Consider the following 57,017-nt stretch of genomic DNA (forward strand, 5'->3'; position numbering starts at 1 on the left):
GGCTGGCACCAGGCGGGCGGCGATCTCGCGACCGCGTTGGCGTCGCGCTTCGGCTGCCCCGCGCTCGAGGCGACCGCGGTGCCCACCGCCCCGCCGAGCGGCACCCCGACTCCGATCCCGTCGACGACGACGTCGGCCACCCCGCCGCGCTCGACTACCACCACCGCCACGGCGACGACACCCCCGTCGGAACCCCAGTCCCCGTCGGGTCCCGATCAGCTCGTCCAGGCCCCCAGCAACCTGACCGGCATCTGCGACCGCAGCATCCAGCCGAACATCGACGCCGCGCTCGACGGCAGCCAGCCGATCGGCGACGTGCTCACCGCGGTCGAACCGAGATTGTGGAACATGGCGACCGTCCTGCCGATCCTGCAGGACACCACCATCGTCGCCGCGGCACCGAACGTGCAGAACGTGAGCCTGTCGGGCGCCGTCCCGGTCGGCATCGTCGGCGACGCGGGGAACTGGGTCAAGGGACCGCAGTAGCAGTCGAATTGCGTTCGCGCAGAATGCGAATGCCGTGTGACGTGAACGCCGCGGCGGCGAAGACGACGAACAGCCACACCGGCGGTCGTGCGAGTTCCCAGACGAAGAGCGCGGCGAACAGCGGTGCACGTTGGGTGATCGCCAAAACGCCTGCAGCACAGGCGAGTGCCACCGCGGCGACCTGAAAGTGAGTGCCCGCCACGTGATTCAGGGCAAGGGTGGCGACGGTGCCCGCCGCGGCCCCGGTCGCCAGCGCGGGGGTGATCATGCCGCCGACCGCGCCCGCCCTCAGGAACAGTGCCGTCAGCAGCGGTTTGAGGAACAGGATGACCGCCGCGCCGCCGAGCGTCAGGCTGGCGTCGACGCTGACGGTCAGGATGCTGCGTCCGTTGCCCGGAAGTTCCGGCCACCAGATCGAACAGACGCCCGTCGCGAGGCCCGCGAGCGCGATCGCGGGAATCAGCAGCCACGACCGCATTTGCGGCCGGGGCCGCGCGAGCGACGTCACCTTGTCGAACGCCAACCCGACGGCGACGGACAGCGGCGCTATCGCGCAGGCGAGGAACACGAACAGGTACGACAGTTTCGGATCGGGCCACACCAGCGAGTGCTCGAGGTGGGTGACGGGTGAGGACACCGCGACCGCCAGGCTCGAGGTGATCAGCGCCGTGCCCACCGCGCGGGGATGCCACGTGCCGAGCACGATGCGCACCGCGAACAGCGCGCCGCCCACCGGGACGCCGTACACCGCACCGAGGCCCGCCCCCGCCGCGCACGCGAGCAGGATCTCGCGGTCCCTCGGGGTCAGCGACCACCGCGACGTACCCCAGTCGCCCAGGGCCGCGGCCAGCTGGCGGGGCGCACCCTCGCGGCCCAGGGACGCCCCGGCGCCGACGAGGAGCACCTGCAGGCCCGCGTCGGCCGACATCCGCCACCTCGGGATCGGTCGGTGCTCGGCGATGGTCGCGGACAGCCCCGGCACGTCGCCGCCGCGGCGCAACAGCCACCACCCGAAGCCGGCCAGCGTGCCGCCGATCATCGGTCCGACGGCGCGCCGGACCGGGCTGCTGCCGCCGACGCCGGTCAGCAGCGTGCCAAACGAGTAGTGGTAGACGAGGTGTTCCACCCCGTGCAGCAGGAGTGTGGTGGCCGCGCCAGCCACGCCGGCCAACAGCCCGATCATCACGACGGCACAGCCGTACTCAACGGTGCGCCGCGTCACGGGGTGAACCTATCTTGTGGGGATGGAGAATCCACGACTGTTGTTCGTCCACGCGCATCCGGACGACGAGACGCTGACCACCGGTGCCACCATCGCCCACTACGTGGCCCGCGGCGCCCAGGTTCAGGTGGTGACCTGCACCCTCGGCGAGGAGGGTGAGGTGATCGGTGACCGCTACGCACAGTTGGCTGCCGACGCAGCCGATCAGCTCGGCGGCTACCGCATCAGCGAACTGACCTCTGCGCTAAGCGAATTGGGGGTCGACGGCCCCCGCTTCCTCGGCGGTGCGGGGCGGTGGCGCGACTCCGGCATGGCGGGCACCCCGGCCCGCGACGGCAGGCAGAGGTTCGTCGACGCCGATCCGGCCGAGGCGGTCGCGGCGCTCGTCGCCGTCATCCGCGACCTGCGTCCCCACGTCGTCGTCACCTACGACCCCAACGGCGGCTACGGCCACCCCGACCACATCCGCGCCCACGAGGTGACGACGGCTGCCGTCGCCGCCGCGGCCGGAACCGGTCACCCCGGCGAACCGTGGCAGGTGCCCAAGTTCTACTGGACCGTCATGGCGCGCACCGCGGTCGAAACGGGCATGCGGGAACTCGCCGACCTCGATCTGCCTGCCGAGTGGATCCGGGTGTCGGCCGACGACTTCGCCGCCGTCGTCGGCGCGATCGACGACGCGGACGTCGACGCGGTGGTCGAGGCGCCGGAGAGCCGCGACGCCAAGGTCGCCGCGCTCCGAGCCCACGCCACGCAGGTGACGGTCGAACCGGGCGGCCGCGCGTGCACGCTGTCGAACAACGTCGCGCTACCGATTCCTGCCGATGAGTACTACGTGCTGGTCGAGGGCACGGCAGGCCCACGGGACGGTCGAGGTTGGGAAACCGATCTTTTAGCCGGCGTGAACCTGGGATAGCAACGTCGAGAAGGGGTACGCTTCGATCGATTAGCGGCCCCCGCTGTGATCGATCAGCGACCCCGACGAAGGGATGGCGATGGACCCGGATCTGGATCCCAACCTGCAACATTGGCAGGATCGCTTGGACAGCCTTCAGTGGGTCATCGGCGGCATGGTCGGCCTGCTCGACAGCGTTCCCACCTGACCACTCGATCTTCTGGCCGGCTGCGGTTCGCCGCGCTGGCCGTTCTCACGCTCGACGGGGTTCTGTCTGCCGTCGTCGGCGCCTTCTTCCTGCCGCTCTACGTCGGTGCCATTCCGGTGCCCGTCAGCGGCCTGATCAGCGGTTTGCTGAACCTGGCCCTGGTGTGGGCGGCGTTGCAGTGGGAGTCGTCGCCCCGACTCGCGGCGCTGCCGCTGTGGGCCTGGTTGATCACCACTCTCGGGCTGACGTTGGGCGGGCCGGGTGGTGACATCGTCCTCAGCGGCGCCGGGGTCATGCAGTTGGCGCCGGTGATCTTCGTGGTGCTCGGCGGCGGGCCGCCGGCCTACTTCCTGTGGCGGCTGACGTCGAGGGTCGCCGCCTAGCCTTCGTCGTTCCCCGCGGGACTGGGTGTATCGGATCCGGTGGGGGAGTTCGCCGTTTCGGTGTCCGGCTCCGCGGCGGGCGCGGTCGCCGTCGTGGGGTGCGTTCCCGTCGTGGTTCCGGTGCTAGTCGTGGTTCCGGTGGTGGTGGCCGTGGTGGCCGTGGTGGCCGTGGTGGTCGTCGTGCCGGTGGTGCCGGTGGTGCCGGTCGTGCCGCGCACCTCGCCCTGGGCCTGCACGCCGCCGACCGCGGTCGTCGTGGGCGGCTTGGGCGACGCGGTGGCCTCGGGTGTTTCAGACGGCTCGGCGGTTGGGCTGGGCTCGGCGGTGGGGCTGGGCTCGGCGGTGGGGCTCGGCTCGGCGGTCGGGCTCGGCTTGGCCGTCGGGCTCGGCTCGGCGGTTTCCGAAGGCTCAGCCGTTTCCGGTGGCTCCGCGGTCTTGGTGGGCTCAGCCGTCTCGGACGGCTCGGCCCCCGTCTCTGGGGTCTCCCCGGCCTCCGGCGCCTCCTGAATCTCCTTGACCGCTGACGCATCCTCGACGACCGGCATCTCCCGCGCCGCCGCAAGCGGCCGCGGCGGGAGCGGCGGGATCAGCCAGCCGAAGAAGTAGTTGAACTCGGCGACACCGGTGTTGATCGCGGCGTTGACCGACGTCTGCCCCACCGCGATGAGGCCGTTGACGTAGGACGCCAGGTTCAGCGGGTCGTTCACCACGGGGACGACCAGCTGGTACACGATGCTGTCGGAGATCGGCAGGATCAGGTTGTAGTAGAAGATGTTGACCTGGTCGGCGATGGCGTACCCGAACGGGACGAAGCCGAGGGCGTAATCGGCGAGCTGGACCCCGTAGGTCACCCAGTAGCGGAGGAATTGGTAGCCGGAGACGATGGCGTCCGAAGCCGCGTTGAGGGTGGCGGGGGCGTCGATCGCGGGGGACAAGCCTGCGGGGTCGATCCGCGCCATGGCCGCGGTCGCGGCGGCGAAGTGCGCGGGATTCGGTGGCGTCGCGATCAGTGAGCGCACGGCTGCGGCCAGCTCGACCCGCGGTGCCGGCTGCACCTGCGCGGCGACGGCGGTCGAACCCGTTGGCGCAGCGGCGGGCGCGGTCGGCGGGATTGCCACGACGGCCGCCGCGGTGAGCGTGGCGACACCCACGCGAAGGCAAGAACCGATAGATCCACCCATGAATGTGCTCCCCCGAGATCCGTCGCCGATGCCGCTGCTCGGTAAGTTACGCGGTCGCACCCCTCGTCGGAGCGAGATGGCCCTGCAACTCGGGGCCGTTCTGGCGCTACTGTGGCCGGTATGCCTGTGGCAGTGGTTTCAGATTGTGGGACGCGCGGATGATTTCGGACGACCACGGGGTTACAGGGGAGTGGCTCTGAACCCCCAGCGTGGTGCCGATCTGCCCATTCCCGTCGTGCCTCCGGCCCCGGCGGGGCCGAGTGCGCCGTCGCCCGCCGCGGTGCGGCGTGTTTTGCGACGTGCCCGTGACGGGGTGGCACTGAACGTCGACGAAGCCGCGATCGCGATGACGGTGCGCGGCGCGGACCTCGAGGACCTGATGGCCAGCGCGGCCAGGGTGCGCGACGCGGGTCTGACCGCGGCGGGCCGGGTGGGCGCCACCGGCAAGCTGCCGGTCAGCTATTCGCGCAAGGTGTTCATCCCGATCACGCACCTGTGCCGCGACACCTGCCACTACTGCACCTTCGTCACGGTCCCCGGAAAGCTTCGGGCGGCGGGCAAGGGCATGTTCATGGAGCCCGACGAGATTCTCGACGTCGCGCGTCGTGGTGCCGAGTTGGGTTGCAAGGAAGCACTTTTCACCCTGGGTGATCGGCCCGAGGCGCGGTGGCCGGAAGCCAAGCAGTGGCTCGACGAACGCGGATATGATTCGACGCTGGCCTACGTCAGGGCCATGGCGATCCGGGTCCTGGAGGAAACGGGCCTGCTGCCCCACCTGAATCCTGGCGTGATGACCTGGTCGGAGCTCTCAGCGCTCAAGCCGGTCGCGCCGTCGATGGGCATGATGCTGGAGACCACGTCACGGCGGTTGTACGAGACGAAGGGCCTGGCTCACTACGGCAGCCCCGACAAGGATCCCGCCGTGCGTCTGCGGACGCTCGACGACGCGGGCCGGCTGTCGGTGCCTTTTACGACCGGCCTCCTCGTCGGCATCGGTGAGAACCTCACCGAACGCGCCGAGACCATGCATGCGATTCGCCGCTCCCACAAGGAGTTTGGCCACGTACAAGAAGTGATCGTGCAGAACTTCCGGGCCAAGGATCACACCGCGATGGCGAGCACGCCGGACACGGGAATCGACGACTTCCTGGCGACGGTGGCCGTGACCCGGCTGGTGTTGGGCCCGAAGATGCGCATCCAGGCACCGCCGAATCTGGTGTCGCGCGAGGAGTGCCTGGCGCTGATCGGCGCCGGCGTCGACGACTGGGGCGGCGTCTCGCCGCTGACCCCGGACCACGTCAACCCCGAACGCCCGTGGCCCGCACTGGACGAGCTCGCCGCGGTGACCGCCGAGGCCGGCTACGACCTGGTGCAACGTCTGACCGCGCAGCCGCAGTACGTGCAGGCCGGTGCGGCGTGGATCGACCCCCGGGTGCGAGGACACGTCGACGCGCTGGCCGATCCGGAGACCGGCTTCGCCCGCGACGTCAACCCGGTTGGGCGCCCGTGGCAGGAACCCGACGAGGCGACCGAGTCGCTGGGACGCACCGACCTAAACACCGCGATCGACTCCGAAGGCCGGCTCACCGAGACGCGCAGCGACCTCGGCAGTGCGTTCGGCGATTGGGAGTCCATCCGGGCCAAGGTCGACGAGCTCGCGGCCCGGGCCCCGGAACGCATCGACACCGACGTGCTGGCCGCACTGCGCGCCGCGGAGTCCAACCCCGCGGGCCTGAGTGACGACGCCTATCACGCGCTGGCCACCGCCGACGGCCCGGCCATGGATGCCGTTGCCGCGCTTGCCGATTCGTTGCGACAAGACGTGGTCGGGGACGACGTGACGTTCGTGGTAAACCGCAACATCAACTTCACCAACATCTGCTACACCGGGTGCCGGTTCTGCGCGTTCGCCCAGCGCAAGGGTGACGCCGACGCCTTCTCGCTGTCCACCGACGACGTCGCCGACCGCGCGTGGGAAGCCCACGTCGCCGGTGCCACCGAGGTCTGCATGCAGGGCGGCATCGATCCGGAGCTGCCCGTCACCGGGTACGCCGACCTGGTTCGTGCGGTGAAGGCCCGGGTGCCGTCGATGCACGTGCACGCCTTCTCGCCGATGGAGATCTCCAACGGCGTCACCAAGAGCGGGACGTCGATCCGCGAGTGGCTGACGAATCTGCGGGAAGCCGGGCTCGGCTCGATTCCCGGGACGGCCGCGGAGATCCTCGACGACGAAGTGCGCTGGGTGCTGACCAAGGGCAAGCTGCCGACCTCGGCGTGGATCGAGGTCATCACCACGGCCCACGAAGTCGGTCTGCGGTCCAGTTCGACGATGATGTACGGCCACGTCGACACCCCGCGGCACTGGGTCGGGCACCTCAACGTGCTGCGCGACATCCAGGACCGCACCGGTGGTTTCACCGAGTTCGTGCCGCTGCCGTTCGTGCACCAGTCCTCGCCGCTGTACCTGGCGGGCGGCGCCCGGCCGGGGCCCACGCACCGCGACAATCGCGCGGTACATGCGTTGGCTCGAATCATGTTGCACGGCAGGATCTCCAACATCCAGACCAGTTGGGTCAAGCTCGGCGTCGAGCGCACCCAGGTGATGCTGCGTGGTGGTGCCAACGACTTGGGCGGCACCTTGATGGAGGAGACCATCTCGCGGATGGCGGGCTCGGAGAACGGGTCGGCGAAGTCCGTCGAGGAGCTGGTGTCGATCGCCGAGGGCATCGGCCGCCCGGCACGTCAACGCTCCACCACCTACGACGCCTTGGTCGCCTGACGCGGGAAATCGCGCAAGTCGTGAACCGGTAACAGGTCCGGCACGTATACAGAGGGACAGCCCCGAACCGAGGAGCCCCCTTGACAACGATTGCCGGCCTACCCGCGCACGCCCTGCTCGTCCACGCCATCGTGGTGCTCGCGCCGCTCGTCGCGGTGCTCGAAATCCTGTGCGGCTTTTGGCCCGCCGCGCGCCGCCGCCTGGTGTGGTTGGTGTTGGCCCTCGCCGCCGTCACGACGGTGTTGACGCCCATCACCACCGAGGCCGGGGAGTGGCTGTTGAAGAGCGGTGGTCAGCCGCGCCCGATCCTGCTGGAGCACGCCGAGCGCGGCGACTGGATGATCTACTTCTCCGTCGCGCTGCTGGTGGTCGCCGTCGCCCAGGCGGTGCTGCACGTCCTGGAGAACCGGTCCGACACGCCACGTAAGGTCGCGACCGTCGTCGTCGCGGTGGCGGCTCTCGTCGTGGGGGTGTCCTCGATCGTGACGGTCGTCCGGATTGGCGACGCGGGTGCCCAAGCTGTGTGGGGCGAACGGGGCTGATCCGCGCGAGTTGGGCTCGGGCGTGCTACTCGTAGGGGGTGACTTCACCCCAGACCGACACCGCCGACGGCCGTCCCCGCGCTCGTGGCCTCGCCATCCCGTTGGCCGGCCGGCCCGGTCCGTTCAACGCGATCACCGACGTCCCCGGTGTCGAAGTGGGAACCGTCACCTTGATCGAGGGTGACGGCGTGCGCACCGGCGTCACCGCGATCCTGCCCCGCGGACGCGACGGCGTCGGGCGGCCGTGCGCGGCGGGGTGGCACTCACTCAACGGCAACGGTGAGATGACCGGCACCACGTGGATCGAAGAGTCCGGAGCCTTCAATCTGCCCGTCGTGCTTTCGAATACGCATGCCGTCGGCGCCTGTCACACCGGCGTCGTGAGTTGGGTCAACCGCGTGGCGCCCCGGGTGGCGCGCCAATGGCTGCTACCGGTCTGCGGTGAAACGTGGGACGGCTATCTCAACGACATCAACGGCGGGCACGTACGGCCCGAACACGTTGAGCAGGCGCTGGATTCGGCTGCCTCCGGCGCGGTGGCGGAAGGTTCGGTCGGCGGCGGAACCGGGATGAACTGCTATGAATTCAAGGGCGGCAACGGAACTGCGTCGCGGGTCGTCGAGTACGGAGCGCACGAGTTCACCGTCGCGGCGTTCGTGCAGGCGAACTTCGGCGCCCGCGCCGAGCTGACCGTGGCGGGCCGGCCCGTCGGGTCGCTGCTGGACGTCGAGAATCCGCTGGACTCGGACTGGTTCGCGGCGGATCTCGGATTGCGGCCCCCGCCTGGCGCCGGTTCCGTCATCGTCGTCGTCGCGACCGACGCGCCGCTGCTGCCCGGCCAGTGCAAGGCGTTGGCGCGGCGGGTGCCGTTGGGTTTGGCGAGGACCGGGACCACGGGCAGCCACTTCTCCGGCGACATCTTCCTGGCGTTCTCGACCGCGGAGGCCGACGGGCTGCAGAGCGCCTTTCCGATCGAGTCGCCCGCCGACGACGAGTTCGGCTCGCTGCGGTTCCTGCCGTGGGGTCGGATGGATGCGTTCTACACGGCCGTCGTCCAGTCGGTGGAGGAAGCGGTGCTCAACGCGCTGGTGGTCAACGAGGACATGGTCGGCCGCGACGGGCATCGGTCCCCCCGGTTGCCGATCGAAGCGCTGACGGAACTGCTGCGCTAGGCCCGGAACAAATGTGGACCATGGTCCGTTTATCCTGAAGAGGTGCCGGGTAGGCCGGCCCCAAGCCAAGGAGAAACAGACATGACTGCATCGGTAGCGAGCGCCCTGAGCACCGGCACGTGGGCCATCGACCCCGCCCATTCGTCGATCAGTTTTTCGGTACGGCACCTGATGGTGAGCAAGGTGCGCGGCAGCTTCGAGGCGTTCACCGGCGCGATCGTGGTTGCCGAGGACGGCACCCCGTCTGTCTCCGCAGAGATTGCCGTCGACTCGGTCAACACCGGTAACGAGCAGCGTGACGCGCACGTGAAGGCCGCCGACTTCTTCGACGTCGAGAACCACCCCACCGCCACCTTCGTCTCGACCGACGTGCGCGCCGACGGTGACGACTACGTCCTCGGTGGCAACTTCACCCTCAAGGGCGTGACCAAGCCGATCGACCTCAAGCTCGAGTTCAACGGCGTCAACCCGGGCATGGGCCACGGCGAGGTCGCCGGCTTCACCGCGACGGTCGTGCTCAACCGCAAGGACTTCGGCGTCGACATCGACATGCCGCTGGAGACCGGCGGCACCGTCATCGGTGACAAGGTCACCATCACCCTCGAGATCGAGGCGCTGAAGCAGGCCTAGTTCGTGCGATTTGTGCACGCGCAGTAGCGGTCGCCGCAACTGCGCGTGCACGAATCGAGGCGGCTACAGCCGGGCGGCGAGCTCCGTGCCCTGGCGGATCGCGCGCTTGGCGTCGATCTCCGCTGCGACGTCCGCCCCACCGATGACGTGTGGTTGGACGCCGTTGCGCCGCAGCCCGTCCGCCAGATCACGGACCGACTCCTGCCCGGCGCAGATGACGACGTTGTCGACGGCGAGCAGCCGTGGGTCCGAGTGGTCGGAGCCGAAGCTGATGTGCAGGCCGTCGTCGTCGATGCGTTCGTAGTTCACGCCCGACAGTTGTTGAACGCCATTGGCCTTCAACGACGCTCGGTGTACCCAGCCCGAGGTCTTCCCGAGGCCACGGCCCTGGGCGCCCTTGCTGCGCTGCAGTAGGTAGACCTCGCGGACCGGCGGCAGCGGGATGGGCGTCGTCAGCCCGCCGCGCGTGCCGGGGGCGTCCTGTGGGTTCAGGGCGCCCCATTCCGCTTGCCATTCCTTGACGTTCATCCCCGCCTGCGCGGTGACCAGGAACTCGCTGACGTCGAAACCGATGCCGCCCGCGCCGACCACCGCGACGCGGTCGCCGATCGGTGCGCCGAGGATCGCGTCGGCGTAGGACAGCACCATCGGGTGGTCGACGCCGGGGATGTCGGGCACCCGCGGCACGACCCCGGTGGCCAGCACCACGTCGTCGAAGTTCCCCAGCTCGCGAACCCCGGCGCGGGTGTTCAACCGCACGTCCACGCCGTGCTTGGCGAGCATCGCGGTGTAGTAGCGGATCGTCTCGGTGAATTCCTCCTTGCCGGGAATCCTTCTGGCCAAGTCGAATTGGCCACCGATGGCGCTGGACGCCTCGAACAGCGTCACGGCGTGGCCCCGCTCGGCAGCCGTCACCGCGACCGCCAGCCCGGCAGGTCCGGCTCCGACGACGGCGATCCGCTTGCTCCGTTTGGTCGGACCCAGCATCAAGGTGGTCTCGTGACCCGCGCGTGGGTTGAGCAGACACGACACCGTCTTGTGCACGAAGGCGTGATCGAGACAGGCCTGGTTGCAGGCGATGCACGTGTTGATCTCGGCGGCGGCGTCGGCGGCGGCCTTGTTCACCCAGTCGGGGTCGCTCAGCAGCGGTCGTGCCATCGACACCAGTTGGACCGCCCCGTCTGCGAGGATCTGTTCGGCGGCCTGCGGCATGTTGATCCGGTTGGACGCGACGACGGGTATCTGGACGTGTTGGGCCAGGGCGTTGCTGACGTCGACGAACGCGCTGTTGGGCACCGACGTGACGATGGTGGGCACCCGGGACTCGTGCCAGCCGATGCCGGTGTTGACGATGGTCGCGCCGGCGGCCTCGACTTCGATTGCGAGCGCGACGATCTCGTCCCAGGTCTGCCCGTCGTCGACGTAGTCGGCCATCGACATGCGGTAGCAGATGACGAAGTCGCGCCCGACCGCTTCCCTGGTGCGTCGCACGATCTCCACGGGCAGCCGGCGGCGCTTCTCGGCGGTTCCGCCCCACGCGTCGGTCCGCTTGTTGGTGCGCGGCGCGAGGAACTGGTTCAGCAGATAGCCCTCGCTGCCCATGATTTCCACGCCGTCGTACCCAGCCTCGCGGGCCAGCAGGGCGCAGCGCACGAAGTCGTCGACGGTGCCCTCCACGTTGCGAAGTCGCCGCGGCCGGAACGGGTTGATCGGCGCCTTGATCGACGATGCGCTGACCGAAAGGGGATGGTAGGCATAGCGTCCCGCGTGGAGAATCTGAAGCAGGATCTTGCCGCCCTCGTCGTGCACGGCGGCGGTGATGCGGCGATGACGTCGGGCGTCCGACGGCGACAGCATCTCGGCGGCGAACGGCAGTAGCCAGCCGGTGCGGTTGGGGGCGTATCCGCCGGTGATGATGAGCCCGACCCCGCCGCGGGCGCGCTCGACGAAGTAGGCGGCCAGCCGGTCGGTGTCGCGGGCTCGGTCTTCGAGGCCGGTGTGCATCGAGCCCATCACTACCCGGTTGCGAAGGGTGGTGAAGCCAAGGTCCAAGGGGGACAGCAGGTTCGGATACCTAGTCACGATCTGGTCCTCCCAGGGCGGTGAGTACTTCGTCCAGCCAGTGCAGTGACCCCTCTTCGGCGAGGATGCCGCCGCGCAGCACCAGGTGTTGGTGCATCGCAGCGCCGGTCAGCGCTGACGGGTCGGGGAATTGGCGCTTCTCGAAACCGCGGTAGACGTCGAGTTGTCGTGTCCGCTCGTCGCGCAGCTCGAGTACCTGCGCGCGTAGTGCATCGGTGTCGCCGTAGGTCGCGCCACGGATCTTCACCGCCAGGTCGCGCGTTCGTGAGTCGGTCACCGCGCTGCCGCGGCCGGTGAGCGGCTCGGCGATCCAGCGCCGCAGTTCGTCGCGGCCGGTGTCGGTGACGCCGTAGACCTTCTTGTCGGGTCTTCCGCTCTGCGCGACGACGTCGACGTGCACCCAACCGTCGGCCTCCATCGTCCGAAGGGTTCGGTAGATCTGCTGATGGGTGGCGGCCCAGAAGTAGCCGATGCTGCGGTCGAACCGTCGGGCCAGCTCGTATCCCGAGCCCGTCTGTTCGCTCAGCGACACCAGAATCGCGTGCGGGAGTGCCACGTTCGGCAGCGTAGGCGTTACCGCCGGTACTGTGCAACCAGTTGCACATGGGCGACAAGGCGAAACGTGACGAAAGCGACTAGGCGACTTGTATGTGCTACGTCTAGTATCAGTAACCGTGGGCCACCCTTACGGGCGGCGCGCGAAGTTAGGACACACTGAGACAGGCGTCCAGGTACGGGCATCGCATACTTGCTTCGGCTTCTCGGTGGTCCATCAGGTTCCACCCAGGTCCCAACCGACCAGCAGCCCACTGGACAGGAGAGACATCAGTGACGTACACCATTGCCGAACCCTGTGTCGACATCAAAGACAAGGCATGTATCGAAGAGTGCCCCGTCGACTGCATCTACGAGGGCGCACGCATGCTGTACATCCACCCCGATGAGTGTGTGGACTGCGGCGCCTGCGAACCGGTGTGCCCGGTCGAGGCCATCTACTACGAAGACGACGTCCCCGACCAGTGGGGCGGCTACACCCAGCACAACGCGGACTTCTTCTCCGAGCTGGGATCGCCCGGCGGTGCGTCGAAGGTCGGTCAGACCGACAACGACCCCCAGGCGATCAAGGACATGCCGCCTCAGGGTGAGGACAGCTGAGCCAGTTCGGGCGCCTTTCGGCGTCGTTGCCGGTCTTCCCCTGGGACACCCTGGCTGACGTCACGGCCAAGGCCAGGGCGCACCCCGACGGCATCGTCGACCTGTCCGTCGGCACACCGGTTGACGACGTAGCCGACGTCATCCGAAACGCCTTGGCGGCTGCCAGTTCGGCCCCCGGCTATCCGACGACGGCCGGAACACCGGCACTTCGGGCGTCGGCCGTCGAGGCACTTCGCCGTCGCTACGGGATCACCGAACTCGCCGCGGACGCCGTGCTGCCGGTCATCGGCACCAAGGAACTGATCGCCTGGCTGCCGACGCTGCTCGGCATCTCCCGTGACGACGTCGTCGTGGTGCCGGAGTTGGCGTATCCGACCTACGACGTCGGCGCGCGCCTGGCTGGTGCGGAGGTGGTGGCCGCCGATTCGCTGACCCAGCTCGGACCGCGCGTCCCCAAGCTCGTCTTCGTGAACTCGCCGAGCAATCCGACGGGTGCGGTGCTCGGCGTCGAGCACCTGCGCAAGGTCGTGCAGTGGGCGAGGAGTCGAGGCGCGTTGGTCGCCTCCGACGAGTGCTACCTCGGCCTCGGTTGGGATCCGTACGCGGTTCCGGTGTCTGTGCTGCACCCTTCGGTGTGCGACGGCGACCACACCGGCCTGCTCGCGATCCATTCGCTGTCGAAGACCTCGTCGCTGGCCGGCTATCGCGCGGGTTTCGTCGCGGGCGATCCCGCGGTGGTGGCCGAGCTGCTCGCGGTGCGCAAGCACGCCGGGATGATGGTGCCGACGCCGATACAGGCGGCCATGATCGCCGCGCTCGACGACGACGCACACGAGGCGGTGCAAAAGCAGCGCTATGCCCGTCGCCGAGAGGTTCTCCTGCCTGCGGTGCGTGCCGCCGGGTTCACCGTCGACCACTCCGAGGCGGGGCTCTACCTGTGGGCCACCCGCGATGAGCCGTGCCGGGACACCGTCGCCTCGCTTGCCGACCTCGGGATCTTGGTGGCGCCCGGCGAGTTCTACGGTCCCCGCGGCGCTCGGCACGTGCGGATGGCGTTGACGGCCACCGACGAGCGGATCGACGCCGCGGCCCGCCGCCTAACTCTTTAGCGCCGAGTGTGGAGTTTTGCCACGCCGTCATGCGAGTAGGCGTGGCATAACTGCACATTCGTGGAGCCACGGACACCCCGCTGCGTCTAGTGCGGCGAACACTCGCTGCAGGATCACCGTCCGTCGATGGCGCAACAGGTCGGCACTGACGCGGATGATTCGCCAGCCGAGCGCAGTCAGGACGGCGTGCCGGTCGATGTCGTGCGCGAATCGGGCGGGGTCGGTCCAGTGCTGTGCCCCGTCGTATTCGACGCCGACCCGAAACTCCTCCCACCCCATGTCGACCCGGGCGAATGGGTAGCCGACGTCGTCGAGGACGTCGATCTGAGTGCTCGGCGCTCGAAAGTTCGCTTCCATCAACAACAGCCGAGTCCGCGTCTCCTGAGGTGACTCCGAGCCACCGTCCATCACGTCGAGGACCTCGCGAAGCTGTACCAGCCCTCGCGCCCCGCGGTGCGCTTCGACCAGCGGGTGCACCAGCGGGGCGTCGACGCCGCAGGCGTTGGCGAGCGCGTCGACTCGAATCACCGCCCTCTCGAACCCCTTTCGGCGGCCAAGGTCGAAGACGGTCCGGGCCGGCGTGGTGACGGACATGCCGTCGACCGTCGTCACTTCGTCGTCAAGCAGAGTCTCGCGGTGGACGACGATGCCGTTCGCGCTGGCTTCGGTCCTGGTGAGCTCGGCGGGCTCGTCCGGGGAGATCCACTGCGAGCCGTGCAGCACCGAGGCCGACAGCCCGGCGACCGTGGCGCGCCGCCCCGACCACAGCCAGGCCGCGACGGCTCGATCACGTGCGGTCAGTTCTTGGCCGGCGGGCAGGAACACGTTGCGATGGATCACCTGGTTGCGACTGTGCAACGTCCGCCGGGTGAATTGGCCGCGGGCCAGGGCTTCGGTGCCGACGAAGGGTCCGGTGATCGGGTGCACGCGACCCACGCAACCACTGCCCACCACCCGCCCTCGCCCGTCGCGGGCGGGATTGCCGGCATCTCGTGGATGAATCGTCGACTGTGCACAACCCGCCGAATGTGCACTTGTGTCACGCCGGCATGCGGGTTGGCGTGACACAAGTCCACACTCGGCGGCAAGAGGGAAGAGGGTCAGGGCACCCGCAGGCTCAGTGACAGCAGCAGCCGCACGTCGGGATCCGCCAGCGAGCTCCCCAGAATCTCCTCGATCCGCCGGACGCGATACCGCACCGTGTTGGGGTGGACGTGCAGCCCCGCCGCGGCCGCCGCCACGTCACCGAACGCGTCGAGGTAGGCCCGTAGGGTGTCCACCAGGACGGGGTCCTTCTCCCGCAGCGCGCCAACCCGCGGGTCGACCAGGCGGTCGTCGGCGGCGATCATCGTGACGATCTCGTCGAGCAGCACCGTGGTCCGCGATTCGGCCAGCGAGGTCACCTGACCGATCGCGCCGGGGTGGCGTTCGGCGCTGTCGAGCACGCGGTCGACCTCCGCCCGTGCGGCGGCAGCCCCAGCGAGACCCGTTGTCGGAGTGGCGATCGCGGCCCGCAGCTCAAGGCTCAGCTCGTTGCGCAGGGCGCCGATGGTGCCGCGGATCCACGACGACACCGCCGAGACCTTGCCGGAGTGTGGAAACAGCACGTAGACCCGCGACGGGCCGGCGGCCACCTGTGCATCCCGACGAAAGGCGCTGGCGCTCAACGCAAGGACGTCGGCGAGCCGGCCGGGCGCACCCGCGGCGCCGTCGAAGCCGATGACCGCGACTCGCCCGTCCGCCACGACGCCGAGTTCACGCGCCACGTCGGCCACCTGCGCGTCGTCGAGGGAGGCCTCGCGCAGGCCGAGCAGTTCCTGCACGCGCACCGCGTGGGTCGACGGGGTGGCCGCGAGCCGGGAGATGATCCGCGCGGCAAGCACTCCCGCGCCGCGGAGTACGTCGTCGGCGTCCTCGGCCAGCGGCCGGGAACCCTCCTGCAGCCAGATGGTGCCCGCGAACACGGGCCCACGCCCGCGGCCCGACGCGAGGTGATGGATGCCGACCGCGCGCCGCGGCCGTAGGCCCAGTTCCGGCCTGGCGTCGACGCGGACGACGTCGCCGGTGGCCCTCAGCGCGTCGAAGATGCCGGCCCGCCCGATCCAGGCCAGATGCTCGGGCGGTCCCGCGCGGCCGAGGATCGACAGGCGGCGCAGCTCGTCGGCCTCGTCGTTGGACGCCGAGTAGGCCAGCACGTGGGACTGCACGTCCTCGACGCTGACCATGCCGTGGGTGCGGTCGGCGATGGACTGCGCCAGACCGAAGAGGTCGGTGCTCGGGTCGTAGCGCGGGTCCGCCCGGTCGCCGTGATGGTCGAAGACGTGGTCCACCAGCCGGTACAGCCGCTCCCATCGGGCCCTCGGTTCGACGGCGACGACGGCCGTGCCCACCGCGACGGCGCGCGCCACCACCGCGTCGGACGGCTCCTTGACGAAGATCGCGGCGGGCACCCGCCGGGAGGTCTGCTGAACCAGCCAGGCCAGCACGTCGTCGTCGCCGACGCCGAGGATGAAGAAGACGTCGGCCGAGCTGGCGCCGACCGCCAGTCCGAGGCGGACGTCGTCGGCGTCGATCAACGCGGCTGAAGCAACCGGCAGGTCGAGACCGCGTGGGGCGTCGACCAAGGTCACCATGGTCGCGTCCAGCGCGAGCAGCAGCTGGCCCAGTCCCACACCGGGAGGCTTCACGTTGGCCGATGCTACTTGGTGGACGGACGTAGTTTGTCCGATCGGCCAAAGGTCCAGACCCCTCGATGAGAGACGCTGATCACATGAGCGCTTTCTCCGCCGTCACCGACGTTCCCGTCCCCGCCAACGAGCCGGTGCTTGAATACGCACCAGGCAGCCAGGAGCGCGCGACGCTCCTGCGCGAGCTGAGCGCGCTCAACGCGGCCGACCCGGTCGACCTGCCGCACGTGATCGGCGGCAAGCACACGATGGGCGCCGGTGAGCGCGTCGACGTCGTGCAGCCGCACCGCCACAGCGCGGTGCTCGGCACCCTGACCAACGGCGGGCACACCGAGGCGACCGCCGCCGTCGCCGCCGCGACCGACGCCAAACGAGCATGGGAGGCGACGCCGTTCGATGAGCGGGCCGCCGTCTTCCTGCGCGCTGCGGACCTCCTTGCCGGACCGTGGCGGGCCAAGCTCGCCGCGGCCACCATGCTCGGCCAGTCCAAGAGCGCCTACCAAGCCGAGATCGACGCGTCGTGTGAGCTCGCCGACTTCTGGCGGTTCAACGTCGCCTTCGCCAGGCAGCTCATGGCGCAGCAGCCGGTCAGCTCGCCCGGCGTGTGGAACCGGACCGAGTACCGTCCGCTCGAGGGTTTCGTCTACGCGATCACGCCCTTCAACTTCACCGCGATCGCAGGCAATCTGCCCACCGCCCCGGCGTTGATGGGCAACACCGTGGTGTGGAAACCGTCTGTCACGCAGACGTTCTCGGCCTACCTGACCATGCAGCTGCTCGAGTCGGCCGGTCTTCCGCCCGGCGTGATCAACCTCGTCACCGGTGACGGTTTCGCCGTGTCCGAGGTGGTGCTCGCCGACCCCCGGCTGGCCGGCATCCACTTCACCGGGTCGACCGCGACGTTCCAGCACCTGTGGCGCGAAGTGGGCGCCAACATCGAGCGCTACGACACGTACCCGCGGCTGGTCGGCGAGACCGGCGGCAAGGACTTCGTCGTCGCACATTCCTCGGCGCGCCCAGACGTGTTGCGCACCACCCTCATTCGGGGCGCCTTCGACTACCAGGGGCAGAAGTGCTCGGCGGCCTCGCGTGCGTTCGTGCCGCGGTCGGTGTGGCAGCAGATGGGCGACGACTTCCTCGACGCCACCGACAAACTTTCCTACGGCGACGTGTCCGACCTGTCGAACTACGGTGGCGCGCTGATCGACGAACGCTCCTTCACCAAGAACGTGAACGCCATCGAACGCGCGAAGGGTGCGGCGGGGGTGACCGTGGCGGTCGGCGGTGAATACGACGACAGCGAAGGCTATTTCGTCCGCCCCACGGTGCTGCTGTCCGACGACCCGACCGACGAGGCGTTCTCGCAGGAGTACTTTGGCCCGATTCTGGCGGTCCACGTCTACGACGACGACCGCTGGGACGACGTTCTCGGTGTCGTCGACTCCGGCTCCAAGTACGGTCTGACCGGCGCGGTGATCGCCGACGACCGCAGCGCCGTGCTCACCGCCCAGGAGCGACTTCGCCACGCGGCGGGCAACTTCTACGTCAACGACAAGCCCACCGGTGCCGTCGTGGGGCAGCAGCCCTTCGGCGGGTCGCGGGCCTCGGGCACCAACGACAAGGCCGGTTCTCCGCTGAACCTGCAGCGCTGGACGTCGGCACGCTCGATCAAGGAGACCTTCGTGGCGCCGGTCAGTCACGACTACCCCCACATGGAGGGCTGACCGATGGGTGTCTTCCAACAGTTCGCCCGCCCCGCGATCTTGGCCGCCGCCAGGTCCGACGGGCTCCGCCGCACCGCCGAGCGGATGCCCGTGACCCGGCGCGTGGTGCACCGCTTCGTCCCTGGTGAGACCGTCGAGCATGCGCTGACGTCGGTTGCGGAACTGCGTGATTCGCGCCGCTTGGTCTCGATCGACTACCTCGGTGAGGACGTCACCGACGCCGACGCGGCCGACGCCACCGTCCGGGCCTACTCCGAACTGTTGGACGCCCTCGGTCAGCGCGACGAGGTGGCCGACGGGCCGCGGCCGCTGGAGGTCTCGCTGAAACTGTCGGCGCTGGGGCAGGCGCTGCCCCGCGACGGCGAGAAGATCGCCCTCGAGAACGCCCACCTCATCTGTACCAAGGCGCGCGACGCGGGCATCTGGGTGACAGTCGACGCCGAGGACCACGCGACCACCGATTCGACGTTGTCGATCGTGCGTGATCTGCGTGGCGACTTCCCTTGGTTGGCAACGGTTTTGCAAGCCTATCTGAAGCGAACCGAGGGTGACTGCAAGGACTTCGCCGCCGCCGGCGCGCGAATTCGGCTCTGCAAGGGCGCGTACGACGAACCCGCATCGGTGGCCTACCGCGACGCCGAGGCGGTCACCGACTCCTATCTGCGATGCCTGCGCGTGCTGATGGCGGGGGACGGCTATCCGATGGTGGCATCGCACGACCCCGCGATCGTCGATGCCGTGCCCGCCATGGCGCGCGAATTCGGCAGAGGGGTAGACGACTTCGAGTACCAGATGCTCTACGGCATTCGCGACGGCGAGCAGCGACGGCTCGCCGAGGAGGGCAACCACGTCCGGGTGTACGTCCCGTTCGGCACGCAGTGGTACGGCTATTTCGTCCGCCGCATCGCCGAGCGGCCAGCCAACCTGACGTTCTTCCTACGGGCGCTTGCCGAGCGGCGGCGCTGACCTCAGCACTGCTCGTACGCGTAACCCTCACGTCCCGGTGCGACGAGGTCGCGGTCCCGCAGGATCGTCAGCGGCGCCCGGTCCGGTGAACTGCACACGTCGCGGAACGGCATGGGCAGGTCGTCGGTGTACTCGATCTGCAAGACGTGCTCCCCGTACACCTTTCGGTACCGATCGCATTCGTGGTACGTCGCGCACTCCTCGGTGACGGCGAAGTCGAAACCAACGTCGTGGCGGCCCATTTCGGTCCATTCGGCGGCGTTCTTCTGACCGATCGCCAACCCGCGGCCGTGGGCGATGCCCGCGAAGGAACGCGCCAGCTCGATCGCGCCGGCCCGGTCGACACTGGAGAACCGGGTGAACGTGTCGAAGTTGTCGACCTCGACGGCGTCGAAACCCTTGTCCGCGCAGCCGGACAGCAGCGGTCCCAGCGCGTCGACGATCAGCGCGCGCTGTGGTGCGGTCGACGGGTCGAGCACGTACTCGTCGGGCCAGTCGGGGTCGGTGACGGGTTCGCCGTCGGCGTCGCGCAGCAGAGCCGAGCCGTAGTCGCGGAGCCAGCGGTCACCGTCACCGGGCTGGGTCTGAAACCCGTTCACGTAGCAGACGTTGTAGGCCCCGGGCATCGGCGCGGCGGTGGCGTCGCGAGCGACGACGGCCAACCCGGCAATGTCGGCGGCGCCTCCCAGCTGATAGTCGAAGGACCCCGAGACGGGTGGCAGGCGCACCTGGGCGGGCTGGGCGGACGAGGTAGGCGGGACGACCGGGGCGGCCGGGGTGGGCGGGTTGGGCGCCGAACAGCCCGACAGCACGGCCACCGCGAGCAGCAATGCGGAAAGTCGGCCGCTCACCGGCGGTCGGCGAGCCGCAGCAGCATCCACGCCGCGATCGTCTGCGCGTCGGTGATGGTGCCGTCGACGATCATCTCGTCGATCCGGTCGCCGGTGAACCACTCGCTGTGCATGTCTTGTTCTTCCAGCTCGCGTTCGTGCTCGCCCTCGGTGATCCCGGTCGCGAGGAAGACCCAGCCCCGCTGGCTGCTCATCCCTGGCGCGACGTCGAGCTGGCCAAGCACCACCATCGACTCGGCGCGTAGCCCGGTCTCCTCCCGCAGTTCGTCGGCGGCGAGCTCGGCGGGTGGCGGCTGTTCGCCCTCCAACGTTCCCGGGGCGGTGCCCTGCGGGAACTCCCATCGGCGCAATCCGATGGGGTAGCGGAACTGTTCGACGAGCCGGTAGCGGTCGCCTGTTTGATCGCTCCCCACGTCCGCGTCTGCCTGATCGCTCCTCGCGTCCGCGGTGTCTCGGGCGATCACCAGGGCGTACGTCGGCTTGTCGACGACGCCGTAGATGCCGAGGGTGCCGTCGGGCCTTCGAATGTCGTCCTCGCGAATGATCATCCAGGCATTGCGATATACCTCACGCGAGCTGACGCGTTCAACGGGATCCACCTGACCAGTATCGCCGCCCACGGTAGCGTCACGGTTGTGCTATTGGCCTCCCTCAATCCGTCGGCCGTGGCCGCCGGACACGATCTCGCCGACGCCGTCCGCATCGGCGGGGTGAGCCTGAGCCGCAGCGACCTCGTCGGCGCGGCGACCTCGGTTGCCGAACGCGTCGGAGGAGCGAGCAGGATCGCCGTGCTCGCCACGCCCACCGCCACCACGGTGCTCGCGATCGCCGGATGCCTCATCGCGGGTGTCCCCGTCGTGCCGGTGCCCGCCGACGTCGGCGAGGCCGAACGCAGGCACATCCTGAGCGACTCCGGTGCGCAGGCGTGGCTGGGGGAGCTGCCCGAGCAGACCGAGGGACTTCCGCACGTCCCGGTGCGCCTGCATGCGCGGTCGTGGCATCGCTACGCGGAGCCGTCCCCGGACGCCATCGCGATGGTGATGTACACCTCCGGCACCACCGGTCCGCCGAAGGGCGTGCTGATCAGTCGACGGGCGATCGCGACCGACATTGACGCGCTCGCCGCGGCGTGGGCTTGGACGCCCGACGACACCCTGGTTCACGGTCTGCCGCTGTTTCACGTGCACGGGCTGATCCTCGGCCTGCTGGGGGCGCTGCGCATCGGAAATCGTTTGGTGCACACCGGAAAGCCGTCGCCGGCCGCGTACGCGGAGGCCGCCGGGTCGCTGTACTTCGGCGTCCCGACGGTGTGGTCGCGGATTGCAGGCGACCTCGACGCGGCGCTGGCGCTGTCCTCGGCCCGGCTCCTGGTGTCGGGCAGCGCGCCGCTGCCCGTGCCCGTCTTCGACCGGCTGGTCCAGCTGACGGGACACCCGCCCGTCGAACGCTATGGCAGCACCGAATCGCTCATCACGCTGAGCACCCTCGCCGACGGCGAACGGCGGCCGGGCTGGGTGGGCCTGCCGGTGGCCGGCGTGCAGACCAGGCTGACGGGCGAAGACGGTGCCGAGGTACCCCACGACGGGGAATCCATTGGGCGCCTTGAGGTTCAGGGCCCCATGCTGTTCGACGGCTACCTGAACCTTCCAGAGGCCACCGCCGCGGCGCTCGGCGACGACGGTTGGTACCGCACGGGCGACGTCGCCGTGATCGACTCCGGCGGCATGCACCGCATTGTCGGGCGCGAGTCGGTGGACCTGATCAAGTCGGGCGGATATCGCGTGGGTGCGGGCGAGGTCGAGACGGCACTTCTCGGGCACGACGGAGTCGTCGAGGTCGCGGTGGTCGGAGTGCCCGACGACGACCTCGGCCAGCGGATCGTCGCATTCGTGGTGGGGTCGGCAGAGCCCCAGGCGTTGATCGACTTCGTCGCCGGACAACTCTCGGCGCACAAGCGCCCGCGCGAGGTGCGGATCGTCGATGCCCTGCCTCGCAACGCGATGGGCAAGGTCATGAAGAAGGAACTGACGCAAGGGGATTGATCATGGGTCTGAGGTTGTCGGAGGTGTGCATCGACGCTGCCGACGTGGAAACACTCGCGCGATGGTGGTCCGAGGTGCTCGGCTGGCCCGCCGAGACCGACGAGGACGGCGACGTCCTCCTGCGTTCGGCCACGGGTCCGGACTGGTTGTTCCTCGAGGTACCCGACCGCAAGGTGACGAAGAACCGCATCCACTTCGACCTGACCCCCGACGATCAGGCGGTCGAGGTGGACCGGTTGCTCGCCCTCGGCGCGCGCCGCGTCGACGTCGGTCAGGGCGACCAATCATGGGTCGTGCTGGCCGATCCGGAGGGCAACGAGTTCTGCGTGCTGTCGGGTAAGGGCTAACGCGCGGCGGGTCCACAGCTTCTTCGAAACCGATCCACAGATCGCGATGTCAGGATGGCCGCGTGCGTCGACTGTGGGGCTTGGTGGTCTGCGTCGCCGTGCTGGCCGGGTGTGCGTCGCCTGCTCCCGAACCACGCCCATCCGAAACTCCTCCAATGGGATGGAATTCGTGGAACTCCGGAATCCCGTTGACCGAGCGGGCCGTCGAGGAGACCGTCGACGCCATGGTGTCCTCGGGCATGCGCGACGCGGGCTACCGCTACGTCAACCTCGACGCGGGCTGGGCCGCACCCACCCGCGACGCGAACGGTGACCTTCGCGCCGACCCCGTCAGGTTTCCCCACGGCATCGCGGCGGTGGCCGCCTACGCGCACGACCGCGGCATGCTGCTCGGCATCTATCACAGTCCGTTCAACCAGGGGTGCGGCCAGGACCCGCGGATCGGCGGCGCCGGACACGAAGAAGCCGACGCGCGGACGTTCGCCGCGTGGGGCGTCGACTACCTGAAGTACGACTGGTGCCGGCTGGACGCCGGCCACAGCGACCAGGTGAAGTACTTCGCCGCGATGCGAGATGCGTTGCGGGCCAGCGGTCGTCACATCCGCTACAGCATCAACCCCAACAGTTCGGGGGACACCGACGCGGGAACCGAGTACGACTGGTCCCACATCGCCGACGTCAGCCGCGACGCCATGGATCTGGTGCCCGCGTGGGGTGACAAGGAGTTGTGGGCCGCGGGGCTCGCGGGAGTCAGCCAGGCGTTCGCGGCCGCCGGCCCCAGTGCCCCGCACGACGGGCCAAGGCACGTCAACGATCCGGACATGCTGGTCGTCGGCATCGGCTGGTCGCAGTTCGTCCGCGGGCATCCCACCATGGCACTGGGGCCGCAACGGCCCGACCTGACCGATGTCGAACAGCGCGCGCACTTTTCGCTGTGGGCGATGCTGGCCGCGCCACTGCTGGCGGGCAACGACGTGCGGACGATGGACGAGGACACCCGGGAGATCCTGACCAACCGCGACGTCATCGCGGTCGACCAGGATCCGTTGGTGTTGCAGGGACTATCGCTACTGGCGGATCCGAGGATCATCGTCAAGCCACTGGCCGACGGTTCGGTGGCGGTGGCACTGTTCAACTCCGACGCCGAACCCGTCGCCATTCACACCGACGCCCATGCCGTCGGCCTGTCGGGCAGCCAGTGCTTCACCGTCCGTGATCTGTGGCAGCACGCCGACGTGACGACGAAGGGGGACGTGGCCGAAACCGTTCCGGCGCACGGCGTCGCGATGCTTCGGGTGTCGCGCTGCCGCTAGGCGTCAGTTCTTGTGCAGGGCGTCGTTGAGGGTGATGCCGGTGCCGTCGCGCGAGACCACCTCGACCGCACCCGACAGCGAATTGCGCCGGAACAGAAGGTTGTTGGCACCCGACAGTTCCTTGGCCTTCACGGTTTGACCGTCCGAGGTGGTCACCTTGGTGCCGCCCGTGACGTAGAGGCCCGCCTCGACGACGCAGTCGTCCCCGAGTGAAATGCCGAGCCCGGAGTTGGCGCCAAGGAGGCAACTCTTGCCCACCGAGATGACTTCCTTGCCGCCGCCGGACAGCGTGCCCATGATCGACGCGCCGCCGCCGACGTCGGAGCCGTCGCCGACCACGACGCCCGCGGAGATCCGGCCCTCGACCATCGAGGTGCCGAGCGTGCCGGCGTTGAAGTTCACGAAGCCCTCGTGCATGACCGTCGTCCCTGGCGCCAGGTGGGCGCCGAGGCGCACCCGGTCGGCGTCGGCGATCCGGACGCCGGTGGGCAACACGTAGTCGACCATCCTGGGGAACTTGTCGACGCCGTACACGGTCACCGGTCCACGCCGGCGCAGCCGGGCGCGCGTCAGTTCGAACCCCTCGACCGCGCACGGGCCGTAGTTCGTCCACACCACGTTGGCGAGGTGCCCGAAGATGCCGTCCATGTTGGCGCCGTGCGGCTGGATGAGGCGATGCGACAGCAGGTGCAGCCGGAGGTAGGCGTCGAACGCGTCGACCGGCTTGTCGTCCAGCGAGGCGATGGTGGTGCGCACGATGACCGTCTCGACGTCGCGTTCGTCGTCGCGCCCGGTCAGCGCGCCGAGCTCCTCGGTCACCTCCGCCACCGACAGCCGGTTGGTTCCCGTCGTCGCGTCGCCGTCCTCGCCGATCTCCGGCTCGGGGAACCACGTGTCGAGAATCGTCCCCTCGGCCGAGATGGTCGCCACGCCTACGCCTGATGCTGAAGTCACGGTCCCAAAGGCTACTGGATTGTCATCCCCGGTCGCTTCGCTCCTGCCCGCCGGAACTAACCTCGACGACTGTGGGCCTGGACTTACGTGCTGATCCAATCGACCTAACCGCTGCCCTGGTGGACATCCCCAGCGAGTCGCGGCACGAGCAGCGCATCGCCGACGAGGTCGAGGCCGCGCTGCGGGCCCAGGCACCCGGATACGAGGTGATCCGCAACGGCGACGCCGTGCTGGCCAGGACCAACCTCGGACGGCCGTCGCGGGTGCTGCTCGCCGGTCACCTCGACACCGTGCCCGCCGCCGACAACGTGCCCAGCCGCCGCGTCGGCGACGAGCTGTTCGGCTGCGGCACGTCGGACATGAAGGCCGGCGACGCGGTCTTCCTGCACCTGGCCGCCACCATCGCCGAACCGACGCACGACATCACGTTGGTGATGTACGACTGCGAGGAGATCGAGTCCAGCGCCAACGGCCTCGGCCGCATCGAGCGCGAGCTGCCGGACTGGCTGCAGGCTGACGTCGCGATTCTCGGCGAGCCGTCCGGTGGCTTCATCGAGGCTGGTTGTCAGGGGACCGTCCGCCACGTCGTCCGTGCGACGGGCACCAGGGCACACTCGGCGCGATCGTGGTTGGGCGACAACGCCATTCACAAGCTGGGTGCCGTCCTCGACAGGCTGTCGTCCTACGAGGCGCGCAGCGTAGAGATCGACGGCTGCACGTACCGCGAGGGGCTGTCCGCGGTCCGCATCGACGGCGGCATCGCCGGCAACGTCATCCCCGACGCGGCGTCGGTCACGGTGAACTTCCGCTTCGCGCCCGACCGCAGCGTCGAGCAGGCCGACGCACACGTCCGCGAGGTGCTCGACGGACTCGACGTCGAGATCGAGCGCACCGACGCGGCTCCCGGGGCGCTTCCCGGTCTGACGAAGCCGGCCGCTGCCGCGCTGGTGCGGGCGGCCGGGGGGCAGGTGCGGGCCAAGTTCGGGTGGACCGACGTCGCCCGCTTCGCCGCGCTCGGCATACCGGCGGTCAACTACGGTCCCGGCGATCCCAACATGGCCCATCGGGTCGACGAGCGCGTGGACGTCACGCAGATCACCGCGGCCACCGCGATGCTGCGCCAATATTTGCTTGACTGACGCCGCTAACATGGAACACATGCTGGGTGACGACCTCTCCGGATAGTTCGGGGCCACTTCTCCGTCGTCGTCGCGTGCCCACATGTCAGGGCACCAGCAAGAAAGCTCTTTCATGTCTTCCATCGTTTCGTCACATCTGTCCTTCGGCTGGGCCGACGACACTCCGCTGTTCGTCGACCTGTCCTTCACCGTCCCGGGTGGCCGTACCGGCCTGGTCGCACCCAACGGCGCAGGCAAGAGCACGCTGCTCAAACTCGTTGCGGGAGAACTGCATCCAACAGGCGGAGGCCTCGTCGTCGACGGCACGGTCGGGTACCTTCCGCAGACGCTGCCGTTCGAGGCCGACCGCACCGTCGCCGACGTCCTTGGCGTCGCGCCCGTCATCGCGGCGCTGGACGCCCTGGCCGCCGGCGACGCCTCCGACGCGGTGTTCACCGAAATCGGTGACGACTGGGACGTCGAAGAGCGACTACGGGCCCAGCTCGACCGGCTGGACCTCGCGCAGCTGGCGATGGATCGGCCCCTCGGTTCTCTCAGCGGCGGGGAAGTGGTGTCGGTCGGTTTGGCTGCGCAGCTGTTGAGGCGCCCGGACGTCCTGCTCCTCGACGAGCCGACCAACAACCTGGACGCCGCGGCCCGCGGGCGGCTGTACTCCGCGCTCGACGACTTCGGTGGGACGCTGTTGATAGTCAGCCACGATCGGGTCCTGCTCGACCGAATGGATCGCATCGCCGAGTTGCGGCACGGCGAGATACGTTTCTACGGAGGCACTTTCACCGAGTACGAGGCTGCCCTCGACGCGACGCAGCAGGCCGCGGAGTCCGTCGTCCGCAACGCCGAGCAGCTGTTGAAGCGCGAGAAGCGTCAGATGCAGCAGGCCCGCGAGCGCGCGGCGAAGCGTTCGAGCACCGCAGCCCGCAACGTGAAGGACGCGGGCTTGCCGAAGATCGTGGCGGGCAAGCTCAAACGCGACGCCCAGGAGTCGGCCGCCAAGTCCGACGACGTCCACGCCAAACGCGTCGACGACGCGAGAAGCCGGCTCGATCAGGCCGAGCGTGCCGTGCGCGACGACGACGTCATCGTGTTGGACCTACCCGACACCGACGTCCCCGCGGGCCGCACGGTACTCGCCGCTCGTGGTCTTCAAATTTGTGTCGGCGACTGTGACCTGTTCGCAGACATGGGGATTGACCTGTACATCCGCGGACCGGAACGCATCGCGTTGACCGGAGGCAACGGCGCGGGAAAGTCGACGCTTCTGAGACTCGTCAGCGGTGAGGTGGTGCCGGACCGGGGTGAGGTACACCGCGCGGACGGGCGGATCGCCTACCTGTCCCAGCGGCTCGACCTGCTCGACCCGGCTCGCAGCGTCGCCGAGAGCTTGGCCGCGTTCGCGCCGAGCCTGACGCACACCCGACGCATGCATCTGTTGGCGCAGTTCCTCTTTCGCGGTGATCTCGTGGACCTACCCGTGGCGGCATTGTCAGGCGGGGAGCGGCTGAGGGCGACGCTGGTCTGCGTGCTCAACGCCGAACCCGCGCCGCAGCTGTTGCTTCTCGACGAGCCGACGAACAACCTCGACCTGGTCAGCGTGGGCCAGTTGGAGTCTGCGCTGAACGCGTATCGAGGCGCCTTCGTGGTGGTCAGTCACGACGAGAGCTTCCTCGCGGCGATCGGCGTCCAGCGCAGGTTGCATCTGGCCGACGGCGTTCTGTTCTAGAGCGGGAACTGCTGCGGCCGGGTCTGCGCGGGCTGCGGACGCTCGGGTGCGGGCGGGGCCACGGGGGCAGGTCCGCCCTCGGTGCCGCGGCCTGGCTGCGCGCCCTCGGTCTGAGCCGGAGGTCGCTGCTGAGCGCGTTCTTCCTCGGCGCGCTTGGCGGCGTCTTCGTCCTCCTTGCGTTTGCGCTCTTCGGGGTCATCGGCCTTGTCGCCGTTGGCCTTCTCCTCGGCGGCCTTGGCCAGTGTCTCGGCGTCGGAGCCCTTGCCCGCCGAGCCGGCCATGCCCTGGATGCCCTGCATGATCTGCTGGGGCAGTTGGGTGAGGCCCTGCGCGAGGCCCTGCATCGACTGGGCCATGCCTTGGGCGAGTTGTCCGACTTGCTGCCCGACCTGGCTGGCCATCTGACCCGCCATCTCGGCGCCGCCGCCACCGGCCGCTCCGGCGCCTGCCCCACCGGCACCCGTTGCGGCCCCACCCCCGGGAGCGCCGGTGCCACCGCCGGGGCCGGAACCCTCCAGCGTCTCGGCCGCGGCCCTGAGCTTGGCCGCGCCTTCCTGGTCACCTTGGGCGTAGAGCTTCTCGGCCTTGCCGAGCAATTCGGCGATGGTGTCGCTGGAGCCCTTGGTGGCTTGCAGTGTGTTGCCGCGACTTTGGGTCACACCGTCGAGCGCGTTGTTCACCGAGAACGCGATGTTGCCGAAGGACTTGGCCACGTCGGCGGCTTGCGGGCCGCCCGCCCCGGTCAGCTCTGCCAGCCCCGAGGCGACCTGCGAGTGGATCTCAGCCAGCGGTGTCAGGCCGGCGCTGTCGAGGGTGAACTTGCCGCCCATGATGGTCCTCTCTTGGTGCGCGTCAACCGATTCTATTGCCGGGTGGGCCTCAGCCGTCGCGGCAATTGACGGCTGCGCTCACGTCATTTCGACTCGGCGGGCCAGCCCGGAATCGCATCACCGTGTGGTGGGGGTGCGTCCTTGTATCCGGTCATCATCTCCGTACGTTCCGCCTCGTTCTGCGGCATGCTGTCAGCGCAGCGCTGCTGGAGTTCGGGTGTCGGGAATAGCGGCTGGTCGGGTTGTCCCACGGGTCCCCAGAACTTCACGCTGCTCGCCGTGACGAACCAGTTGCCGAACACGTCTCCGCTCGGTGCGGGCGCTGGTCCGATCTGTGGAGTGCTTGGCGGCTGGGGGGGCGTTAGTCCGACGGCCGGATCGTGCTGGGTGAAGTCGAGACGCTTGACGTAGACACCTGCGGCGGGGCCCGAATCGAGCGGCTTGCCCGTCTTGTCGTCTGCTGCGACAGACACGAAATGTCCTGGCTTCGTCGTGCTTTCGATGAAGCTGGCGTACTCGGCGGTGCACACAGTGGCTTCGTAACCATCCCCCAACGGTGCTATTTCGAGAACGTGGTTCGGTACGAAACCGTAGCGGGGGCGGGCATCTTTCGGCGTCATGGTGTATCCATCGCCCAGTGGTCGAACGCCGGTGAGTTGTATCAGTGAGCCCGGGTCATTCGAGTCCGCATTGTGCGGCGTAGCACGCAAAAAACCTGGATACGAATTGTCCAAGTTGAATGTGTACGTGGCTACGGAGTACGACTCGAGGTAGGCGCGAATGAGCACACCCGGTCCCGTGCTGAGGTCGATGCCCGGCTCTGCAGACCATTGAAAGCGGAAGTTGTCGAGTGTCGCAGGCCAATTCGGATAGTCCTGCTCGGCTGCCGTGGGCTTTGATGGCTGGACGTCGGGCTTCTGGGGTGATGGAGCGCACGCGCTGAGTAGCGCCACGGAAGTGACCATCGCTAGCGATTTCTTCATGGTCATCGAAGCTTAGGTCGCCCCGACAACGGACGAGGTATAGATGTTCCAGTAGGACTGGATGAGATTGTCGATGTCGCCCGGTTGCCCGACTGAGTTCAGATACGCGCCGATCGCATTGTGGTATGCGCCGTAGGTTGCATCACCGGTCTGATTTGGCGCCGGATTCAGAGCCCCGTTCTGATAGATGCCATCAAGTGCGGCCATGTTTCCGGCACCGTTGTTGGCCAACACTTCTGCCATGAATCGTTCGGTGGGGAAGGTGCCCGGAATGGTCACGTTGGGGGGCTTCCCTTCGACCGGCTCCGGGCCGATGACGAAGTCTTTGGTGAACGACGCGATGTCGCTGGCGGCAGTGCCCGGCGCGCCGAACTGGTCGACGGCGCCAGCGCCAAGATCGTAGAGCTTGCCCTGCAGTTCCCACGACGCGTGCTGGGCTTCGAACGTGTTGTGGAACCGGGACGCGGCCTCGTCGAAGCTTCCGAGGCTGAGCGCGGCCTGCAGTCTGCCGGCGGACTGCATCGCAAAGTCGTCGTTAACGGGACCGCCAGGCATCGCGGACAGCGCCGCGTTCTCGAATGCCTTGTGAACGTGTTGTTGCGTGCTGTCAAAGAGGATCTCGCTTGCGGTCTGCGGTGCCCCCGATCCGGGCTCTTGGTCCATCGGCGGCTGGTCGGACATCAAGACGCTCATGAGCTGCCGGGTGTTGGTGGGTTCCGTTTTCGTTCCATCAGCCGGGTCCAGCGGTGCAAAGAGCGCGTCGTTGCCGCCGGTGTTGTTGCCCACCATGTCGTCGAAGTACGGCGAGAATGCTCGGGCCCAGTCGCGGGTGAGCTCCGGATTGACCTGACCAAGCGACTGTCCCTCTGCCGTATAGCCCCGGGTGCTTTCCAGGTTGAGCAGATCCGCGTGATGGCTGCTGGTGTACTCCGCGAGGGCGTGGGCGGTTTGAGCGGCACGGCCGGTCGGATCGTTGGCTGCGTCCTCGCCGACCCAGTCGAAGAGCCCACCCGCGGCCAGCCCGTCGTCCTGCCACTGGTGGTTGGTCAGGTCGTTCAAGAACTTCTCGCTGCCTGGACCGGTCACGGCGTCATGAATGACAATGTCGTCCTTGTTGACCGCGTTCAGCATGTTCTGCAGCGTCGGGTCAACGTTGTCGTGATACCAACGCGGCGGGTCGTCCGTCGGGCCTAGTTGGGAATGCTTGTTCGAGATATCAAGCATCTCTTGGCTTTTCGCCATGAGTCCGGAATCCAGCGCAGTGCCGTGCTGCAGACTGCGGTCGCCTTGCTGAACGATGTTCGCGAGGTCATTCAAGCCCGGCGCCGGCTTCAATGGCCCATCCGGTTCCGGAGGAACAATCCATCGACCGTCCTCGAACACACCACTCGTCATGGGCTGCGTCATCGCGGGACCGTCGAGCACTTTCTGTACGCCATCGGGGAGCGCGTACTTGCCACCGCCGGACGGCTGGTCGATCGACGGAGGGTCCGTCTCCGGAAGCCCGGTGTGGATGTTCGGGTTTGACGCCAGCTGAAACGCGTCCGCGACCTTGCCTCCGTCTGTTCCGGAGGCGTCCATGATCGCCTTGATCTCAGTGGGTGTCTTGTCTCCAAATTCGCGCGAAAAGCCCTGCAGATACGACATCTGATCGGGCGGCAGGTTCAGGCTCCCGTTGTCCAGAGCGCCCTTTTGCTCAGGCGTGAGCTGAGTGTTGTTGGCGAGGCGTTCGCTCTGTTCGGGTGTCAGCGTTCCGTTTTGAAGCGCTTCAGAGTCCGCCGCGCCCTGCTCGCTTGGCGACTTCTTATCTTCGTCTTCGTCCTTGCCCTTGTCATCGCCGAGAACGCCGTCACCGACCCCCTCCTTCGGAGCGAGCTTCTGATTCCCCAGCGCGTCGTACTCCCCACCAAGCCCGCGGATCTTGCCGCCGATGGTGGCGAGGTCCCCGTTGGACTTGGTGACGATCTCGCGGAGCTGCCCCAACCCCTTGTTCACGATCTGCATGACCATCTGGTCGTGGTTCTTGCCAGGGGGCACCGCCGCCGCGCTGTCGACGACCCACTTGCGGATCGTGTCCAAGTTCTGGCGCCCCGCCGCCACCACTTCGGAGGACGCGGTGACGTGGCTGCTCAATTGTTTGTCCAGGGCAGCCAGCTGAGCGAACACCTTGCCGTGGTCGGCGTTGGCGGTCTGATAGGCCGAGGCACCGGCGCCCGTCCACCGCGACCCTGGTGCGGCCGACTCCACGTTGGACTGCATCGTCGTCAGCGGGCCGCTTTTGTCGAACTGCTCACCCGTGGCTGGAACGCCCTGGCCGAAGGTCTCGCGCGCGTTGGACCACGTCGAGATGAACCCGTCCAGAACACCCACCGACAGCCCCCTTGATCGCTCGACCGCCCAATTCTAAGTCCGCTTGGCTACCCGCCAACGCGGCAACTCTGCGACTGCCGCAAGGCATCCGCGGCAACCCCCCGCATGCCGATTGCCTCGAAACCGGCAGCGGCCTCTTGCAGCGCGTCGGCGTCTCCCGCCGTCAACGCCCGCGCGTAAGCCAGTGCCAGCGGGCCGACGACGCAAGTCACGTTCAAGCGGTCGATGGCGTCGCCGGCGCGCAGATCACCAAGGCGCACCGCGTCGACGAGTGCTCGAAGGGCGATCGCTGACTGGCCACCCCGCTCGGCCGCGCGGGCCGCCTCGCGCGCCGCGTTGACTGCGCCCGGCCCGTCTCGGCGGGCCGCCGCCGTCCACGCCCGCGCCACCGACAGCTCCGGCGCGAACAGCATCGACTTGAGTCCGTGGCGGGCCTCGGCCTTCGCCAGGATGCGGCCCGCGTCGGCTGTCCGCCCGAGCTGGCCGAGCGCTTGGGCCAACAACATCCACGCCAGCGGCCCCCAGGAGTATCCCGTCGGGGCCAGCGCGGCGGCCGCGGTCTCAAGCATCGGCACCGCGAGGTCCGCGTCACCGCGTGCGATCAACACGTCGGCGACCAGGAGCTGACCGATCGCGTGGCTCGGGTGCGACGGTGGCGACGCGTCGACGAGTTCCTCCGCCAGGCGTTGAGCGCGGTCGATGTCACCCGACATCACCATGGTGATGGTCTGCCCGAACGCGCTGGTGAAGCGCAGCAGGCCGGGATGGCCCGCGGCGATCGCGCGATCGGCAAGTGCGTCGACGTCGGCGAAGTTGCCCATCCTGGCGTTGCAGAGCGCCGCCGCGGAGGCCGCCCAGCCGACGGCCTGCTGGTCGGCATTCGGTGAGCTCAGGACCTCGCGCGCCAGTTGAATCGCACGTTCCGGGCTGCCTGCGTTCATCGTGAACGTTCCAAGCAACGCGTCCAGCGTCGCTCCGGCGCCGGCCGAGGTGACCCTGCCGCGCACCGACCGCAGGAACGCGGTCGCCCGCTCTGGCTGATCCAACATCCAAAACTGGTTGGCCGCGCGCGGCAGCGCCCACGCGATCAAATCGGGGTCGTCCAAGGCGGATTCGTCGACTTCGGACAGCACTGCGTCGGCGTCGCGTCCCCGGCCCTGCCACGCCAACGCCTGGGTCAGGATCAGTCGGGTCGCGAGCGAGTCGTGGTCGCCCAGTGCCGCGCGCCCCAACTCCTCGGCGGTGGCCAGGTCGCCCCGCGCCAATGCCTCGGCGGCTGAGGCCGTCCCATCTGGTCCGTCGGACACCGCCGCAGTGTATGGCGATCGCACCCGCCTCCATCGGTGAAATCGACGACCGGCGTCTCGCGGTACCTTGCTCGCGTGCCCGCAGAAATTTCAGAATCCTCAGAACCTCGAGGCCCCTGGGCGGTCTGCGTCTATTGCGCCTCCGGCCCCACGCATCAGGAGTTGCTGAAGCTGGCCTCCGACGTGGGGGAGGCGATCGCCGACCGCGACTGGACACTGGTGTCCGGCGGCGGGAACGTTTCCGCCATGGGTGCGGTGGCAGGAGCCGCCCGGGCGCACAACGGGCGCACCGTCGGAGTGATCCCGAAGGCGCTGGTCCACCGCGAACTCGCCGACGTCGACGCCGAGGAACTGATCGTCACCGACACCATGCGCCAGCGCAAACAGGTCATGGAGGACCGGGCCGACGCGTTCCTGGTGCTGCCCGGCGGCATCGGCACGCTCGAGGAGTTCTTCGAGGCCTGGACCGCGGGCTATCTGGGCATGCACGACAAGCCGCTTGTCATGCTCGACCCGTTCGGCCACTACGACGGACTCCTCGCATGGCTGCGCGGCCTGGTCGGCACCGGCTACGTCGGCGCGGGCGCACTCGATCGATTGATAGTCGCCACCGATGTGGGGGAGGCGCTCGACGCATGTGCACCACTTGTGTGATCGTTGCCACGACGCGGTTATGGTTGCGTCGTGAGCGACGAGAAATCCGGTACCCGCAGTAACGTCGGCCTCCTGGACATCGCCCCGCGGTTGCCTGGACTACTGAAGGACGCGCCGGTCATCGCGCGCGGCGTCGTGACCGGTTTCCTGGCGCGGCCGACGGCGAAGACCTCCATTGGCAAGGTGTTTCAGGAGCGCGCCGCCCGCTACGCGGACAAGACCTTCATCAAGTTCGAGGACCAGCGGCTGACCTACCGCGAGTCCAACGAGACCGTCAACCGTTACGCGGCGGTACTGGCTTCGCGTGGGGTCGGACCCGGCGACGTCGTCGGCGTCATGTTGCGCAATTCGCCGAACTCGGTGCTGTTGATGCTCGCGGTCGTCAAGTGCGGTGCCGTCGCCGGCATGCTCAACTACCACCAGCGCGGCAAGGTGCTTGCTCACAGCATCGGTTTGCTCAAGGCCAAGGTGGTGGTCGCGGAGAACGACTTCATCGACCCGATCGGCGAGAGCGAGGCCGACACCGACGGGCTGATGACGCTCGACGAGCTGATCCAGCTCGCCGTCTCGGCGCCGGCCACCAACCCGGCCACCACCAGCGCCGTCCTGGCCAAGGACAAGGCGTTCTACATCTTCACTTCGGGCACCACCGGGATGCCGAAGGCCAGCGTCATGACCCACTACCGCTGGCTGCGCGCGCTGGCCGGGTTCGGTGGGCTCGGGATGCGGTTGACGACCGAGGACACCCTGTACTGCTGCCTGCCGCTCTATCACAACAACGCGCTGACGGTGGCGCTGTCCTCGGTGCTCAACTCGGGATCGACACTGGCACTTGGCAAGTCGTTCTCGGCGTCGAAGTTCTGGGACGACGTCATCCGCCACGACGCGACGGCGTTCGTCTACATCGGCGAGGTCTGCGCCTACCTGCTCAACCAGTCGCCCAAGCCCACCGACCGCAAGCACCGCGTCCGCGTCATCGCGGGCAACGGGCTGCGCCCTGCCATCTGGGACGAGTTCACCAAGCGGTTCGGCATCGCGCGGGTGTGCGAGTTCTACGCCGCCAGTGAGGGAAACACCGCCTTCCTCAACGTGTTCAACGTCGACAAGACCACTGGCATCTGCCCGTCGCCGATCGCCTTCGTCGAATACGACGAGGAGACCGGCGGACCGCTGCGCGGCGAGGACGGTCGCGTCCGCAAGGTCAAGACCGGGCAACCAGGTCTGCTGCTGTCGAAGGTGAGCAACTTCCAGCCGTTCGACGGCTACACCGACCGCGAGGCCACCGAGAAGAAGCTGGTGCGCGACGCCTTCAAGGAGGGCGATGTCTGGTTCAACACCGGCGACCTGATGCGGTCGCAGGGGTTCGGGCACGCCGCGTTCACCGACCGCCTCGGCGACACGTTCCGCTGGAAGGGTGAGAACGTCGCGACCACCGAGGTCGAGGCCGCCGTCTCCACGGACGCTCAGGTCGAGGAGTGCACGGTGTTCGGCGTCGAGGTGGAGGGCGCCGGCGGCAAGGCAGGCATGGTGGCCATCCAGCTCAAGGAGGGCCAGGAGTTCGACGGCAAGGCGCTGGCCAAGTCCGCCTACGAGCACCTGCCCGGCTACGCGGTGCCGTTGTTCGTCAGGATCACCGAGACGCTCGCCCACACCTCGACGTTCAAGAGCCAGAAGGTCGACCTCCGCAAGGAGGGCTACGGCGGCAACTCCGGCGAGGGTGACGAGGACTCGGGGAAGGTCGAGGACCCCATCTACGTGCTCGCCGGACGCGAAGAGGGTTACGTGGAGTTCTACGACGAGTACCCCGCCGAGGTCGTGGACGGCAAGCGCCCCAAGAACTGAGCCGTAGCCTGGGAGGTATGCAGGCGACGTTTCTGGGCCGTCCCGTGGCGGGCGATCGCGCCATGATCATGGCGATCGTCAACCGGACCCCGGATTCGTTCTACGACCGCGGAGCCAACTTCACCGACGAGGCCGCCAAGGAGGCCGTGCATCGGGTGGTCGAGGAGGGCGCCGACGTCGTCGACGTGGGCGGTGTGAAGGCCGGGCCCGGCGACGTGGTCGACGCCGACGAGGAGATCGCCCGCGTCGTGCCGTTCATCGAGTGGCTCCGCGGCGCCTACCCGGACCAGCTGATCAGCGTCGACACCTGGCGGGCCACCGTCGCAAAGCAGGCGTGTGCGGCCGGGGCCGACATCATCAACGACACCTGGGGCGGGTCCGACCCCGGACTCGTCGACGTCGCCGCCGAGTTCGGCGCGGGGCTGGTGTGCTCCCACACCGGCGGGGCCGTTCCTCGGACGCGACCGTTTCGCGTCAACTACGGGTTGTCCGAACGTGGCGTCGTGGACGACGTCATCGCCGAGGTGACCTCGGCCGCCGAACGTGCAGTCGCCGCGGGCGTCGCAAGGAACGCAGTTCTCGTCGATCCGACGCATGATTTCGGTAAGAACACTCACCATGGTCTTAGTTTGTTGCGCCACGTAAAAGACCTTGTAAACACTGGATGGCCCGTCCTGATGGCCCTGAGTAACAAGGATTTCGTCGGGGAGACTCTGGGAGTGGGCTTGACCGAACGCCTCGAGGGAACTCTGGCCGCGACCGCGCTCGCCGCGCAGGCGGGGGCAGCCATGTTCCGAGTCCACGAGGTGGGGTCCACTCGACGCGTCCTGGAAATGGTCGCGTCGATCCAGGGCGTGCGTCCACCGACGCGGACCGTAAGGGGACTGGCATGAGCTTGACACCTGAACTCGACGCCGTTGAGGCCATCGCGGGACATCGTTGGCTGACCGACCACACGTGGCGCAGGCCGCAGTGGACCATCGCCGAGCTCGAAGCGGCCAAGGCCGGCCGGACCATCTCGGTGGTGCTGCCCGCATTGAACGAGGAAGAGACCGTCGCCTCGGTGGTCGACACCATCACGCCTCTGCTCGGAGGACTGGTCGACGAGATCGTGGTCCTCGACTCCGGCTCGACCGACGACACCGAGATCCGCGCGGTCGCCGCGGGGGCCAGGGTGGTCAGTCGTGAGGCTGCGCTGCCGGAAGTCGAGCCGCAGCCCGGCAAGGGAGAGGTGTTGTGGCGATCGCTCGCCGCGACCACCGGTGACCTCGTCGTCTTCGTCGACTCCGACCTCATCGACCCGGACCCGATGTTCGTACCGAAGCTGCTAGGCCCGCTGCTGACGACCGACGGCGTGCACCTGGTCAAGGGCTTCTACCGCCGACCGCTCAAGGTCAGCGGCAGCGAGGACGCCAACGGCGGTGGACGGGTCACCGAGCTGGTCGCTCGGCCGCTGCTGGCCGCGCTACGCCCGGAGCTGACGTGTCTGCTGCAGCCCCTGGGCGGTGAGTACGCGGGTACCCGCGAACTGCTGACCTCGGTGCCGTTCGCACCCGCCTACGGCGTCGAGATCGGGCTTCTGATCGACACCTACGACCGTCTCGGCTTGGATGCCATCGCCCAGGTGAACCTCGGCGTCCGCACGCACCGCAACCGACCGCTGACCGAGCTGGCCGCGATGAGCCGTCAGGTGATCGCCACGCTGCTGTCGCGCTGCGGGGTGCCGGACTCTGGCGTCGGCCTCACCCAGTTCTTCGCCGACGGCGAGGACTACGCCGCCCGCACCTCCACGGTGTCCCTGGTCGACCGGCCGCCGATGGCCACGTTGCGCCCTCGTTGACCCCACTGTCATAGGACTCAGGCAGTATCGACGTCGTGACGTTGATCCTGCTGTACCTGGTCGTACTGATCCTGGTCGCCGTCGTGCTGTTCGGCGTCGGCAGCGTGCTGTTCGGGCGTGGGGAGCGGTTGCCTCCGCTGCCGCGCGCGACCACCGCGACGATGCTGCCGGCCTCGGAGATCACCGGTGCCGACGTGGAGGCGCTGAAGTTCACCCAGACGCTGCGCGGCTACAAGGCCGCCGAGGTCGACTGGGCGCTGGACCGGCTCGGCCAGGAAGTCGACCAACTGCGCGGCCAGGTGGCCGCCCTCCGTGCTGCCTACGGAGTCGACGACTTCGTGCCGGATTCCGACGCCGTCGCCGAGTCCGAGACGCACGTGCCATGAGCGACGGTCGAACTCGTTGCAGCTGGGCGGATTTTAGCGGTGAGCGCTGGGCGACCGACGACTCGGTGCTGTACCGCAACTACCACGACACCGAATGGGGCCAGCCGCTACGCGGTGATCGTGAACTGTTCGAGCGGATGACGTTGGAGGCGTTTCAGAGCGGGCTGTCGTGGCTCATCATCCTGCGCAAGCGAGACAGCTTCCGGCGGGCATTTCAGCGCTTCGAGGCCGACGAGATCGCCCGCTTCGGTGACGGCGACGTCGAGCGGTTGATGGCCGACGCCGGGATCGTGCGCAACCGCGCCAAGATCGAGGCGACCATCGCCAATGCGCGGGCGATCGACGACCTCGACGTCGGTCTGAGCGAACTGCTGTGGTCGTTCGCCCCCGAGTCGCGGCCGCGCCCCGGTGCCATGACCGAGGTGCCCGCCGTCACTCCCGAGTCCACTGCGATGGCCAAGGAGCTCAAGCGCCGTGGCTTCAAATTCGTGGGGCCTACGACGGCATATGCGCTGATGCAGGCGACCGGAATGGTCGACGACCACCTGGCGTCGTGTTGGGTTCCAGCCATCTCGGCGACCGCCTAAGTCGGGTACTAAGTCGGGTCTTTGCACACCGACTGCCCGGTATAGGGAACAATGGTTCAAAGATCAGTTCAGTGCCGAGTGCTGTCGCCGAGTGGGCAGTCTTGGCCCCGACCCGTTTCGCGGACGCGGAACGGACCATTCGGAAGGGAGCACTCGATGGCGGCGATGAAGCCCCGGACCGGCGACGGTCCTCTGGAAGCAACCAAGGAGGGGCGGGGCATCGTGATGCGAGTACCACTGGAGGGTGGTGGACGTCTCGTCGTCGAATTGACTCCGGATGAAGCAGCAGCACTCGGCGACGAACTGAAGAACGTCACCGCGTAGCTGCCGCATCGGTGTTCGGCTAGCTGGACACCATCCGGTAGATCTCGAGGGTCTGCTCGGCGATGCGCTCCCACGAGAACTCGTCGATGCACCTCTGACGGCCGGTGCGGCCGTACTCGGCCGCCCGGTCGGGGTCTGAGACCAACGCGTTGACGGCGTCGGCGAGTCGGGCCTCGAAGCCCTCGGCGTCGGCGGGGTCGTAGTGCACCAACAGACCCGTCTCACCCTCGACGACGACCTCGGGAATGCCTCCGACGTCGGAGGCGACGACCGCCGTCGAACACGCCATCGCCTCCAGGTTGACGATGCCAAGTGGCTCGTAGACCGACGGGCAGACGAAGACCGTTGCCGCGGACAATATTTCGCGGATCTGGTCGGTTGGCAGCATTTCTTGCACCCAGAAGACTCCGTCGCGTGAGGCGGCCAGGGTCTCCACCGCGCCGCCCACCTCCGCGGCGATCTCGGGGGTGTCCGGCGCACCAGCACACAACACCAGTTGAACCTCGGGCGCGAAACCGTGTGCGGCGGCGACCAGGTGGGCAACGCCCTTCTGCCGCGTGATGCGACCGACGAACGCCACGATGGGCCGCGTCGGGTCGACGCCGATCCGGGCGAGCGTTCCCGTCGCTGCGTCGGTGTCGGGGTACCACTTCTCGGTGTCGATGCCGTTGCGCACGACGTGAACACGGTTGGGGTCCAATGCCGGGTAGGTGGCCAGCACGTCCTCGCGCATGCCCGCGCTGACCGCGATGACCGCGTCGGCCGCCTCGACCGCCGTGCGCTCCACCCATGACGACACCCGGTAGCCGCCGCCGAGTTGTTCTGCCTTCCAGGGCCGCATCGGCTCCAGGGAGTGCGCCGTCAGGACGTGGGGGATGCCGTAGAGCATCGCCGCCAGATGGCCGGCGAGCCCTGCGTACCACGTGTGCGAATGCGCGACGGTCGCGCCGGCCGCGGCGTTGACCATCACCAGGTCGGCAGACAGCGTCGTCAGCGCGGCATTCGCACCGCCGAGGGCTGGGTCCGCCGACGCCACGTAGACGTCCGGCTCACCTGGTCTCGGTGCGCCCATGCAGTGCACGTCCACGTCGCACATCTTCTTGAGTTGGGCAACCAGTTCGGTGACGTGAACTCCCGCGCCGCCGTAGACCTCCGGTGGGTACTCCCGTGTCATCATCGCCACTCGCATGTGCACGACGGTAGTTCACCGCCGCGGCGCAGTGCGCGAGTCGGACCCAATTGTCTTGACTGACAATCCGACACGATTTGGCCAATCGTGTCCGAATAGCGTGAATGGCTAGCCGCGACCCCTAAGGGCCGATAGGTTTGACGCATGAGGGAACTGCCAACCGTTTTGGGTATCGTCTTGGCAGGCGGCGAAGGCAAGCGGCTATACCCGCTGACCGCGGATCGGGCCAAGCCCGCGGTTCCCTTCGGCGGCGCCTATCGGCTCATCGACTTCGTCCTGTCGAATCTCGTGAATGCTCGCTACTTGAAGATCTGCGTTCTGACGCAATACAAGTCGCATTCGCTGGACCGTCACATTTCGCAGAACTGGCGGTTATCGGGGCTTGCCGGTGAGTACATCACTCCCGTCCCGGCGCAGCAGCGTCTCGGCCCGCGGTGGTACACGGGTTCCGGCGACGCGATCCTGCAGTCGCTCAACCTGATCTACGACGAGGACCCCGATTACGTCGTCGTGTTCGGTGCCGATCACATCTATCGGATGGATCCCGAGCAGATGTTGCAGTTCCACATCGAGAGTGGAGCTGGCGCGACGGTCGCGGGTATTCGGGTGCCGCGTGCGGAGGCGACGGCGTTCGGTTGCATCGACTCGGACGAGTCCGGGCTCATTCGCGCGTTCGTGGAGAAGCCTGCCGATCCGCCGGGAACCCCCGATGATCCCGAGATGACGTACGCCTCGATGGGCAACTACATCTTCACCACGAAGGTGCTCGTCGATGCCATCCGCGCGGACGCCGACGACGACGACTCGGACCACGACATGGGTGGCGACATCATTCCGCGTCTGGTCCGCGACAGCCAGGCCGCCGTCTACGACTTCAACGACAACGAAGTGCCCGGGTCGACGGAGCGCGATCACGGCTACTGGCGTGACGTCGGGACGCTGGATGCCTTCTATGACGCCCACATGGACTTGGTGTCGGTCCACCCGATCTTCAACCTGTACAACCGGCGGTGGCCGATCCGCGGCGAACCGGAGAACCTGGCACCGGCCAAGTTCGTCAACGGTGGCTCGGCGCAGGAGTCGGTCGTCGGGGCGGGCAGCATCGTCTCGGCTGCCTCGGTGCGCAATTCGGTGTTGTCGTCGAACGTGGTGATCAACGACGGCGCCATCGTGGAGGGCAGCGTGATCATGCCCGGTGTGCGCATCGGACGGGGTGCAGTGGTGCGCCACGCGATCCTCGACAAGAACGTCGTCGTCGGACCCGGTGAGCACGTCGGTGTGGATCTGGAGCGCGACCGCGAACGGTTCGCGATCAGTGCCGGTGGCGTCGTGGCCGTCGGCAAGGGCATCTGGATTTAGAGCTGGCGGCGTCCCGGTCGTTCGTGCCGGGGCACCTTCGGGGTGTTGGTGACCGTTCTGCCCTTGCCGGCGACGGTCGACAGCGCCCGACGGCAGCGGGGGCAGATCGGCTTGCCCGCGATGTCGACCGTCCACTGCTTGCCGCTGCCCATGCACGTCTTGTCGCCTGGGCCTGTCCCGCGTCCGGCCGAATCCTTGTCCTTCACCCGATCAGTATGAGGCGTCCTCAGGCGGCGTTGTGCCAGGCGAGTTCGTCGGCGAAGGCGACTTCGACGATGCTGCGACGATGGCCGGGCCGCCCGGGTAGCGGTGGTGCGGTGGAGTGGTGGCGGGCGCCGGTGGGGGTGACGATCTCGCAGGTGTGGGTGCCGTCGCGGTCGCGGTGGTTGCTCACCTTCCAGCCCGGCGCCTGTTTGTCGTAGTTGCACCCGGCGCAGGTGCCCCGCCCGTTGACCGCGGTGGTGGGTCCGCCGGTGGCGTGGTCGACGGCGTGGTCGGTGTGTCGGATGGGGGCGTCGCAGTACGGGGTGCGGCAGGTGTCGTCGCGGACGGTGATGAAGCGGGTCAGACCTTTGGGGAAGGCCCGGGCGCGGGATTCCATCGCGATGAGGGCACCGGAGTCGGGGTGGCGGTACAGCCGCCGCAGGGTGGCCTGTGACCGGGCGTCGGTTGCGGCGCGGTTGACCAACCGGCGGGCGACCGCGGCGGGGATGGGTCCGTAGCCGGGCACTCGGGCCGCGGCCTGGTCGCCGCCGAGCAGGGTGTCGTCGGTGATGACCAGGTCCACGGCGATGGGGACTGGGATGTCGGCGGGTCGGCCGGTGATGCGTTCGACGAGGGTGTCGGCCATGACGTGGTTGCGGGGGCGGCCGTCGCCGCAGGTGTCGGCTTCTCGTCGCAGGGCGGCGTAGACACGATCGGTTTCGGCGCGGGCGGCGCGGTCGACGACGGCGTGGGGGTCGAGTTCGTAGGCGATGGCCTTGGCGTCGGCCTCGATGCGTTTGTCGCCCTTGCCTTCCAAGCTGTTCTGATCGGCGCACATCCGGGCGTCCAACAGTCGGCGGTCGGCCAGGTCCAGGCAGGCCGATTCGCGCACGATCAGGGTGGCCCGCCACTCCGACAGCAGCCCAGCCTTCAGGGCGGCCAGGGTGTGGGGCATGTCGTTGACCAGGGCGCGGGCGAACCCGAGGTGCCGGCCGCCGCGGTTGGGGGAGTCACGCCGGGCCAGGGCGATCTCACTGCCCAATCCCTTGCCTCTCTTGGCGGTGGGTATGCCGGCGGCGGCTTCCCTGGCCCGGCGGGTGGTGTCGAGGTGGGCGGTCAGGACGGCTTGTTCGGCGGCTGCGGTGGATTTGGCGCGTTCGAGCACGGCGATGCGGTCGATCAGCCCCGCCTCATCCATCGCGTCGAACATGTGTTCGATGATACGCCGCCCCACCGACAAGAGTCGGGGCCCGGTTGCCGCCCGTCTGAAGTGAGTCGAGTTCGTGGCAGCATGGCGCGGTGACCAAACGCCCGAAGGCAGGGCCGAGACCTAATTCAGCCACTCACCAGGCACTCGCGCGCTGGGCTGCCGCGTGTGCCGAGCGGACGTTGCCGATCTTCGAAGAGTGTCGCCCCGGCGACAACCGACCGCGCACTGCGATCGAATCGTTGCGTGCATGGGTGCGGGGCGACCTCTCGATGACTGCGTGTCGTACCGCCGCCTTCGCGGCCCATGCTGCCGCGCGCGACGCTGCCCAGGCCGGTGCGACGGCGGCCGTCGCCGCTGCCCGTGCGGCTGGCCAAGCTGCGGCTGTCGCGCACATGTCGGACCACTCAGCTCACTCTGCGATATACGCGGCGAAAGCAGCCGGGCTCAAAGGCTCGGGCGAACCGACCCGGAATGCCGAGCGTCTCTGGCAGTGGGAGATCCTCGAGCCGACACTTCGGCCGTTTGGCTTCCCCAGCGGACTATAGGCGCCACTTGACTCCGCTTAGTACGACAAGCGGCGTCACCACAAACCGGGCACCAGTCGGAAGCGCACCTGCTTGGCGTAATCCCCATATCCGACCAGTTCCTCGGTCAACATCTTTTCCTCGTCGACGATCCTGACGCCCAGCACGAAGAACGCCGGGGTCAGCAGCGCGAGGCCCCAATATGAATCCAGCGCCAGCGGAGTGCCGACCATCATGACGAGTGCGCCGAAGTACATCGGGTGACGCACCAGCCCGTAGAGGCCCGTCGAGACCAGTGGCTGGTCGGCCTCGACGGTGATGGTGGCCGCGGCATAGCCGTTCTGGATGACCACGAACTGGGCGACGAGCAGGCCGACGCCGACGAGAACCACGCCGAGTAGCGCCACGATCGGCGGCACCGACGACCAGCCGAAGCGATGATCCAGCGCGCTGACGATCAACTGCACCACCACCGCGGCGATGGTGGCGACCATGACCACGCGTTGGATTGGACGGGTTTCGGCGGTGGGGCCGCCCTTCATTCGCCGTTGCAGCGCGGCCGGATGCTTCACCGCGAGGTAGAGGCTCGGCAGCAGCGTGGTCGCGACGAACACCGCGAGGTACACCCAGGCCTGCCGGTAGTGCAGCGTCCCCGCAGGCAAGAACAGGGCAAGGCCGAAGAATGCCGCGCTGAGCGCGAACATCGCGACGAACTGCGAGACGGTCTTCATGCCGTTAGGTCTCTGCTGCGAAAGGCGACGGCCCCCAAGGCGATCAAGGCGGCGTCGACGCCCAAGAGCCACCACAGCGGTGTCGCGCTGAAGGTGCCCGTTCCGACCTGCGGGACGTGGGCGAACGGTTCGATGTCGAGCAACCACTGCGGTGAATTCGACAGCGAGCCAATCAGATACACCGCAATGAACGCGGTCAAGACTCCCCAGGCCGCCGGGGCGAACCGGGGGAGCAGGCCGAACAAGACGACCGTGATCGCCACCAGGAGCCAGACTGCGGGCAGCTGTACGGCCGCGGTACCGAGAACGGTCGGAAGCTTGCCGGCCACGTCGCCTGCGGACGCTCCGTAGGTCAGCCCCGCCACCAGTGCGGCGAGCATCATCGCCATCCCGGTTCCCGCGATCGCGAACACCAGATGGCTTGCCAGCCAACGAGTTCGACTCACGGATCCCGCCAGCAGAGTCTCGGCGCGCTGGCTGGACTCCTCTTGATGCAACCGCAACGTCAGCGAGATCGCGAACGCCGACGTGACCATGCCGAGCATCCCGAATCCGACGGCGACGAAGGCCTGCTCGATCTGATCGGTGCCGCCGAGACGGGCCACGACGTCGCGAGCCGACTGGCTGCCGCCGATCTCGTCCCCGACGCCGTCGACCACGCTGCCGATCAGCAGTCCGTAGAGACACAGTCCGACGGTCCACAACGTCGTCGACGCCCGGTTGAGCCGCCACCCCAGCGACGTGACCCCGCGCAGGTCCCATCCTGCCCGGGGCGCGCCAGGACGCTCGGCGATCAGGCCCGCGCCGACGTCGCGGCTGGCCAGCAGTCGATAGGCGACGACGATCAGGACGGCGGCCACGGCGACATGAAGAGGCAGTATCCACACCCTGTCGCCTGCGTACGGGCGCACCTGCAGTGACCATCCCAAAGGTGATAGCCACGAGAGGAATTCGGCGCGCGACCCCGCGTCGCCGACGGCCCGCAGGGTGAACGCCGTCGCCAGAACGCCGAAGGCCGCACCCCGGGCGAACCGTGCACTTGGGGACAGCTGGGCCGTAACGGCTGCCACCGCGGTGAACACCAGACCCGTCGCCGCGAGCGCCAGGCCGAAGGCCACCGAGCCCGCTGCGGGCACGTTCATCGGGAGGAGGCCGGCGATGCCGATGATCCCGGTGACGATCGAGCCGCCTCCAGCCACCAGGAGCGCGGAGGTCAGGCTTGCGTAGCGTCCGACGGCCGTCGAGTCGACGAGTTCGGTTCGGCCGGACTCCTCCTCGGCGCGGGTGTGCCGGACGACGGTCAGGATCACCGCCACGGCGATCAGGACGTGGAACATGCCGGCCTTCCAGATGCCGGTGGCGCCAAGGCTGTCGCCGTAGACGTTTCCGTACAGTGCGCGCTGAGCCGGGCTGGCCATGATGGATGCGGCCAGTGACGCACGATCTGCCGCCGTCGGGTAGACGGCCTCGACGCCGCCGACGTACACCGTGCCGAGCGGAATCGACAGCAGCAGCACCCACGCGGGCAGGGCGATGCGGTCGAGTCGAAGGTAGAGGCGAAGCAGCCCAAAGGTTCCCGAGAAGTTGGAGCCGCGAGACGGCGCCTGATGGGCGGGATGGCGGGGGCGCTCGAGGACCGTCATGCCGTCACCCGCTCGGGTTCGCCGACGTCGTAGTGGCGCAGGAACAGGTCTTCCAGTGTCGGTGGCTGGCTGACCAGGCTGCGCACTCCGGCGTTGCCGAGCATCTTGATGACGTCGCCGAGGCTGGCGCCGTCCACCTGTGCGCTGAGGGTGTGGCCGTCGAGAGTGACGTCCTCGACGCCGGGGATGCGGCCGATGTCGCCTGGGTCGCCGATCATCTCGGCCTTGATCGACGTCCTGGACAGGTGTCGCATCGATTCCAGCGTGCCGCTCTCTACGGTCCGGCCGGCACGAATGATGGTGACCCGTTGGCACAGTGCTTCGGTCTCGGCCAGGATGTGACTGGACAGCAGCACGGTGGCGCCGCGCTCGCGGGCCTCGGCAACACATTGTTGAAAGACGTTCTCCATCAACGGGTCCAGGCCACTGCTCGGCTCGTCGAGCAGGAGCAGTCTTGCGTTCGACGCGAACGCGGAGACGAGTGACACCTTCTGCCGGTTGCCCTTCGAGTACGTGCGGGCCTTCTTCGACGGGTCGAGGCCGAAGCGTTCGACCAACTCGGTTCGCCTGCGCTCGTCGATGCCGCCGCGCATTCGGGCCAGCAGATCGATCGTCTCGCCGCCGGTCAGCGAGGGCCACAGGGTGACGTCGCCTGGCACGTAGGCGATGTGGCGATGGAGCGCGACCGCGTCGGTCCACGGGTCACCGCCAAGCAGACGCGCGGTGCCGGAGTCGGCCCGCGCCAGCCCGAGCAGGACCCGAATGGTGGTCGACTTGCCTGCACCGTTGGGGCCGAGGAACCCGTGCACCTCGCCTTCGGTTACCTCGAGGTCGAGACCGTCGAGTGCGCGGACCGCGCCGAAGTTCTTGGTCAGACCGCGGACCTCGATGGCGATGTCGTTTCCTGTTGTCATCGTTTACTCCTTCTCCGTCGACGCGACGAAGGCGTCGTACATCGTGGAATCGGTCATCAGGCCGTGGGTGTAGACCTCGAGGGCGGGCAGCACCATGTCCTGGGCGTAGTCGTGCAGCACGCCGCGCATGTCGCTTGGGTTGTCGTGCATCTGCAGGTAGAGGAGGAAGCTGCCGCCGCCGGCCATGGCGAGGAACTTGGCCCGCGCCTTGGGGTCACGACTCGCCTTGACGGTGCCCGCGCGCACGCCCTCGTCCATGTACTGCTCGACGTTGTCGATCATGTTGCGCCAGAGCATCTTCGCCAGTTCGCCGCCGGACTGCATGCTGCGGACCAGGTAGGCCATCAGGGGGGCGAAGGATTCGATGTCCGCCAACTGGGACAGCCACGACGCGGGGTCCGTCGACTGGATGGTCTCGCTCTTGGCGGCGCGTACCGACTCGGCGACGAAGTCGTCGCACGCCTTGCGCAGGCCGTCCTTGGAACCGAAGTGGTGAATCACCAGGGCCGCGCTGACCCCGGCGGCCTTGGCGATGACCCGTAGGCCGACGTCGAAGCCGTGCTCGCCGAACTGTTCGATCGCCGCATCGCGGATGCGGGCGGTGGCCGTCAGATCGTCGACTGAACGCATGTTTAGTAGGCTAAACGCGCGTTCAGTCGGGTGTCAAGGGGTTGACGCAGAGGGGGCTACGAAAGGAAAGGGACTAGTCGCGCGCGGCGGCCAGCAGGCCGTCACCGAGCGGCACCAGGACGGGCGTCAGCCGCTCGTCCTCGGCGATCAGCCGGGCCGCCTCGCGAACCGCGGTGACGTCCCGGTCACTGGCACTGGCATCGCCGGCTCGGCCACCGAGGGCGGCGCGGTGGATGACGATCACACCGCCGGAACGCAGCAGTCGCACCCCTTCGACCACGAACTGAGGCTGGTCGGCGGGATCCGCGTCGATGAACACCAGGTCGTAGGACTCGTCGGCAAGCTTGGTCAGCACCTCTTGCGCGCGGCCGCTGATCAGCCGGGTCCGCGACGGGCCGATGCCGGCCTCGACGAACGCCTGCTTGGCGAGCCGTTGGTGTTCCGGTTCGACGTCGATCGTGGTCAGCACGCCGTCGTCCCGCATCCCGGACAGCAACCAAAGCCCGCTGACGCCGACGCCGGTCCCAACCTCGACGACGGCCTTGGCCTTGGCGACCTTGGCCAACACGCTCAGCAACGCACCGACGGCGGGTGTCACGGCGCCCGCCCCACTGTCGTCCGCGCGTTCCCTGGCCGCAGCCGTCAACGAGTCCTCGGAGATGGAGTTCTCGGCATGGGCGACGATCGCGTCGGCCCGGCTCGGCCGCTGTTCGCCGCCGTCGGGCTGACCCGTCGAACCGTCGCTGCTGGTCATGCCCGCAGCGTAGAGCGAAGGCGGAGTGGGCTGCACCCCGACACGCCCGCGCGCCAATGTGGAATTGCCCGAGAAATCCGTTGTTTCCGCTGTTCGGGTGGTGGATGATCGACTTTCTCAGGGAAAGCTCAGTTTGCTCATATGCGGAGCTCAACGGGGTCGGGGACGGTAAGCGCATGGAACACCGCGGAAGCTGGGGCCCCGGGAATATCGACGGCCGCAAGGCAGTTTCCGCGGGTGCAGAGTCGGGAAACACATCCGGCATCCGCACCAATGATCTGGAGGATCCGACGACCACCACGAGCACGTCCCCCGTATTCATGGCCCACTTCGAGCAGGCCGGCAACGGCGACTGGGTTCAGCCCGCCGAGGAGATGTCGGGCACCGCGGTGTTCGACGCCACCGGCGACAAGACGACGATGCCGTCGTGGGACGAACTGGTCCGGCAGCACGCCGACCGGGTGTACCGCCTGGCATACCGGTTGTCCGGCAGTCAGCACGACGCCGAGGATCTCACCCAGGAGACGTTCATCCGCGTCTTCCGCTCGGTGCAGAACTACCAGCCGGGGACGTTCGAGGGTTGGTTGCACCGCATCACCACGAACCTGTTCCTCGACATGGTCCGCCGCCGCAGCCGCATCCGCATGGAGGCGCTGCCCGAGGACTACGACCGAGTCCCCGCCGACGAGCCGAATCCCGAGGAGATCTACCACGACTCCCGGCTGGGCCCGGACCTGCAGGCCGCGCTTGATTCACTCGCGCCGGAATTCCGTGCCGCGGTCGTCCTGTGCGACATCGAAGGTCTGTCCTACGAGGAGATCGGCGCCACCCTCGGCGTGAAGCTCGGCACCGTGCGAAGCCGCATTCACCGAGGCAGGCAGGCGCTACGCGACTACCTGGCGAGCCACCCCGACGCCTACGCAGAGGGTTCCGCGCGTTTCGCTTGAGCGTCGGTGTCGTCTCGTGCGTGATCAATCCGCCGCACCGCGCTACATTCGATTGTGTTGGGTTGACGTGGTTCAGAGAGGAGCAGTCATGGTGGACCCGGGACACGTGTTCCGTCGTGCATTTTCGTGGCTGCCCACTCAATTTGCCTCGCAGAGTGATCAGCCCGTAGGGCCCAGGAGATTTGGCTCCACCGAGCACCTTTCGACCGAGGCCATCGCCGCGTTCGTCGACGGTGAGCTGCGGATGAGTGCCCACCTCCGGGCGGCGCACCACATGTCGATGTGCCCGCAGTGCTCGGCCGAAGTCGACGCTCAGGGCCAGGCCCGGACGGCGCTGCGCGACTCCTGCCCGATCAGGATTCCGTCGTCGTTGCTCGGGGCATTGTCGGAGATTCCCCGCCATGCGCCGCTGCAGCCGCCGGTCGACGACGTCGCGGCCCAGTTCGCCGCTGGCGAGACGCGGTCCCGCCGCAAGCGCCGGTAGGGTAAATGTTGGCCAAGGGTAGAGGCGTGCGCAGTTGAAGGCGGACGCTCCAACGGAGAGTGAACACGGGTGACCAACCAGGACCAGTTTGGAAATCGTCCCCGTATGGAACCGAAACCGGTGTCGCGACCGCCGGTCGACCCGGCGCAAAGCCGCGCATTCGGCCGACCCGACGGCTTCAACGGTTCGTTCCTTGCGGCGGACAAGCACCGCGACCAGGGTGACTACACGCCGCGGGACCAGGCGCCCGACCCCGTCCTCGCCGACGCGTTCGGCCGTCCCGACGGTGTGACGGACCCCCTTCAGCGCCACCCCGCGGATGCGGGTGCGCTTCAGGCCGAGCATGACCGCGACGCCCCCGACGTGCCGCCAGACCCGTGGCGTGACCCGTCGGCCGCCCCGTCCCTCGGCGTTCCCGCGCAACCGGCCCCCGCGCCGGCCGCGGTCGACGCGGTGCCGATGGGCAAGCTCGGCGTCCGTGACGTCTTCTTCGGCGGACGCGTGTCATGGGTGGCGCTGGGTGCCATCGTGATCGTCGCCCTCGTCATCGGAGGCATCGGCGGGGTGATCGGCAACAAGACCGCCGAAATCGTCCCCGCCTTCACCACGTCGAAGGTGACGCTGCAGACCGGCGCGACCGACGAGCAGGAGCCGACCAGCAGGTTCGCCCAGGTCGCGTCTAACGTCGCCGATTCGGTCGTGACGATCGAGGCCACCAGCAAGGGCGAGGGATCGCAGGGTTCCGGCGTCGTCGTCGACGGCCGCGGTTACATCGTCACCAACAACCACGTCATCTCCGACGCGGCGAAGAATCCGGCTGAGTACAAGATCTCGGTGGTGTTCAACGACGGCCACGAAGTGCCCGCCAACCTGGTCGGCCGCGACCAGAAGACCGACCTCGCCGTCCTGAAGGTCGACAACGTCGACAACCTCGTCGTCGCCCGCTTCGGTGACTCCGAGAAGCTGCGGGTCGGCGAAGAGGTCATTGCCGCCGGCGCCCCGCTGGGACTGCGGAGCACCGTCACCCACGGCATCATCAGCGCACTGCACCGCCCGGTCCCGCTGTCGGGCGACGGTTCCGACACCGACACCGTCATCGACGGTGTGCAGACCGACGCGTCGATCAACCACGGCAACTCCGGTGGCCCGCTGATCAACATGAACTCCGAAATCATCGGCATCAACACGGCCGGAAAGTCGTTGTCGGACAGCGCGAGTGGTCTCGGCTTTGCGATCCCCGTCAACGAGGTCAAGGAAGTCGTCGAAGGCCTGATCAAGGACGGCAAGATGTCGCATCCGACCCTCGGCCTCAACGCCGTGTCGGTGAGCAACGACGTCGGATCGGGCGCGCTGGTCAAGAACGTCGTCGGAGGCGGTCCCGCGGACCGCGCCGGCATCAAGGAGAACGACGTCGTCGTCAAGGTGGGCACGCGTGCCGTCGCCGACGCCGACGAGATGGTCGTCGCCGTTCGCCAGCTCAAGATCGGTCAGGACGCGCCCATCGAGGTCCTTCGGGACGGGCGGCCCGTCACGTTGACGGTGACCCCCGGCTCAGACAACCCTGCGGCGTAAGCGTGTTCGGGAACATCGGCTGGGGCGAGATGTTGGTGCTCGTCGTGGCCGGGCTGGTGATCCTCGGCCCCGAACGACTGCCCGGCGCCATCCGCTGGACCACCGGCGCCGTCCGTCAGGCGCGGGAGTACCTCAGCGGTGCGACCAGTCAGTTGCGGGAGGACCTGGGGCCCGAGTTCGAGGACCTCCGCCAGCCGTTAAGCGAGCTGCAGAAGCTGCGGGGGATGACGCCGCGCGCGGCGCTGACCAAGCATCTGCTCGACGGCGACGACTCGTTCCTGACCGGAAACTTCGACAAGCCGGTCAAGCCGGTGTCGGACAACCAGCCGCAGCCTCAACCACCGGCACCGACGCCAGAACCGCGCACCCCCGGCGTCACGCCGTTCGACAGCGACGCGACCTAGCGGCCAACCGGGTTCAACCCGAGCGACACACCAGCCAGGCTGCGCTTGCGTGTGGTCAGTGCGTCGGCGATGGAGCGCAACGCCTTGGCCGCCGCGGAATCCGGCGCGCTGAGCACCAGGGGCACCCCCGCGTCGCCTGCCTCCATCAACGCCTGATCGAGGGGCACCTGACCCAGGAGCGGCACGTCGGCACCGACCGACCGGGTGAGGCTCTCGGCCACCTTCTGGCCGCCGCCCTCACCGAAGAGGTTCATCACGGTGCCGTCGGGCAGCGTCAGGCCGGACATGTTTTCGACCACGCCGACGATGCGCTGACGGGTCTGCAGCGCGATGGCGCCGGCCCGCTCGGCGACTTCGGCGGCCGCCAGCTGAGGCGTCGTCACCACCAGGATCTCCGCGCCGGGAATCAGCTGTGCGACCGAGATGGCGATGTCACCGGTGCCTGGTGGAAGGTCGAGCAGCAGGACGTCGAGATCGCCCCAGTAGACGTCGGCCAGGAACTGCTGGAGGGCGCGGTGCAACATCGGTCCGCGCCACACCACGGGCGTGTTGCCCTGGGTGAACATCGCGATCGAGATGACCTTCACCTCGTGGGCGATCGGCGGCAGGATCATCGAGTCGACCTGCGTGGGCCGCTCTTCGGTGCCCATCATGCGCGGCACCGAATGGCCGTAGATGTCGGCGTCGAGCACGCCGACCGACAGCCCGCGGGCCGCCAGCGCCGCCGCGAGGTTCACCGTCACACTCGACTTGCCGACGCCACCCTTGCCGGAGGCCACCGCGTACACGCGGGTCAGCGAGCCGGGCTGGGCGAAGGGGATCACCGGTTCCCGGGAGTCGCCCCGCAGCAGCTTGCGCAGTTCGGCGCGCTGCTCGTCGTTCATCACGTCGAGGGTCACCTTGACCGCGCCGGTGCCCGGCACGTCGACGACGGCCTGCTTGACGCGCTCGGTGATCTCGGTCTTCTTCGGACAGGCCGACGTGGTCAGGTAGATCTCGACGTGGACGCTGGCGTCGGCGCCGTCGACCGAGACGGCCTTGACCATGCCGACCTCGGTGATCGGCTTGCGGAGTTCGGGGTCGACGACTTTGGACAGGGCCGAACGAACGGCCGATTCCAGTGCGTCGGAGTCATGGGGCGATTGCTGGGACATCACCCGCGAGTGTATGCGCAGCCGTCAGTTGACCGGACCGGGCATCGGCCCGGTTGGCGGCGCGGGCGCAGGCGGCGGGGGCAAGGGCGGGGGCCCGCCGAACGGAACGAACGCGGGCGGAGGCGGCGGGAAGAAGGGGGCCGGCGGTGGCGCCGCGGGCAGCGGAGCCGCTGCGGGCTGCGCCTGCGGCGTCAGGCAGAAGACCTGACAGTTCTGCGGCGGTGCCGCCGGAGCCTGCGGTGTCAGGCAGAACACCTGGCAGTTCTGTTGGGGCGCCGAGGGAACGCCCTCGCCGGGACCGGGCGGGATGCCGAGCTGGTTCTGGCCGCCCGCGTCGACGAGGGAGATGGTGGCGAGTGGATCGTTGGCGGGCAGCCCGATTCCCGGGCCGATGCCCTCGGGGCTGGTGGCCAGATGGGCGTCACCGATCGGCGGGGCCACTCCGATGGGCGGCAGGTCGACGGGCATCACACCGGTCGCATAGGCCGCCGCCCAGCCGAGCACGTTCTGGGCGTAGGCCATCGAGTTGTTGTAGCGCAGGATCGCCGAGAGTACCTGCGAGCGATCCCGCAGGTTCAGGTTGCCGCTGCAGAGGTACCTGGCGGCCCCTAGCGACGCGTCGTAGAGGTTCTGGATGTCGGCCTTGCCGTCGCCGTTGGCGTCGGACGCGTACCTGGCCCAGGTTCCGGGCAGGAACTGCATGGGACCCATCGCCCTGGCGTAGGTCACCCGGCCGGCCTGGACGTTTTGCACGATGACCTCGTTGCCAGCGAGCGTGCCGTCGAGCGAGGGGCCGAAGATGCCCTGGACGGGGTTGCCCTGGGCGTCGGTGGCGCCACCGTTGGCGTGCACCGACTCGATGCGCCCGATCCCGGCGAGCAGATTCCAGCTGACGCCGCAGCCCGGGTATGCCGAGGCCATCATGCGTTCGGCGTTGCGGTAGGCGCTCAGCGCGATGGCCGGAATGCCAAGGCTGCCAGGTGATTTCACCACTATTGGGGGCGGAGGGGCCGACAGATTCGCCATGGCGAAGCGGAACGGGGTGGGTGGTCGAGGGGCTGTGACCAGGATGACACCTGAGTCGTCACCGGTGCGGGCCACCGCCGCGAGGGGGGTGATGGCGGCGTCGGCGACGGCATGCCTTGGTGTCGGCGCCGAAGCGCCGACGGCCAGCAGCAGGATCAGCGGCGCGATGACGGCGACGCCGAAGGCGGGCTTGCCCGTGACTCGGCGCGCACGGCGTCGTACCGCTGCATACGCGGACCCGCCTCGAAGCTGCACTGGACCGTCCTTGATCCCCGGTGACCAAACGCCGCCCCTGGCAAAGCCCGGCAAACGTTGTGAACGACGCCACCATACCGATCAGGTGTTGCCCGTGTTACGGCATTGACTAGACGGACTCGTCAATGTCACGGACGCTCTTCGCGGGCGTACCCTTCTTCGGTTTCTTGGCGGCCTTCAGCTCGTCGAGCAGCTCGCGCACTTCCTCGAGTTCGCGACGTAGGTAGTCGCGTGTGACGACCTCGCCGACCGCGATGCGGAGCGCCGCGAGCTCACGGGCCAGGTATTCGGTGTCGGCCTTGGTCTGTTCGGCGCGACGCCGGTCCTCTTCCAGCGACACCCGGTCGCGGTTTTCCTGACGGTTCTGCGCCAGCAGGATCAGCGGTGCGGCGTACGCGGCCTGGGTCGAGAACGCCAGATTCAGCAGGATGAACGGGTAGGGGTCGAACCGGAGCGACACCGCCACCAGGTTGAACGAGATCCACACGATCACCAGCACCGTCTGCATGGCGAGGTAGCGGCCGGTGCCGAGGAAACGGGCGACGGACTCGCTGACCCGTCCGACGGCCTCGATGTCCACCCGCGGGGTGAAGCGGCGGCGCCGAGTACGCGGGGTGTCGAGGCGCTGGCGTGCCGACAGGTCGCTCACGACGGACCTCCCAACGTCTGGACGGCGGTCTCGGACAGGTCGTCCTCGCCGGGCAGTTCCGGATCTTCTTGACGCACCCGCCAGTCGTGGGGCAGCAGATGGTCGAGGAGGTCGTCGACGGTGACGGCACCGAGGAGGTGCTTCTCGTCGTCGACCACGGGCCCGCAGACCAGGTTGTAGGCCGCAAAGTAGCGCGTCACCGCGGCCAGCGTCGTCTCGGGGTCCAGGCTGGGCAGATCGGAGTCCATGATGCCGCTGACCAGGGAGGCCGGGGGTTCCCGAAGCAACCGTTGCAGGTGGACGCAGCCCAGGTAACGGCCGGTCGGGGTGGACGTCGGGGGACGCACGACGAAGACCAGCGACGACAGTGCCGGGGTCAGCTCGGGATCGCGCACCCTGGCCAGCGCCTCGGCCACCGTGGTGCCGGGACCAAGCACGACCGGCTCGGAGGTCATCAGACCACCTGCGGTGTCGGGGGAGTGCTGAAGCAGCCGTCGCACCGACTCGGAGTCCTCGGGATCCATCCTGGCCAGCAGCGCCTCGGCGGCCGACGCACCCAACTCGCCGAGGAGGTCGGCAGCGTCGTCGGGGTCCATCGCCTCGAGCACGTCGGCGGCGCGTTCGGGCTCGAGGCGCTCCATCAGATCGGCCTGCTCGCTCTCGGGCAGCTCCTGAAGGATGTCGGCGAGGCGTTCGTCGTCGAGTGCGTTGACCACTTCGTAGCGGCGCTTCGCGGGTAGGTCGCGGATCGCGTCGGCGACGACGATGGGCCGCTGCCCGGCGAACTGCGCCAGCAGATAGGCGACACCCTGGCCAGGCAGCGACATCGCCGAGTGCGTCAGCCCGGTGACGTTCTGCCAGTCCACGATGTGCACGGAGGTGCGGCGGCCGAGCCTGCGGTGGCTGCGGACGGCGACCCGCGTCACCACCCAGTCCCTGGTGCGGATCTGTTCGATGGCGAGGTCGACGACGACGAGGTCGACTCCGGCGAGCTCTTCGAGTTCGGGATCCTGTACGCGCACGCGGGTGTCGAGCACCTGACCGAAGACCAGGACCTCGCCGGGCCGCTGTGCGAAGCGGCGCAGTGAGACGTTGGCGGTCGTCAGCGTGACCGCATTGGGTTCGATCGCGGTAACCCGGAGCAGTCCGACGAAAATTCTTCTGCGCGTCAGCAATTCGACGACCAGGCCGAGCACGCGCGGTTGTTGGCGGCCGATGCCGATGCTGATCACCACGTCGCGGACGCGGCCGATCGACTCACCGTCGGGGCCGAGTACCAGCATCCCCGCAAGTCGGGCCGCATAGACCCTGTTCACCGCCACCATGGATCAAAGAGTAGAGAGTGAACTCGTGGAGAACCTCTATCGCCCCCGCAGAACGTGCCTTTCGGTCCCCGGCAGCAGCGCGAAGATGATCCAGAAGGCCAAGCAACTGCCCGCAGATCAGGTGTTCCTCGATCTGGAGGACTCGGTGGCCTCAGATGCCAAGGCGCACGCCCGTACTCAGGTTGCCGCCAGCTTGGCCGAGGGCGGTTGGGCGGGGCAGCTACGCGGTGTGCGCGTCAACGACTGGACGACGCCGTGGACGCACGCCGACGTCATCGAAGTCGTCGCGGCGGCGGGCCGTGATCTCGACGTGGTGATCCTGCCGAAGGTGACCGACGTCTCCCACGTGCAGGCGCTGGATCTGTTGTTGACCCAACTGGAGATCACCCACGGGCTGCCGGTGGGACGGATCGGCGTCGAGGCGCAGATCGAGAACGCCGAGGGGCTGACCAACGCCGACGCGATCGCGGCGGGGCCGCGGGTACAGGCCCTGGTGCTCGGACCCGCGGACATGATGGCGAGCCTCAACATGCGCACCCTGGTCGTCGGTGAGCAACCCGAGGGGTACGACGTCGGCGACGCGTACCACCACGTGTTCATGCGCATCCTCGTCGCGGCTCGCGCGCGGGGGATCAACGCGATCGACGGTCCGTTCCTGAAGGTGCGCGACGTCGAGGCGTTCCGGCGTGTGGCGGGCCGGGCAGCGGCACTCGGCTACGACGGCAAATGGGTGTTGCACCCGGATCAGATCGACGCGGGCAACGAGATCTTCAGCCCCCGCCAGGCCGACTACGACCATGCCGAGCTGATCCTCGAGGCCTACGAGTGGCACACGTCGCGGGTCGGCGGAGCCAGGGGAGCGGTCATGCTCGGCGACGAGATGATCGACGAGGCGAGCCGCAAGATGGCGTTGGTCGTCGCGGGCAAGGGCCGGGCCGCGGGCATGGCGCGGACGGCGGCCCCGTTCGAACCGCCTGCTCAGTAGCCGTAGGTCGAGGTGGAGGAAGCGGCGATCACCACGAAGATGACGACGACGTAGACCAGCCAGCCGACGACGGACAGTGCGCCGACGATGACGCCAGCCAGGGCCATGCCATGGCCCTCCTGCCCGGTGCGCTTGGTTTCGCGCATCGCGATGATCCCGAGGATCACCCCGACGATCGACGGCACCCCGCAGAAGAAGAGTCCGGACAGGGACGTCACCAGGGCCGCGATGGCCTTACCGTTGGTGCCGGCAGGCCGGGCCGGGGCGTAGGGGTCGTACGGCGCGCCGTATCCGCCGTATCCGCCTTGATACTGCGGCGGGTAGCCGGGCGGCGGCATTCCGGGCGGC

General features: G+C 68.2%; 55 protein-coding genes and 1 pseudogene (2 of these 56 running past the window's edge). 30 read left to right on the plus strand and 26 right to left on the minus strand.

The genetic code is table 11. The features are described 5' to 3' along the window. Positions 1–486: the end of an ABC transporter family substrate-binding protein gene (locus ASD37_RS27885; RefSeq protein ID WP_156721163.1), read on the plus strand. 1,353 nt of this gene lie to the left of the window's left edge; 486 of the gene's 1,839 nt are visible here — the last part of the coding sequence; its start codon lies beyond the left edge, outside the window; it ends in the stop codon at positions 484–486. Here the strand turns inward: ASD37_RS27885 and ASD37_RS27890 are convergent. After that, on the minus strand, positions 470–1,708 hold the full coding sequence (locus ASD37_RS27890; RefSeq protein WP_056559502.1) for a chloride channel protein: 1,239 nt from the start codon (positions 1,706–1,708) through the stop codon (positions 470–472). The genes ASD37_RS27885 and ASD37_RS27890 overlap by 17 nt on opposite strands. A 22-nt stretch (positions 1,709–1,730) precedes the next feature. Here ASD37_RS27890 and mshB point away from each other — a divergent pair, with 22 nt between their 5' ends. Both mshB and ASD37_RS27900 read left to right on the plus strand, forming a co-directional pair. Next, entirely contained in the window at positions 1,731–2,624 is an 894-nt protein-coding gene (gene mshB, locus ASD37_RS27895) for an N-acetyl-1-D-myo-inositol-2-amino-2-deoxy-alpha-D-glucopyranoside deacetylase (RefSeq protein WP_056559505.1), read from the plus strand. 138 nt (positions 2,625–2,762) lie between these two features. Continuing rightward, on the plus strand, positions 2,763–3,194 hold the full coding sequence (locus ASD37_RS27900; RefSeq protein ID WP_056559508.1) for a hypothetical protein: 432 nt from the start codon (positions 2,763–2,765) through the stop codon (positions 3,192–3,194). On the opposite strand, the gene ASD37_RS32585 is transcribed toward ASD37_RS27900, so the two are convergent. Beyond that, on the minus strand, positions 3,191–4,345 hold the full coding sequence (locus ASD37_RS32585; protein WP_056559511.1) for a hypothetical protein: 1,155 nt from the start codon (positions 4,343–4,345) through the stop codon (positions 3,191–3,193). The genes ASD37_RS27900 and ASD37_RS32585 overlap by 4 nt on opposite strands. Positions 4,346–4,565: 220 nt before the next feature. Here ASD37_RS32585 and ASD37_RS27910 point away from each other — a divergent pair, with 220 nt between their 5' ends. From ASD37_RS27910 to ASD37_RS27925, 4 genes are all read left to right on the plus strand, one after another. Then, positions 4,566–7,154, plus strand: coding sequence for a bifunctional FO biosynthesis protein CofGH (locus ASD37_RS27910; protein ID WP_056559515.1), 2,589 nt, complete (start codon positions 4,566–4,568; stop codon positions 7,152–7,154). Positions 7,155–7,234: 80 nt separating this feature from the next. Beyond that, the gene (locus tag ASD37_RS27915; RefSeq protein WP_056559520.1) at positions 7,235–7,696 is read left to right on the plus strand and encodes a DUF2231 domain-containing protein; all 462 of its coding nucleotides are present in this window, start codon (positions 7,235–7,237) and stop codon (positions 7,694–7,696) included. Between the two features lie 38 nt (positions 7,697–7,734). Continuing rightward, positions 7,735–8,868 carry a P1 family peptidase gene (locus ASD37_RS27920; protein WP_056559523.1) on the plus strand — a complete coding sequence of 378 codons (1,134 nt, stop codon included), beginning with the start codon at positions 7,735–7,737 and terminating at the stop codon, positions 8,866–8,868. 81 nt (positions 8,869–8,949) lie between these two features. Beyond that, entirely contained in the window at positions 8,950–9,498 is a 549-nt protein-coding gene (locus tag ASD37_RS27925; protein WP_056559525.1) for a YceI family protein, read from the plus strand. Positions 9,499–9,561: 63 nt separating this feature from the next. Here ASD37_RS27925 and ASD37_RS27930 read toward each other — a convergent pair whose 3' ends face one another. Together ASD37_RS27930 and ASD37_RS27935 are read right to left on the minus strand one after the other, a co-directional pair. Further along, positions 9,562–11,583, minus strand: a complete 2,022-nt coding sequence (locus ASD37_RS27930) for an NADPH-dependent 2,4-dienoyl-CoA reductase (RefSeq protein ID WP_056559528.1) — start codon at positions 11,581–11,583, stop codon at positions 9,562–9,564. Further along, positions 11,573–12,136: a PadR family transcriptional regulator gene (locus tag ASD37_RS27935; protein WP_056559531.1), complete on the minus strand. Its 564-nt coding sequence runs from the start codon at positions 12,134–12,136 to the stop codon at positions 11,573–11,575. The genes ASD37_RS27930 and ASD37_RS27935 overlap by 11 nt, the downstream gene beginning before the upstream one ends. A gap of 272 nt (positions 12,137–12,408) precedes the next feature. On the opposite strand from ASD37_RS27935, the gene fdxA reads away from it, so the two are divergent. Further along, on the plus strand, positions 12,409–12,735 hold the full coding sequence (gene fdxA / locus ASD37_RS27940) for a ferredoxin (protein ID WP_056559534.1): 327 nt from the start codon (positions 12,409–12,411) through the stop codon (positions 12,733–12,735). Beyond that, the gene (dapC, locus tag ASD37_RS27945; RefSeq protein WP_056559535.1) at positions 12,732–13,844 is read left to right on the plus strand and encodes a succinyldiaminopimelate transaminase; all 1,113 of its coding nucleotides are present in this window, start codon (positions 12,732–12,734) and stop codon (positions 13,842–13,844) included. Before fdxA ends, dapC begins: the two co-directional genes overlap by 4 nt. Before the next feature lie 27 nt (positions 13,845–13,871). Here dapC and ASD37_RS27950 read toward each other — a convergent pair whose 3' ends face one another. Beyond that, complete coding sequence (locus tag ASD37_RS27950) at positions 13,872–14,762, minus strand: DUF559 domain-containing protein (protein WP_056560031.1); 891 nt, start codon at positions 14,760–14,762, stop codon at positions 13,872–13,874. 182 nt (positions 14,763–14,944) lie between these two features. Then, a complete protein-coding gene (locus tag ASD37_RS27955; RefSeq protein WP_056559539.1) occupies positions 14,945–16,531 on the minus strand; it encodes a CdaR family transcriptional regulator in 1,587 nt (528 codons plus the stop codon). Positions 16,532–16,614: 83 nt separating this feature from the next. On the opposite strand from ASD37_RS27955, the gene pruA reads away from it, so the two are divergent. Next, positions 16,615–18,255, plus strand: coding sequence for an L-glutamate gamma-semialdehyde dehydrogenase (pruA, locus tag ASD37_RS27960; protein WP_056559543.1), 1,641 nt, complete (start codon positions 16,615–16,617; stop codon positions 18,253–18,255). A gap of 3 nt (positions 18,256–18,258) precedes the next feature. Beyond that, a complete protein-coding gene (locus ASD37_RS27965) occupies positions 18,259–19,221 on the plus strand; it encodes a proline dehydrogenase family protein (RefSeq protein WP_056559546.1) in 963 nt (320 codons plus the stop codon). Positions 19,222–19,223: 2 nt separating this feature from the next. Here ASD37_RS27965 and ASD37_RS27970 read toward each other — a convergent pair whose 3' ends face one another. Both ASD37_RS27970 and ASD37_RS32070 read right to left on the minus strand, forming a co-directional pair. Beyond that, complete coding sequence (locus ASD37_RS27970) at positions 19,224–20,102, minus strand: endo alpha-1,4 polygalactosaminidase (protein WP_235568576.1); 879 nt, start codon at positions 20,100–20,102, stop codon at positions 19,224–19,226. Beyond that, entirely contained in the window at positions 20,069–20,671 is a 603-nt protein-coding gene (locus ASD37_RS32070; RefSeq protein WP_056560032.1) for an NUDIX hydrolase, read from the minus strand. Before ASD37_RS32070 ends, ASD37_RS27970 begins: the two co-directional genes overlap by 34 nt. Positions 20,672–20,707: 36 nt before the next feature. On the opposite strand from ASD37_RS32070, the gene ASD37_RS27980 reads away from it, so the two are divergent. The 3 genes from ASD37_RS27980 (at position 20,708) to ASD37_RS27990 (ending at position 23,774) form a co-directional block, all read left to right on the plus strand. Beyond that, entirely contained in the window at positions 20,708–22,114 is a 1,407-nt protein-coding gene (locus tag ASD37_RS27980; protein WP_056559553.1) for an acyl-CoA synthetase, read from the plus strand. Positions 22,115–22,116: 2 nt separating this feature from the next. Beyond that, positions 22,117–22,461 (plus strand): VOC family protein, encoded by a 345-nt coding sequence (locus ASD37_RS27985; RefSeq protein WP_056559557.1) that lies wholly within the window; start codon positions 22,117–22,119, stop codon positions 22,459–22,461. Positions 22,462–22,616: 155 nt separating this feature from the next. Further along, positions 22,617–23,774, plus strand: coding sequence for a glycoside hydrolase family 27 protein (locus ASD37_RS27990; protein ID WP_235568577.1), 1,158 nt, complete (start codon positions 22,617–22,619; stop codon positions 23,772–23,774). A gap of 3 nt (positions 23,775–23,777) precedes the next feature. On the opposite strand, the gene dapD is transcribed toward ASD37_RS27990, so the two are convergent. Next, entirely contained in the window at positions 23,778–24,728 is a 951-nt protein-coding gene (gene dapD, locus ASD37_RS27995; RefSeq protein WP_056559562.1) for a 2,3,4,5-tetrahydropyridine-2,6-dicarboxylate N-succinyltransferase, read from the minus strand. A 71-nt stretch (positions 24,729–24,799) separates the two neighbouring features. Between dapD and dapE the strand changes: the two genes are divergently transcribed. Together dapE and ASD37_RS28005 are read left to right on the plus strand one after the other, a co-directional pair. Further along, positions 24,800–25,867, plus strand: coding sequence for a succinyl-diaminopimelate desuccinylase (gene dapE, locus ASD37_RS28000; RefSeq protein ID WP_056559565.1), 1,068 nt, complete (start codon positions 24,800–24,802; stop codon positions 25,865–25,867). A 112-nt stretch (positions 25,868–25,979) separates the two neighbouring features. After that, on the plus strand, positions 25,980–27,587 hold the full coding sequence (locus ASD37_RS28005) for an ABC-F family ATP-binding cassette domain-containing protein (protein WP_056559568.1): 1,608 nt from the start codon (positions 25,980–25,982) through the stop codon (positions 27,585–27,587). On the opposite strand, the gene ASD37_RS28010 is transcribed toward ASD37_RS28005, so the two are convergent. The 4 genes and pseudogenes from ASD37_RS28010 to ASD37_RS28025 form a co-directional block, all read right to left on the minus strand. After that, a complete protein-coding gene (locus ASD37_RS28010; protein WP_056559571.1) occupies positions 27,584–28,417 on the minus strand; it encodes a type VII secretion target in 834 nt (277 codons plus the stop codon). The two genes, ASD37_RS28005 and ASD37_RS28010, sit on opposite strands and share 4 nt — an antisense overlap. Before the next feature lie 83 nt (positions 28,418–28,500). After that, positions 28,501–29,406, minus strand: a complete 906-nt coding sequence (locus tag ASD37_RS31745; protein ID WP_156721141.1) for a hypothetical protein — start codon at positions 29,404–29,406, stop codon at positions 28,501–28,503. 6 nt (positions 29,407–29,412) lie between these two features. Then, positions 29,413–31,770, minus strand: a complete 2,358-nt coding sequence (locus ASD37_RS28020; protein WP_056559577.1) for an EspA/EspE family type VII secretion system effector — start codon at positions 31,768–31,770, stop codon at positions 29,413–29,415. A gap of 47 nt (positions 31,771–31,817) precedes the next feature. Beyond that, positions 31,818–33,062 (minus strand): annotated as a pseudogene (locus ASD37_RS28025) (AAA family ATPase); the annotation flags it as partial. 90 nt (positions 33,063–33,152) lie between these two features. On the opposite strand from ASD37_RS28025, the gene ASD37_RS28030 reads away from it, so the two are divergent. The 7 genes from ASD37_RS28030 (at position 33,153) to ASD37_RS31240 (ending at position 38,710) form a co-directional block, all read left to right on the plus strand. After that, a complete protein-coding gene (locus ASD37_RS28030) occupies positions 33,153–33,731 on the plus strand; it encodes a TIGR00730 family Rossman fold protein (RefSeq protein WP_235568578.1) in 579 nt (192 codons plus the stop codon). Positions 33,732–33,761: 30 nt separating this feature from the next. Continuing rightward, positions 33,762–35,573: a long-chain-acyl-CoA synthetase FadD6 gene (gene fadD6 / locus ASD37_RS28035; protein WP_056559584.1), complete on the plus strand. Its 1,812-nt coding sequence runs from the start codon at positions 33,762–33,764 to the stop codon at positions 35,571–35,573. Positions 35,574–35,590: 17 nt separating this feature from the next. Next, positions 35,591–36,466: a dihydropteroate synthase gene (gene folP, locus ASD37_RS28040; RefSeq protein WP_056559587.1), complete on the plus strand. Its 876-nt coding sequence runs from the start codon at positions 35,591–35,593 to the stop codon at positions 36,464–36,466. Further along, entirely contained in the window at positions 36,463–37,413 is a 951-nt protein-coding gene (locus ASD37_RS28045) for a glucosyl-3-phosphoglycerate synthase (RefSeq protein WP_056559589.1), read from the plus strand. The genes folP and ASD37_RS28045 overlap by 4 nt, the downstream gene beginning before the upstream one ends. 35 nt (positions 37,414–37,448) lie before the next feature. Next, positions 37,449–37,799 carry a DivIVA domain-containing protein gene (locus tag ASD37_RS28050; RefSeq protein ID WP_056559592.1) on the plus strand — a complete coding sequence of 117 codons (351 nt, stop codon included), beginning with the start codon at positions 37,449–37,451 and terminating at the stop codon, positions 37,797–37,799. Next, positions 37,796–38,386: a DNA-3-methyladenine glycosylase I gene (locus ASD37_RS28055; RefSeq protein WP_056559595.1), complete on the plus strand. Its 591-nt coding sequence runs from the start codon at positions 37,796–37,798 to the stop codon at positions 38,384–38,386. Before ASD37_RS28050 ends, ASD37_RS28055 begins: the two co-directional genes overlap by 4 nt. A gap of 156 nt (positions 38,387–38,542) precedes the next feature. Next, entirely contained in the window at positions 38,543–38,710 is a 168-nt protein-coding gene (locus tag ASD37_RS31240; RefSeq protein ID WP_069392118.1) for a DUF3117 domain-containing protein, read from the plus strand. 19 nt (positions 38,711–38,729) lie between these two features. Here ASD37_RS31240 and glgA read toward each other — a convergent pair whose 3' ends face one another. After that, positions 38,730–39,899: a glycogen synthase gene (gene glgA / locus ASD37_RS28060; protein WP_156721142.1), complete on the minus strand. Its 1,170-nt coding sequence runs from the start codon at positions 39,897–39,899 to the stop codon at positions 38,730–38,732. Between the two features lie 144 nt (positions 39,900–40,043). On the opposite strand from glgA, the gene glgC reads away from it, so the two are divergent. Next, positions 40,044–41,258 (plus strand): glucose-1-phosphate adenylyltransferase, encoded by a 1,215-nt coding sequence (gene glgC / locus ASD37_RS28065; RefSeq protein ID WP_056559597.1) that lies wholly within the window; start codon positions 40,044–40,046, stop codon positions 41,256–41,258. Here the strand turns inward: glgC and ASD37_RS31750 are convergent. Next, positions 41,255–41,464: a hypothetical protein gene (locus ASD37_RS31750; protein ID WP_156721143.1), complete on the minus strand. Its 210-nt coding sequence runs from the start codon at positions 41,462–41,464 to the stop codon at positions 41,255–41,257. The two genes, glgC and ASD37_RS31750, sit on opposite strands and share 4 nt — an antisense overlap. A gap of 20 nt (positions 41,465–41,484) precedes the next feature. Then, on the minus strand, positions 41,485–42,672 hold the full coding sequence (locus ASD37_RS28070) for a hypothetical protein (protein WP_056559600.1): 1,188 nt from the start codon (positions 42,670–42,672) through the stop codon (positions 41,485–41,487). 89 nt (positions 42,673–42,761) lie between these two features. Here ASD37_RS28070 and ASD37_RS32800 point away from each other — a divergent pair, with 89 nt between their 5' ends. Further along, a complete protein-coding gene (locus ASD37_RS32800; protein WP_370073095.1) occupies positions 42,762–43,217 on the plus strand; it encodes a putative immunity protein in 456 nt (151 codons plus the stop codon). Between the two features lie 35 nt (positions 43,218–43,252). On the opposite strand, the gene ASD37_RS28080 is transcribed toward ASD37_RS32800, so the two are convergent. From ASD37_RS28080 to ASD37_RS28100, 5 genes are all read right to left on the minus strand, one after another. Further along, a complete protein-coding gene (locus ASD37_RS28080) occupies positions 43,253–43,927 on the minus strand; it encodes an isoprenylcysteine carboxylmethyltransferase family protein (protein WP_056559606.1) in 675 nt (224 codons plus the stop codon). Further along, positions 43,924–45,570 (minus strand): ABC transporter permease, encoded by a 1,647-nt coding sequence (locus ASD37_RS28085; protein ID WP_156721144.1) that lies wholly within the window; start codon positions 45,568–45,570, stop codon positions 43,924–43,926. The genes ASD37_RS28080 and ASD37_RS28085 overlap by 4 nt, the downstream gene beginning before the upstream one ends. Beyond that, positions 45,567–46,484: an ABC transporter ATP-binding protein gene (locus ASD37_RS28090; RefSeq protein WP_056559610.1), complete on the minus strand. Its 918-nt coding sequence runs from the start codon at positions 46,482–46,484 to the stop codon at positions 45,567–45,569. The genes ASD37_RS28085 and ASD37_RS28090 overlap by 4 nt, the downstream gene beginning before the upstream one ends. A 3-nt stretch (positions 46,485–46,487) precedes the next feature. Further along, positions 46,488–47,114 carry a TetR/AcrR family transcriptional regulator gene (locus ASD37_RS28095; RefSeq protein WP_056559613.1) on the minus strand — a complete coding sequence of 209 codons (627 nt, stop codon included), beginning with the start codon at positions 47,112–47,114 and terminating at the stop codon, positions 46,488–46,490. 73 nt (positions 47,115–47,187) lie between these two features. Further along, a complete protein-coding gene (locus ASD37_RS28100; protein ID WP_056559616.1) occupies positions 47,188–47,868 on the minus strand; it encodes an O-methyltransferase in 681 nt (226 codons plus the stop codon). 176 nt (positions 47,869–48,044) lie between these two features. Here ASD37_RS28100 and sigE point away from each other — a divergent pair, with 176 nt between their 5' ends. The 4 genes from sigE (at position 48,045) to tatB (ending at position 51,275) form a co-directional block, all read left to right on the plus strand. Next, positions 48,045–48,815 (plus strand): RNA polymerase sigma factor SigE, encoded by a 771-nt coding sequence (gene sigE / locus ASD37_RS28105; protein ID WP_056559618.1) that lies wholly within the window; start codon positions 48,045–48,047, stop codon positions 48,813–48,815. An 88-nt stretch (positions 48,816–48,903) separates the two neighbouring features. After that, positions 48,904–49,299 carry an anti-sigma E factor RseA gene (gene rseA / locus ASD37_RS28110; protein ID WP_056559622.1) on the plus strand — a complete coding sequence of 132 codons (396 nt, stop codon included), beginning with the start codon at positions 48,904–48,906 and terminating at the stop codon, positions 49,297–49,299. Between the two features lie 69 nt (positions 49,300–49,368). Further along, positions 49,369–50,871 carry a S1C family serine protease gene (locus ASD37_RS28115; RefSeq protein WP_056559624.1) on the plus strand — a complete coding sequence of 501 codons (1,503 nt, stop codon included), beginning with the start codon at positions 49,369–49,371 and terminating at the stop codon, positions 50,869–50,871. Between the two features lie 2 nt (positions 50,872–50,873). Further along, a complete protein-coding gene (tatB, locus tag ASD37_RS28120; protein ID WP_056559627.1) occupies positions 50,874–51,275 on the plus strand; it encodes a Sec-independent protein translocase protein TatB in 402 nt (133 codons plus the stop codon). Here the strand turns inward: tatB and ASD37_RS28125 are convergent. The 4 genes from ASD37_RS28125 to ASD37_RS28140 all read right to left on the minus strand — a co-directional run bounded on the left by ASD37_RS28125 (position 51,272) and on the right by ASD37_RS28140 (position 55,684). Next, positions 51,272–52,429 (minus strand): Mrp/NBP35 family ATP-binding protein, encoded by a 1,158-nt coding sequence (locus tag ASD37_RS28125; protein WP_056559630.1) that lies wholly within the window; start codon positions 52,427–52,429, stop codon positions 51,272–51,274. The two genes, tatB and ASD37_RS28125, sit on opposite strands and share 4 nt — an antisense overlap. 24 nt (positions 52,430–52,453) lie before the next feature. Further along, positions 52,454–53,710: a lytic transglycosylase domain-containing protein gene (locus tag ASD37_RS31885; protein WP_056559633.1), complete on the minus strand. Its 1,257-nt coding sequence runs from the start codon at positions 53,708–53,710 to the stop codon at positions 52,454–52,456. A gap of 109 nt (positions 53,711–53,819) precedes the next feature. Continuing rightward, positions 53,820–54,359, minus strand: a complete 540-nt coding sequence (locus ASD37_RS28135; protein ID WP_056559635.1) for a DUF1003 domain-containing protein — start codon at positions 54,357–54,359, stop codon at positions 53,820–53,822. Then, the gene (locus tag ASD37_RS28140) at positions 54,356–55,684 is read right to left on the minus strand and encodes a magnesium transporter MgtE N-terminal domain-containing protein (protein ID WP_056559638.1); all 1,329 of its coding nucleotides are present in this window, start codon (positions 55,682–55,684) and stop codon (positions 54,356–54,358) included. Before ASD37_RS28140 ends, ASD37_RS28135 begins: the two co-directional genes overlap by 4 nt. Before the next feature lie 25 nt (positions 55,685–55,709). On the opposite strand from ASD37_RS28140, the gene ASD37_RS28145 reads away from it, so the two are divergent. After that, positions 55,710–56,669, plus strand: coding sequence for a CoA ester lyase (locus tag ASD37_RS28145; protein WP_082570461.1), 960 nt, complete (start codon positions 55,710–55,712; stop codon positions 56,667–56,669). Here ASD37_RS28145 and ASD37_RS28150 read toward each other — a convergent pair. Then, on the minus strand, positions 56,663–57,017 hold the 3' portion of the coding sequence (locus tag ASD37_RS28150) for a DUF4190 domain-containing protein (RefSeq protein ID WP_156721145.1). It continues 242 nt past the right edge of the window; 355 of the gene's 597 nt are visible here — the last part of the coding sequence; its start codon lies beyond the right edge, outside the window — the gene reads right to left on this strand; the stop codon is at positions 56,663–56,665. The genes ASD37_RS28145 and ASD37_RS28150 overlap by 7 nt on opposite strands.

The sequence above is a fragment of the Mycobacterium sp. Root135 genome (assembly GCF_001426545.1).
GTDB lineage: Bacteria > Actinomycetota > Actinomycetes > Mycobacteriales > Mycobacteriaceae > Mycobacterium.

What these genes read in the sequence shown, in the direction of transcription:
- mshB (WP_056559505.1), top strand. Translation starts at nt 1,731, where the DNA reads ATGGAGAATCCACGACTGTTGTTCGTCCACGCGCATCCGGACGACGAG.
- ASD37_RS27925 (WP_056559525.1), top strand. Translation starts at nt 8,950, where the DNA reads ATGACTGCATCGGTAGCGAGCGCCCTGAGCACCGGCACGTGGGCCATC.
- pruA (WP_056559543.1), top strand. Translation starts at nt 16,615, where the DNA reads ATGAGCGCTTTCTCCGCCGTCACCGACGTTCCCGTCCCCGCCAACGAG.
- ASD37_RS27965 (WP_056559546.1), top strand. Translation starts at nt 18,259, where the DNA reads ATGGGTGTCTTCCAACAGTTCGCCCGCCCCGCGATCTTGGCCGCCGCC.
- ASD37_RS27985 (WP_056559557.1), top strand. Translation starts at nt 22,117, where the DNA reads ATGGGTCTGAGGTTGTCGGAGGTGTGCATCGACGCTGCCGACGTGGAA.
- ASD37_RS27990 (WP_235568577.1), top strand. Translation starts at nt 22,617, where the DNA reads ATGGGATGGAATTCGTGGAACTCCGGAATCCCGTTGACCGAGCGGGCC.
- ASD37_RS28005 (WP_056559568.1), top strand. Translation starts at nt 25,980, where the DNA reads ATGTCTTCCATCGTTTCGTCACATCTGTCCTTCGGCTGGGCCGACGAC.
- ASD37_RS28010 (WP_056559571.1), bottom strand. Translation starts at nt 28,417, where the DNA reads ATGGGCGGCAAGTTCACCCTCGACAGCGCCGGCCTGACACCGCTGGCT.
- ASD37_RS31745 (WP_156721141.1), bottom strand. Translation starts at nt 29,406, where the DNA reads ATGACCATGAAGAAATCGCTAGCGATGGTCACTTCCGTGGCGCTACTC.
- folP (WP_056559587.1), top strand. Translation starts at nt 35,591, where the DNA reads ATGCAGGCGACGTTTCTGGGCCGTCCCGTGGCGGGCGATCGCGCCATG.
- ASD37_RS28045 (WP_056559589.1), top strand. Translation starts at nt 36,463, where the DNA reads ATGAGCTTGACACCTGAACTCGACGCCGTTGAGGCCATCGCGGGACAT.
- ASD37_RS28055 (WP_056559595.1), top strand. Translation starts at nt 37,796, where the DNA reads ATGAGCGACGGTCGAACTCGTTGCAGCTGGGCGGATTTTAGCGGTGAG.
- ASD37_RS31240 (WP_069392118.1), top strand. Translation starts at nt 38,543, where the DNA reads ATGGCGGCGATGAAGCCCCGGACCGGCGACGGTCCTCTGGAAGCAACC.
- glgA (WP_156721142.1), bottom strand. Translation starts at nt 39,899, where the DNA reads ATGCGAGTGGCGATGATGACACGGGAGTACCCACCGGAGGTCTACGGC.
- glgC (WP_056559597.1), top strand. Translation starts at nt 40,044, where the DNA reads ATGAGGGAACTGCCAACCGTTTTGGGTATCGTCTTGGCAGGCGGCGAA.
- ASD37_RS28070 (WP_056559600.1), bottom strand. Translation starts at nt 42,672, where the DNA reads ATGTTCGACGCGATGGATGAGGCGGGGCTGATCGACCGCATCGCCGTG.
- ASD37_RS28080 (WP_056559606.1), bottom strand. Translation starts at nt 43,927, where the DNA reads ATGAAGACCGTCTCGCAGTTCGTCGCGATGTTCGCGCTCAGCGCGGCA.
- ASD37_RS28085 (WP_156721144.1), bottom strand. Translation starts at nt 45,570, where the DNA reads ATGACGGTCCTCGAGCGCCCCCGCCATCCCGCCCATCAGGCGCCGTCT.
- ASD37_RS28090 (WP_056559610.1), bottom strand. Translation starts at nt 46,484, where the DNA reads ATGACAACAGGAAACGACATCGCCATCGAGGTCCGCGGTCTGACCAAG.
- ASD37_RS28095 (WP_056559613.1), bottom strand. Translation starts at nt 47,114, where the DNA reads ATGCGTTCAGTCGACGATCTGACGGCCACCGCCCGCATCCGCGATGCG.
- ASD37_RS28100 (WP_056559616.1), bottom strand. Translation starts at nt 47,868, where the DNA reads ATGACCAGCAGCGACGGTTCGACGGGTCAGCCCGACGGCGGCGAACAG.
- sigE (WP_056559618.1), top strand. Translation starts at nt 48,045, where the DNA reads ATGGAACACCGCGGAAGCTGGGGCCCCGGGAATATCGACGGCCGCAAG.
- rseA (WP_056559622.1), top strand. Translation starts at nt 48,904, where the DNA reads ATGGTGGACCCGGGACACGTGTTCCGTCGTGCATTTTCGTGGCTGCCC.
- ASD37_RS28125 (WP_056559630.1), bottom strand. Translation starts at nt 52,429, where the DNA reads ATGTCCCAGCAATCGCCCCATGACTCCGACGCACTGGAATCGGCCGTT.
- ASD37_RS28140 (WP_056559638.1), bottom strand. Translation starts at nt 55,684, where the DNA reads ATGGTGGCGGTGAACAGGGTCTATGCGGCCCGACTTGCGGGGATGCTG.